This window comes from Zobellia uliginosa, assembly GCF_018860745.1.
Classification (GTDB): Bacteria; Bacteroidota; Bacteroidia; order Flavobacteriales; family Flavobacteriaceae; genus Zobellia; species Zobellia uliginosa_B.
Window position 1 is genome coordinate 799632 of sequence record NZ_JAHKPY010000002.1, and the last position, 46027, is coordinate 845658.

The following is a 46027-nucleotide window of genomic DNA, read 5'->3' on the forward strand; positions in this document are numbered from 1 at the left end:
TTGGTTAAAAGTACATGTGGCTACTATTGTAAGCAGTTATGCTCCTTTGGCCTTATCCGCCGTACTCGGTTTAATGGCGCTTATTTTAATGATAATTAGAACCCCAAAAACAAAAGACAGAATAGATTTAAAAATTAAAGAGTTGAGTTATATCAATGAAAGTTCAATGACCATAGGCTTGTTTGTTTTAGCCGTAGGCACCTTTTTGGGGGGTATTTGGGCCAACGAATCTTGGGGACGGTATTGGGCATGGGACCCAAAAGAAACTTGGGCATTGATAAGTATAATTGTTTACGCCATTGTTTTGCATCTTCGCTTTATTCCGGCCTTAAAAAACACTTATGTGCTTAACGTAGCTAGTATGTTTGCTTTTTGGTCTATAATCATGACCTCATTTGGCGTTAATTATTACTTATCCGGCTTACATAGTTATGCTGCTGGAGATCCAGTACCCATTCCACAATTCGTTTACTTCTTAGCAGCTTTTATGGTTATTACTGCTGTTTGGGCCTATTTTAGGAATAAGAGAAAGCTATAACCGTTTCAGGACTAAAGTTTTTGGTAAACGTTGCAAGACCTTAGTTTGTATATTGGATTTATCAACTTGATAATCAATTTGTACTGTTTTGTGGCCAATTTGGCATTTACAGATAATTCAGTAATCGTAGATTCCTCTAAAGTGGGAATATTAGTAGGGTCAGTAGTTTCTGGAATTATTGGATATATGATTGTAAAATGGAGGGGAAATCCAAAGAAGGGCCCTATTCTAAGAATTTAGTATTCCAATCTAAAATATAGTCCAGCTTATCTCGACTCCTAGCAATAAATAACGCTGACAATTAAGTGGTGAAGTGCCTATTCCTGCTTAATGCCAAATTAAACGGGTCTCTTTGGGGTATTTAAAATAGCTATTGAGTTAAACCAATGCCCGTAACGCTTTTATCTTTATACTATTATAAATTCTATACTAAAAGCACGATATATGATTACGGAAAATATGCATAGAGATAACAAAAGAGATCATGGAGGATTGCAAAACGATGTGCAACAAAACCGGGGTTTAGATTTGGATTACAATGATAATAACTCTGAGCAAGAACCTAATAATTTAGGGAAACCTGTAGATAATGGGGGAGTACAGTCTACCGAGTTAGAACCTAGGTTGGAAGAACAATGGCATGCGGTGCGCGATGAGTACCTTTCTCATTATTCAGGTTTGGAAAATGTCAATACCAATTATGAAGAAGGTAGTTTTAATACGCTAATTGATCGCTTGGCAGAGAAACACCAACGATCAACTAAAGAAATCCGGCACGAAATCCTTAATTGGACTTCAAAAAAGGGCTAATTTTAAAAATTTAAGAAGGTGTTGCATCCAAAATCCGAATTACTCATGATTCGGATTTTGGTGTGATTAAAAGATAATTTTTATTTCTTGGGTTATTCTAATTTGGCAGGCTATGCCAAAACATACAAAAACAAATACATGCGTTCACTAATTTTTATTTATTCTTTTTTCATTTGTTGCTCCAATGTATTTTCACAAGAATCAGAGGTGTTAGACTCAAATGTCAATAAGGAGGTTTCACATATTTTTTATATCACTTCTAATATTGGAAATGTCTCATATGAAGAAGCGAAAAAAATGCTGGGTGAAATCAATTCAGCTTCTAAAAACGAGACGGATGCCACCTTATTATTATTGGGTAATATTATAAATAAGGAAGGGTTTCCATCAAAAGAAGTGAAACAAGAGAAGGCAAAGGCCTATTTGAAGCCTTTAATGAAGGTATGGGATGAATTTAATGGCAATGTAGTTTTAACACCAGGCAAGAATGAATGGTTAACAGGAGCGCCTCAAAGTATAGACGATCTAGAATCATTTTTACAGGATAATAGTAAAGCTAAATTTTGGCCTAATGATGGTTGCCCCCTTGAAAAAGAAACCATAAATGACGAGGTGGTACTAGAAATGGTTGACTCCCAATGGTTTTTAGAAGATTGGGACAATCACCCTTACATCAACGAGAAATGCGAGCATAAGACTAGGGACCAATTTTTGGCAGAGTTTAAAGATGACCTAAAGGATAGTCAAGGCAAAACGGTAATCGTTGCAGTCTACCAACCGGTAATGAGTAATTCTAAAATTTCCATGATCGATAAAATGGGAGGTTTTACACCTCAGTCGTACCAAAATAAGGAAAATAGACTTTTACGGGGAAGGATGGAGACCATAGCCAGTCAGTTTGAGGATGTCATATTCGTATCTGGAAAAGACCGTAACCTACAATATTTAGAAGATGATGGAATTCCACAAATCATTAGTGGGGCAATAGGGAAAACAGAAAAAGCAAGAGCACCTAAAGAAGAACATTTTGAATCTGAAAATAAGGGCTATGCCAAGTTGACGGTTTTTAAAAACGGTAGTTCGGAAGTAGACTTTATAGAAATAGGAAGAGGCGCTTCCAAAATTGCCTATACTCAAATAATTAAAAGAGACCGTATTTCAATAGATTCTATTTCCTATCCTAAAAAAGCATACGGACCAACAGAAAAAGCATCAATATACACCAAAGAGGAAACGGATAAAAGCGGATTTTACAAATGGGTCTGGGGAGATCATTTCAGAAATCTCTATAGTAAAGAAATAGAAGCTCCGGTACTTCAAATAGATAAGTTACCTAATAATGTGCGTCCTATTTCCGAGGGTGGGGGAACACAGTCCAGATCACTTAGGTTAATAGATGATAATGAACATGAATATACATTAAGAGCGTTGCGAAAAAGTGCCTTGCGCTTTCTGCAGACCAATGCTATAGATAACCATTATGTAGAGGATTATCTCAGAAACACCGTGGCCGAGCGTTATATGATGGATTTTTATACCACGGCACACCCTTACGCGCAGTTCGCTATGAACGAACTTTCCGAAACGCTAGAGGTGCTTCACGCCAATCCAAATATTTATTATGTACCCAAGCAAAAAGGTTTGGGCATTTATAATGAAGATTATGGTAATGCCCTTTTTATGTTGGAAGAACATGTGGGGGATGAAAACAAAAGCTTTGAGACATTTGGACGACCAGATGATATTTTAAGTACTACGGATTTACGTTTAGAGTTAATGGAATCTAAGGATTCGTATGTTGATGAACCGAGTTTTATACGCGCCCGATTGTTTGATATGCTCGTTGGCAACTGGGACCGTCATCAAGACCAATGGCGCTGGGCGCAGTTTAAAACCGAAGACGGTAAAAAAAGGTATGAAGCCATACCAAGGGATTGGGACCAGGCTTTTCCCAAATATGACGGGCCTATTATTGGTCTTTTAAAATATTCTTTTCCATTGCTGCGAAAAATGGAAAGTTATGAAGCGGATATCAAGAATGTAAAGTGGTTCAACCTATCCGGGTATCCTTTGGATAAAGCTTTTATAAAAACTGCGAAATGGGAGGACTGGAAAACACAAGTAGATTTTATTCAAGAGAACTTATCGAACGAAGAAATTAACGCGGCTTTTAATTCTCTGCCAGAGGCTGCCCAAGATCATAGTATTGATGAAATTAAAAAGAAACTGCAATCCCGTCGTGATGGTTTGCAAGAAATAGCACGATCCTATTATGACTACTTAAATAATTTTGAAGTAGTTCTTGGGACAGAAAAGGATGATGAATTTTTAATTACTAGAGAACCAAATGGCGAAACCAATATTTCCATTTCAAAAGACAGTATTGTTTTCAATAACACCTACAATTCAAAACAGACCAAGGAGATTTGGGTTTATGGGCTTGATGGAAATGATACGTTTACCGTTACAGGAGAAGGTAAAAAACCTATGAACATTAAAATTATAGGAGGTAAGAAAAACGATACCTATGATTTTAAATCTACCAAAAAGGTAAAGCTTTATGATTATAAGAGCAAGAAAAATACCATTGTAAATCCAAAATCAAAAAAATGGCTTACAGACTCCTATGATGTGAATACCTATGACTATGAGAAAAGGAAATATCATGAGAACATTATATTCCCAAGTTTGGGATATGATGGCGATACAGGTTTTAGAGTGGGCTTAAAAGACCGTTTTACTACCTACGGCTTGGCTAACAACCCGTTTAAATCACAGCATACCATAGGAGCGGAGTACTTTTTTGCAACAAATGGTTTTGCAATAGATTATAATGCGGAATTTGGACATGTTTTCAACAATTGGAACTTAGGTTTTGACGTGAGGCACACTAGTCCTAATTTTACTATGAACTATTTTGGAGAAGGAAATGATTCTCAAAATGATGACGATCTGGATTTTGATTACAACCGGGTACGTATAAGACAATTTAAATTTTCTCCATATTTAGTGCATGAAAAGGCAGGAAGTAGATACTACCTAAGAACCGCATTGCAATCGTTAGAGGTTTCCAATGATAGCGAACGTTTTGTAGGACAATCGTTTACAGCGGATAATGATGTTTATGAGCAACAGGTATACGCTATGGCGGAAGTGGGTTATAATTACCACAATCAAAATGACCCGGCATTTCCGAATCGCGCCATGAATGCGGATTTAGTAGCAGGTTACAAATCGAATTTAAACGGATATGATAACCAGTTTGGTTATGTAAAACCTTCATTGTCATTAACCTACCCTTTACATCCAAGCGGTATTGCCGTAATTGCAACCAAAATAGCAGGTGAGGCTGTAATTGGAGATAACTACGAGTTTTATCACGGTGCGGTTTTAGGTGGAAATCAAAGTTTACGGGCTTACAGAAATGAAAGGTTTAACGGGCAATCCGCCTTTTACCATAGTACGGATCTTAGAGTTGGTATTACCAGATTTAGAACCAATTTCATACCTATTCAAATGGGCGTAAGTGCGGGATTTGATTATGGTCGTGTGTGGTCGGATAATGATAATTCCACCCAATGGCATAATGACTATGGTGGTTCTCTATGGATATCCGGTTTTAGTGCATTGACGGGAAATCTAGGTTTCTATCACGGAGGAGATGGAAATCGCTTCATATTTAGTGTTGGCTTTAATTTCTAGAAAAGAGTTCGTTTATTCATTTTAGCTCGCAGCGAAGTTTTTCTTTCCAATCCCAAATATTACTATGAGGATAGTCTCGTATTTTGCTCCTAATTTCTTTTTTAAAATACGAAAAGCTTTGGTAATCTGAGCTTCCACAGTTTTAATAGAAATATCAAGATAGTCCGCAATCTCATTATTTGTTAATCCTTCCCTTTTACTTAGAACAAAAACCTTTTGACATTTAGGAGGTAGTTTCTGTACCTCTTTATTTACGATTTCTATCATTCTAGTTAGAGCGTTATTGTCCGTTTCTTCAACCACTTCATGGGCGTATTCAATATATTTTGCTTGTAATAGAACTACAGCTTTATTTTTTTGATAGTGATTCAGGAATTCATTATAAACACATTTGTATAAGAAACTACGTATGGATAATTCAGGATTTAGTTTTTTCCTTGACTTCCAAGTTTTAAGAAATACATTTTGAACAATATCCTGTGCTGTTGATTGATTATGGGTTAGAGTTATTGCATAGGCATTGAGTTGTCTATGGTAGGTTTCTAATAAGAACATGTAGGCCTTCTCTTCCCCTCGAATAAGGTTTTTGATTAAAGCTGAGTTATCTTCCAATTTCATGAGAAAATGTTTATATCGCAAGTAAAGGATAAAAATAATACGATTATTAAAAAAATATTAAAAAAAAGTTAGGGTATTGAAAATATCACTTGTAGTATATGTAAAGAGAAAGGGTAAATGACTCCAAAAGAAGTTGAGAGATATATAATTAAGTATTTTACACAAACTGCAGATACAGCAGAGTTGGATCTACTTGATAAATGGTTGCAGAATAAAGAGAATCAAAGGATTTATAAAACTTACGTGAAAACAAATTTTGCGATAAACTTGGCTATGAACGACCCAAATTTGGATAAAGTAAAAAAAGAGCTCTTAAAAGAGATTCGTAACGAGAACGTTTCACAGGGTAAAGTTAGATTATTGTCCGTATTAAAGTATGCTGCCATAGCTCTTGTTTTCTTAGGCTTAGGAGTATTACTGAAAAATAATTTATCTATAGATGGCCTGGATGAGATTGTTATACCAAGAGAAGACTTGATCACATTGGAATTGGGTAACGGCGAAGTACAGATAATTTCAGAGGATGGAAGTTCTAAAATAGTTGATGAAGCTGGTAATATTGTAAGCAATAAAAAAGGCAGTCAATTAATTTATGAGGATGAAGACCAAAATTCCAATCTTCAATTTAATACACTCACTATTCCAAATGGTAAACGATTTGGTCTAGTATTATCTGACGGTACAAAGGTGCACTTAAATGCGGGAAGCTCCATTACGTATCCCACTAATTTCACTAAGGATGCGGAAAGAAAAGTGACCTTATTGGGTGAAGCCTATTTTGAAGTAAGTCCGGATAAAACTAGGCGGTTTATAGTGAGTAGTCAAGAATTGGATATTAAAGTGTACGGCACCAAATTCAATGTTGAAAACTATTCTGAAGATGAAGAGGCCCAAGTAGTCTTAGTAGAGGGTTCTGTAAGCTTGTTCAACCAAGAACAGAAAGAAAAGAAAGATGCAGAAGTCTTTTTAAAGCCTGGATTTAAAGGCATATTTAGTAAAAAAGAGAAAAATATTGTAAATCAAAAAGTGAATACTGCGCTCTATACCTCTTGGACAAATGGTAACCTGGTTTTTCGTAATGAGAGGTTCGATAATATTATTCAAAAATTGGAACGCCATTATAATGTGGTAATTATAAACAATAACGATCTATTGGCCAATGAAACTTTCAATGCTACGGTAGAGACCAATCACGAAACTATTGAGCAGGTCTTTGAATATTTCAACAAGGTTTATCAAATTGAATATCAAATAGTAGAGAATAAAATAATAATAAAATAAAAATAGGATGAAACGAAATAACTAGAACCCATCAAACTTGATCATTTTTTTATTCGAACTTATTTGAATAAAAAATCGGAAAATGCTCTAACATTTCCCGATTCAAAAAAATGATTATTCGTAACGCGTAATCACAAATAAACACTCAAAATTATGAAAAAACCACCAAAGTCGGAGGGTGTTCTCTCTTGGCACTTAAATTATGACCTGAAAATGAAGTTATCGCTTCTATTTTTCTTAACCATTAGTTTTTTGATGCATGCCAATTCTTCGTATGCGCAAAAGACTAAAATATCTATAGAAAGGGAAAATTCTACGGTAAGAGAAGTTCTTGAAGATATTGAAACTCTAACTGAATTTAAGTTTCTGTTCAATACACGAGCAGTGGACTTAAGTAGAAAAGTAACCATTAAGGTAGATAAAGCTCCAATTGATAAGGTATTGGACCTATTGTTTGAAAATGTAGATACGAGCTATGAATTGGATGACCGTAAGATACTATTGAGAAAGAAGGAGCGAAAAAGCCGTAGTACAAATGAATCACTCTTAATTGCTCCTTATCAACAAACAATATCAGGAATTGTAACCGATGCTGATGGCATACCATTACCTGGGGCAAATATTGTAGAAAAAGGAACATCAAACGGTGTCACGGCAGATTTTGACGGAAACTTCTCAATTGAAGTTTCAGACGAGAACGCAATTCTTTCCATCTCGTATATTGGGTATACAACAAAAGATATAGTAGTAGAAGGTAACGCACCAATTACTGTGCAACTGCAACCAGATGCAGCTAAGTTGGAAGAAGTAGTGGTTGTAGGTTATGGTACACAACGAAAAACCGACTTAACAGGAGCTATTGCTACAGTTAAATCAGAAGATTTTACCCAAGGAGCAAATTATGATGCGGTGCAACTTTTAAATGGTGCGGCATCAGGTGTTAATGTTAGTCAAGTGAGTTCTGCTCCAGGTGCCGGTTTAAAAGTTCAGATACGTGGTGCCGGTTCTATAAACAGTGATAATTCGGTATTGTTCGTAGTTGATGGTCTTCCGGGTGTAGACCCTTCCTCATTAAGCCCTGGCGATATAGAATCCATAGATGTGTTAAAAGATGCTTCTTCTGCCGCTATTTACGGTACTCGTGCGGCTAATGGTGTTGTTCTAATTACAACGAAAAAAGGAAAAGCCGGAAAAACAAGCTTGTCCTATAGCACGTATACCGGTTTTCAAAGCGTAGCCAAGTCTTTGGACGTGTTAGGTGCCAATGACTATGCGGACCTGGTTAATTTTAGAAGTGCAGATACTTATTCTCCTGAGCAAATTGCAGGTTTTGGTGCCGGCACCGATTGGCAAGATGAGATTTTTCAAAATGCCACGGTTCAAAATCATCAAATATCTTTGTCCGGAGGTAACGAGAAGGGCAATTATTATTTAGGGTTGAATTACTTTGATCAAGATGGTATTGTGAAGTCTTCATCAAGTCAGAAATATAATATTCGCTTAAATGTGCAATCACGACCGCTGGAAAACTTGCTGATTTCTGCTAATGCTAATTTTACTAGACAGACCAATAATGAAATATTGTTCTCAAATTCCGCAAATGAAAATGCGGGTCCCATAAACTCGGCCATTCAATTTGACCCGACTTTATCATCAGGCCTTGATGAGAATGGACGCTATTTTAGAAATGCTTCAATTGCTTTGGATAATCCGTTAGCATTGATTTATGGGATTGATAACCAAACTGTTCTCAATAGATTTTATGCTTCTATAAATACGGATTACGAAGTAATTAAAAATGTAACAGCTAGTTTACGTTTGGGTGGGGAGTCTAATACCTCAAGGGCAGATATGTACAGAAGTAGGGCTACTCTTAGCGGGCTGGCGCAAGGCGGTATAGGCACAATAGAGTCTATAGAACAAACACATTGGCTGGTTGAGGCGCTTCTAAAGTATAGCAATACGTTCAATGAAAATCATAATTTCTCAATTTTTGGAGGGGTAACTTTTGAAGAATTTTTAAACAGAAGATTCAGTGCAAATTCAGAAGGTTTTTTGTCAGACGTAACGGCTACCAATCTACTACAGAGTGGTAACGGTGATTTAAACGATGACGTTACCAGTGGCAAACAAAAAAATCAATTAAATGGTTTTATAGGTCGTGCTACCTATGATTACAAGGGTAAATATTTATTAACTGCATCCTTTAGGGTAGATGGTTCTTCTCGCTTTTCCCCCGATAATAAATATGCTTTTTTTCCATCGGCATCTTTAGGATGGAGAGTTAGTCAAGAACCATTTTTGGTTGATAGTAATACTCTAAGTAATCTAAAACTACGCCTGGGTTATGGGGAACTGGGAAATCAAGGAATTAATAATTTCGAGACTAGACAGACCCTTATTTCCCGATCCAATAATGGTAGTAATTCAGTTTTTGGGGGATCTGTAGCGCAAGGTGTGGTCGCTGCAAGGTTACCTAATCCGGATTTGAAATGGGAAACCACTACAGAAATAAATGTAGGTGTTGACTATGGTTTTCTGAATAATCGCATCTCAGGTTCTGTAGATCTTTTTAAGCGTAAAACGTCAGATCAACTTTTTAACAAACCGTTGCCCTCTGTTGTTGGCTTTACTAATGTGAGGACTAACCTTGGTGAAGTAGAAAACAGCGGTGTTGATTTCAATATTAACACTATCAATATTAATAAGGATGATTTTCAATGGACTACTGGAATTACAATGTCATTCTTAAAGAATGAAGTAACTATGCTACCGGATTTTACCGAAGAGATAATAGGAGGCAACATAGGTACTTTTATACAACAATATACTATTGTACGGGAAGGCGCCCCGTTGCAATCTTTCTATGGTTATGAAATAGACGGTATATTTCAGGTGGGAGATGATATTGCAAATTCTGCTACACCTGACTATCTACCAGGTCAACCCAGATTTGTTGATCAAGATGGTGATGGAGATGTAGATGCGGATGACCGAGTGGTATTAGGTGATCCCTTTCCTGATTTTTCTTTCGGTTTTAACAACAACTTCAAGTATAAAAACCTGAGTCTTGAGATTTTTCTTCAGGGAGTTCAAGGTATTGAATCTTTAGACGCCAATGTAACGGAATCATTGTATCCAACGAACTCGGCCAGGAATTCTATTTCAAAATATTACAATGAAAGATGGACACCGGAAAATCCATCAAACACTTTGCCGTCAGGAGAAAACCCTAGTCAGTATGGTGGGGCTAGAGCTATCAACTCCCTTACGATTACGGACGCTTCTTTCATTCGTTTAAAGAATATTACTCTTGGTTATAACATACCGTTAAAAGATACTTTTAGAATAACATCACTAGGTCTGTATGCCGCGGTAGACAACCTGTTTACAATCACTGATTTTGAAGGGTATGATCCAGATGCGAGTGCAGAAGGTACGAATGTGGAACGTAGCAGTTATAATAGCTATCCGTTAGCACGTACAATTAGATTGGGCTTAGATATTAAATTTTAAACATACACTGATGAAAAAATATATAATTAACATAGTTGTGATCGTACTTTTGTTCGGTTGCGAAGATTTTTTAGAAGAAGAAGTCTTTACAGAATACGACCCATCTGTTTTTCTACAAGACGAAGCAGGGGTAGATGCTTTGTTGACAGGGGCTTATAGTGCTGCCATATATTCTAATTTCCAAGCTATAGACCATTTTAATGTGCAACAACTCAATACTGATGAGACTTGGGAAACTGGGGGAGGTCTCAACAGAAGGGTTTTACCACTTATTGAGTTTACTTGGGATGCTTCAACAGACTATTTCAATAACGGATATAATAGGTTTTATAATGCCATAGCCGCAGCAAATAATGTGCTGAGTGTTATAGACGGTCTAGATAACTTGGAAGAAGCCACTTTAAAAAAAATTGAGGCGGAGGCCAGGTTTTTACGAGCATTTTCTTATTACAATCTACATAACTATTTTGGTCCTACACCTATTGTTACCGTACCCGATGGGGCCACTTTAGATGAAATAGAGGCTGTAGGAAAAGAAACACCTAGAGCTACTGAAGAAGAATACAGGAGCTATGTAATAGGTGATTTAATTTATGCATCTGAAAACTTGGATTACGGCGGACTTTCAAGTAGAGCGAATAAGGGAAGTGCACTTGCTTTGTTAACCAAAGTTTATTTAAATAATAAACAATGGGAAGAAGCGGCCACAATGGCAGAGGAAGTAATTTCAAATGGAGGATATGTTTTATATGACGATTACACCAAACTTTTTGCAGTAGAAGGTGAAGATAACAACGAATTCATTTTTAGATTTGAAGCTGCTGTAGGAACCAATCAAGCAAATGTATATATACCCCATGCTTTTCCTCCAAATTACCCTATAGAATCCAATTGGGAAAATTTTGGCGCTCAGTTCAGAACATATACCGCGTTTTACGAAACGTTTGAAGGAACTGATATTAGAAGACAACTTCTAATTTCGGAATATATACCAACAACCACGGGTGTTTTAACTCCTTTGTCCAGAGATGGTGACGGTGTTGCTTTAGATGATGTACGCAGTTTTAAATTTGTACCAGACCCGAATGCGGCAGGTAGGTTTAGTGGTAATGATTTTCCTATTATACGTTTGGCGGATATTATCTTGGCACGTGCTGAAGCATTGAACGAAGTTAACGGACCCAACCAGGAGAGTATAGATTTGATCAATGAGATTCGTGATCGGGCTGGTGTTGCTAGTATTGTCCTTACCGATTTTAGTTCAAAAGAAGAATTAAAAGATTTTATTTTAGCTGAAAGAGGGTGGGAACTTTACTCGGAAAGTTTGCGAAGAGAAGATTTAATAAGGCATAATAAATTTGTGGAAAGAGCAATAGAACGTGGTAAACCAGCACAACCCCATCATGTGGTTTATCCGCTTCCGCAAGCGCAGATAGATAATAATCCAAATTTAGAGCAGAACCCAGGATATTAAATTTCAAAGATTACGGGGTTTAATAGGTAAAAGCCCCATAATCTTTAGTTTTAATTTATAAAATACTATGAGATATAAAATAGTGACCATACTTACTTTCTGCCTACTTTTTATAGGGTGCAAAGAAAAAAAGGTAGTAACTGCAGAAGTAGAGAGTGTACAACTATCTCCTAAGAAAAATGTTGTTTTTATACTAGTAGATGATTTAGGCTGGAAAGATTTAGCGTGTTATGGAAGCTCCTTTTATGAAACACCAAATATTGATAGGTTAGCAGCTAGTAGCAACCTCTTTACAAATGCATATAGCCCCAATCCTGTATGTTCCCCTACAAGAGCCGCAATTATGACGGGAAAATACCCAAGTAGAGTAGGTATTACGGATTGGATTCCGGGGTACGAGGCCAAGAACGCTATACTTAAAGGCCCGGAAGACTTGTTTGAGTTACCGCTAGAAGAAACCACCATAGCGGAAGCTTTAAAAGAACAGGATTATAAAACATTTTTTGCTGGTAAGTGGCATTTGGGTGATACTGGCTTTTTTCCGGAGAACCAAGGTTTTGATATTAATAAAGGCGGCCACCACAAAGGACAACCGCCAGGAGGGTATTATTCACCGTACAAGAACCCAAAACTATCGGATGGCCCAGAGGGTGAATATTTAACGGATAGGCTTACCAACGAATCCATTGCATTTTTAGAAGAGAATAAGGATAACCCATTTCTTTTGTATTTGTCTTATTATACCGTGCACACGCCAATCCAAGCCTCTAAAAAACACATTGAAAAGTTTGAAGCGAAAAAGAAGGAATTAAAAATTGGTGATGCTCAATTAAAAAATGAGAGGGAAGCGCATACCGTTATAAATCAATACAATGCGGAATATGCTTCTATGGTTTACGCTTTAGATGAGAATGTAGGTAGGTTACTGGATAAGCTAGAAGTATTAAAATTGATGGATGATACTTTAATAATTTTTACTTCTGATAATGGTGGGCTCACTACACGAATAGGCGATCGCAAGGGACCAACAAGCGTGCGGCCGTTACGAGCTGGAAAAGGTTGGGCCTATGAAGGCGGAATTAAAATTCCTTTACTGATTAAAAAGCCCGGACAAACACAAGGAAGCAAGATTAATACGCCAGTGATTAGCATGGATATGTTTCCTACTATTTTAGAGGAGCTTAATTTACCGCTTCGGCCAGAACTCCATCAAGATGGGGTGAGTCTTAAACCAGTTATGGAAGGAGAAAAAAGTAGTGCCCATGAAGCTTTGTTTTGGGATTATCCACATTATCATGGAAGTGGCTGGACGCCAGGTCAGGCAGTAAGGAAAGGAGATTGGAAACTGATTTATTTTTATGAAAACGATTCGTATGAATTGTATAATCTTAAAAATGATGTTTCTGAAGAGAATGATCTGGCACAGACCAACCAAGAGAAACTAAAAGAGTTAAAACAGGTCTTGATTGATTTCAATAAGAGACTCAATACCCAAAAACCGATGCGCAATTAGAAATTGGCGGTATAATAAATGAATGATTTAGTTAGTTGAGTTAGTTTAGTTTTTTCAAAAGGGCAACAAGAAATTGTTGTCCTTTTTTGGCTCACTTCCTTATTTTGAACACCTATTGGGAGCCAATATGTTATTAGGGTGCAAGGTGCTTTTTAATTTAAAGGCGAGGCTATTTTCCCAATTCAATTTGCTCAGATATTCGTTTTGAAAAACAGTAGGTACCCTATACGGATAGACACCAATTTTTAAACAAAAATCTAATAAAGACCCATACAGCGTATGCGCATTGGCAACTTCTTTTGGTTCTGTCTTATCAAATAATATGGGTATGGTGGAAGGGATTACATTTTCATTCTGAAGGATTAAAGTAACCATGGGTTCCATATTAAATTCTTTAAACAGGTTGTAAATCCCTTCAACATAAATTTTTATAACATTTACGTCTAAAAATGAATACTGGCCTATGGCACAAGAGTATATAGATGGAGTATACAAAACCGTTACCTAGAACAGCGGATATTAGTGAATAGTTAGTTTTAGTTTTATAGTGGAAGCCCCGTCATTTTTTGGCGGTTTTTTTGTTTCAGTGGTAACCGACAAAGTGGTATTCTATTATTCTGTTTAAGAAAAAGGTACAACGTATCACCCCAATAAAGGCCACTCCCCATATTGCCCTTCTGCTTGTTCTATGACTTCTTTTAAAAGCTTATCTAATTCTGAGAAAGGAACTTTTCCTCGTAGTTCTTTTTTAACGGCTAAACGTATGGCTGCTCTTGCATTTTCTTTTTTGGTCCAATCTAGCTGAAGGTTTTTCTTTACCGAAGCTACTACGGTATGGACTAATTCCTGTACTGGTCCCGCTTCATTTAATATGGCACTATTTGCAGATAATAGATCGTAAAAAGCGAGTTCATCTTCGGTAAGCCCTAGTTCTTTTGTTCGTTTATCGTCTGCTTTCATCTCATTTGCAATGTCTAGCAAGTGTTTTATTGCAGCAATGGAATCTAAACTGTTCTTGTGGTATTTGCCCAATACTTTTTCAAGCTCATCTTTAAGCTTTCTACCTTTTTTAATGTTTTTGCTCATGCGTACTTTCAATTCGTCATTGATGATACGGCGTAACAGTTCTATTTTAATATTTTCTCCTCCTTTATCCTTTACAATGGCTTGGAAAGAATCATCTACGATAGAAATATCAATCTTATCTAGATTATACATGGCAGCTAAATCTACTATAGCTTGCGATTCTAATGATTTGCTGATAAGGTCTTTTATACGGTCATTTTTAGTTCGCTGAGCTCCTGGAGGGTATTTTATTTGTCTTATCCTTTCTCTAAATTTTTGTACAATGGCAACATCTTCTTGAATTTCCCAAATGCGTTCATCTGAATTGGTCATGGCCATTAACTCACTTAACTTACGTTCTTCCCTCAAGTAGTTTTCGGTGATCTCATCTGTTCGTAACAATAAATTTAAACCACGAGTAAACCATTGCATTAATTCTGTTTCTTGCATTGATTGTACCACATCCAATTCAAAACCACCTACCAAAGATTTAACTATAGTCAGTTGTTCTAAGCACAATTCTACTGCAGCATCTAAGTCTAAGGTTGGTTTGCCAGCTCCACCGCTGCCAGTATATTTTTTTGTGGCTTCTGCTAAAAAGCCTGATATGCCAATGAAATCAACTACCAGTCCATTTGGTTTTCCTTCAAAAACTCGGTTTACTCGGGCGATTGCTTGCATCAGGTTATGACCTTTCATAATCTTGTCTACATACATGGTGTGTGCGCAGGGTGCATCAAAACCAGTCAACCACATATCACGGACAATGACCATTTTCAAAGAGTCTTCAGGATTCTTGAATCTTGACTTTACTGCTTCCATAGCATCTTTGGTGCGCATATGTGCATTCCAACTCACAGGGTCTTTTCCAGGACTACTGGTCATGATGACTGCTATTTCTGGGCAATCTTCCAGAGCAGATAAGGCATCGTACATTTTAACGCAATTACGGCGACTCATACAAACTACCATAGCTTTGCCATCTAAAGTTTTTGTACGTGCTTTAAAGTGTTCTAAAATATCTTTAGCTACAGTCTTTACACGGTCTTCTGAACCTGCAGCATCTTCAACAGCTGCCCAAACACCAACAGTGGTATCTTCTGCTTGTTCTTCAACTTCTTCTAGTTCTTGGAAGTATTTTGCTTTTATATTAAGCGGCACCATTTTTGGCTCGTAGTAGATGGGTACCGTGGCACCATCTTCAACGGCTTGTTTAATATCGTATATGTGAATGGTGGGACCAAAAACTTGTTCGGTATCGGCATCTTTGCCATCTACTGGAGTGCCAGTAAAACCAATAAAAGATGCATTGGGTAATGCTCTGCGAATATTCTGCGCAAAACCGCCACTTTCAAAACCGTATTGAGTACGGTGCGCTTCATCTGCCATAACAATTAGATTATAGCGTTCACTCAAAATGGGATGCTGCACTTCTTTACCTTCTGCTAAATCTTTCAACCTGAATTTCTCAATGGTCGTGAAAATTACGCCGCCACCGTTAGAGCTTAATAATCTTCTTAGGTCGTCCGTACTTTCGGCATGCTGAACATCACCCACCAAATCTTTGGCGAGCACAAAATTTTCATAGAGCTGTTGATCAAGATCTGATCGATCTACTTGTATTACAATAGTTGGATTCTTTAATTCTGGTCGTTGACGTAGAATACCTGTTAGAATTGCCATACTAATACTCTTACCAGAACCCTGGGTATGCCATATGACACCTAAACGCCCATCTCCATTTGGTTTTATGTTCTCTAGGCTACTTTCTACGGCACGGCTAATGCCCCAATACTGGTGGTACTTTGCGCCTTTCTTTATAATCTTGCCATTGTGGTCTTCATGAAAGATGAAATGCTGTAAATAATCTAATAGCGTCTTTTTTGGGAATAGCCCATGCAATAAGGTTTCTAATTGCAATTCTGCTTTTTGCTCGGTATCATCTCCATCTAAACTTTTCCATGGAGCGAACCATTCTAAGGCGGATGAATACATACCGTGTAAAGCCTCCAGACCGTCTGATGCTATACAAATGGCATTATAATCGAACAATTGTGGAATATCTAACACATAGTTATGTATTTGCCGATGTGCATTTTCAACTCCTACGGTGGAATCAAATGGATTTTTAAATTCAAAGACAATAAGTGGCAGTCCGTTGATAAAAATTATGAGGTCTGTCCGGCGGCTGTTTTTGCCTACGATGCTGACTTCGTCTGAAACTATAAAACTATTGTTTTCTGGATGTACATAATCTATAGGGTAGATGTGCTTTGCCTTTTCATTGCCATGGGCATCTTTCCAAGCAATGTCTATACCTTGAGTTAGTTTTCTATGAAAATCTTGATTGCGATACGCGACCTCCATACCCTCGTGTTGGGTAAATTGGGCAAAGGCTTCATTACGTGCCGTTTCTGGAACGCTGAGGTAGGTGGTTTTTAGAAAGTTTTTTAATTCATTTTCTAAAACTACTTTTTTAAGGTCACGTTCTAGTGCATTACCGGGTATATGGGTATAGCCTAAACTATTTAACCAAGCTATGGCAGCATTTTGGGCGGTATGTTCGTTTAAGCTCATAGGGCTGCAGTTATTTCTTCCTTAAATTCCTTTAAGCGGACTTCTCCTGAAATAAGTTTGGGTAGTAAGGTGTCGCGGAGATTGGTAAGGGTTTGGTTTTCAGTATAAAGCTCATCTTGTTTCATTTCCATGGGTGAAACCAATTTTTGATAGTGTCTTTGAATTTCTAACGGTGGTAGGATTAATTCAAAATCGCTAATTGCATCAAACGTAATTTGCGGAAATGTTCCTGAACGTCCTTCTGCAATAGAATTAAAATTATCAACGGTTGATTGCATTGTCAAAACCCTATAGAGCAATTTATTAAGTATGTTTTCCTTTGGATTGATTATCATAAATTTTGTTGAAACAACATAATCTGATGAATCGAAATTAACAAAGGCATATCTTTTATTTTTAGGTCTGATTTCGCTATAAAGTATATCACCTTTTGAAATTGCTTTTTTTGCTTGACCAGGAAGACCTGTTTTAGATTTTTTTTCTGAATGAAGAAATCTTCCTTCTTGTACATCACCAGTATTTACAAATACAACTTCATCAACTATTTTAAAATTAAAACTTTCTGATTTTTTAATAGCTACTTCATCTAATCGTTTTACTTCCCAACCCTCAGGAATTTTACCCAATTCAGAGTCTACGAACTTACCCTCTTGAAAAGGACCAAAATCTACAAACCAATGCTTGTATAGTTCCATTGCCATGTCTTCGAGAGTTTTATTCATGGCAAGATTGTTCTCTATTTTGTCATCTAATGCAGAGAGAATGCTGGCTATGGCTTTTTGTTCGGGGAGGGGTGGGAGAGTGATATCCAGTACATTTAAAAGACTGGTTGTTAAACTTGGTATTGCAGAACCTACATCCTTAGAGGCAAAATCAATTGTAGTAAGGTAATAATATAAGTATTTAGCAAATGCTATATCATTATTAACTTTAGTCCAAAACAAGGTGTCAACAGTCCAGAAAGGTCGGTTGATATAGAAAATGCTATTTAAAGAACCCTTCCTTGGTATAAGCACAGACTCCTCATCAGAAAGAAAGGAATTAACATAACGCATTATGCCACCCGTACCATAACATGGAATCGTTCCTTCTTCAAGTTTCTTATGGTCTTTACCGTATTTAATTTTGGCAATATCTCCAAGCTTGTATGTATTCCAGTTTTTGGGCATAATTAGTTTAAGTTAAAAGTAAAACGTTTAATAAATTGATGATGTTTAAGAAATACTTTTCTAGGTTGTACTAATAGGACACTATCTTGTTTTGTTAATTTTTCATATAGGTTAATCCTCATTTCATGATCGTCAGTTATAGAGCATTCCTTAATTGGTTCAATGTCCGAAAGTCTACAAGATAAAAAATGAGAAAGCATAGAATAATCATTCAAATCTTTAATGAATTTATTAAAAGAACTATTAATTTTTTTGTACTTCCCTATAGGTAAGGCTATTAAAAACATAACAGCTAGAATTTCACCATCTTCTTCCTTCATTATGTATGTAAAATCTTCATGAGCTTTGATAATTCTATAAATGTTGATAAAACGCTTAAGAGTGCGGGGGCTTTTACCTAGAACCTCAGACATATCTTGAATTAATTGGATTTCTTGTTCTGTAAATTTGAGCGATTCGATATTTTTGGTTTGTGGGGCGTTAAGTTCTTCTTTTGGCTGTTGTTCGGCGATGTCTTGATTTTTTTTGAATTTTTCATCTACTTTATCAAAAGTATCAGCTAATGCCCTTTCTTCATTTAATAAAAGTTTAGAATTTATACTTTCTATCTCTGGCAGTGATTCGGCCAAAGTTTTTAACATATGTTTGACATTAGTTTCCGTAGCAGCCTTTAGGTTAAAAGGGATTTGAAAAATTTTTTCTAGATAGTTAGATGGCGCAGTCATTTCTAACGCATCGTATTGACTATTACCATCACTACTTAACTGAAATTGATGTTTTTTAATTAGGGCGTTTTTTACCCATCTTGGGTCAACCCCTACCACGACTATAAATAAAGGATACGCCATCAATAAATTAACAGCTTCAAGAACTTGCACAACTCTTTCTTCAGAACATCGGTCTAAATCATCTATATACAGAATAATGCGCTGTAATGGTGAAGCAAACCTTTTTTTGAATTCTTCAGATTCTTTTTGTTTATCTGCCTCTAGATTATGTGCTACAAACAATTCACTAAGAATTTCAAAATCTTTTCTAATTACAGAAACAATACCTAAGTGTTTTTGGTAATCATCACTTGTAGATCTTTTTTCAATAAACTTATATAAAGCTTCTGTAGTAAGCGTATTTTCTAATCTATACTCAATCTCAGATTTAAACTCTTTAGCTTGATTGATTTGTTCATTTATAGTAGTTATTTCGGTTTGATAGTTTTCAATTTCAAGCTTCCATGCTTTTTCAAGTTGCTTAAATTTAAAAAGTGCATTTTTTTTATCTAATTCATAATCTTCTTTAATCTTCCAAAAAGTGGATATTAAAGGCTGTAAATGTTTTACTGTTTTATAAGTTCTAAAAATAAAAGCTGCACTAATAGAAATGAAGTACCATAGTTTAGAGGGAAAAGTGAAATTGATTATTCCAGTATATGGAATAAGTAAAAACATAATACCCTTCATGGAAATTATGACAATTATTATAATGCAAAACCAACCTAAACTTTTTTGCCAATTTGCCCCTTTAAAAAACGTTTTTAAAAATGTATATTTCGATTTTATTCTTTTATACAATTCTGTTGGGTCCTGCCAATATTCACGAGGAACTATCTCATTGAATCTATCGCTTGATTGATTAAATGATTTGTTCTCTAACAAGGTCTTCGCAACTTTTGTTTCGATTTGGAATTCAGAATTCAAATTATTTAGAACATCTTTTATCGAGCTTGTTTTTATCTCTTTAATTTTCTCGTTAAGAGCATGTTTTGTACTCTTTTTTTGAGATTTTAAGTTTAATATTCTTTTATCTATTGCCTGTTTTTGATTTGCTAAATCTATTAGCTCATTCTGCGCAATATTTAGCTTTTTCGTTAAAGCTTCCTCTATTTCTTTTATGTTTTTACTAGCTAATGAGTCGTTGCATATGTATTCTTGTAAACCTTCAAAAATTCTAGTGATAATTCCAGCCCACAAGTTAGAATCCATATAAGACCATGCATTAAAGTGTACATGCGCTATACCATTGCAGTAAATATTTTGAGTTGAAGAATTTTGTGAAAGTACTTGAATTCGCTCTTTAAGTTTTCGCATAAAAAAGCTTTTTCCAGAACCCCATTTGCCTAACAATGCAATAGCTAAGGGAGGATTAAAACTTTTAGCAGAAATTACACGGGCAAAAGCATTTATATCTTTGTCAATATCTAAATAATCTGCACCAGAATCAACATCGCTAATTAGGCCGGCAATTGTTGTAGAGTTTACAACGTTCTCTATATTTTCGTCAACACTCGTCTTTCTTTTTAGAAATGACTTTTGGCCTTGTATTTTTTCTAAAACTATATTAATATCATCGGGCATTAATCTCGCGAAGGTTCTTCTGTACTTGCCTAATCCTGGGATGTCGATGGGTTCTTTTAATACGTTATCCCAGGATATTTCTAGTTTATGTCCGTCTTCTAGATTGCGAGTAACAATACCAGTTGCTTTTATTCTTAGATAGCTAACACTTTTGTTAGCATAAGTTGATTTTAGTATAACTAAATCTCCTTTCTTCACTGAGTTAACAGCTCGGGTATCATTTGTGTCGTGGCCATTTACCCAAATATTATTAGAAATAAAGCGTTCAATCTGATCTTCACCACTCCAAATATGTCCTGCTAAAAAATAATTCTTTTCAATTGGGTTTTTGTTACTGTTCTCATCTTCAGCTTTAACGGAGTCCATTTCACTACTAAATTGACTATAAAAATTTCTACCTCTATTATCATCAGGTATAGCTATTGTAAAAAAGAGACTTGCGAATTTCGTAATAACATCTATTGTAATTTTATAACTTTCAATAAAACTAAGGCCACCTGAGCCTGTGCCCATTAAGGGAAGCCAAATACTTTTGGACACTAAGAATTCTTGATTTTCTAAAAGAGCATTGGCTAAATTTCGTTTTAAATTATTATCAGTTTCATTATTATCAACTGTGACGATATACAAAATGGACTTCTTCTCAGTTGTTCGTTGTAAGTAAAACCCTTTTTTTAAACTCTTTTTATCAATACCAAAAATTTTGTAATTAAATTCTTCTTGAACATATTTGTTCAATGCGCCTGATGTACCTTTATTATTAATGGAGACAATTGCGAGATCATAGTTTTTTGGAGAAAGCCCAATTACTGTTCTATAATTTTTTGCGGCGCTATTCATTGTAACTGTTGCCATCAGAACTTATTAAAATTTGCCAGTATTTGCTTTTTTAAAGTTTCTCCCTTTTCAAACTGTTCCAACAAAGTAGACTTTAAACTCTCCTTCTTTTCTTCAAAGGGAATACCATCATCTTCTTCCGCTTCCGTGCCTACGTATATTCCAGGGGTAAGCTTATAGTCTTGTTTCTGTACATCTTCTAAAGTGGCAGCTTTGCAAAAGCCGTCAACGTCTTCGTAGGTTTTTCCAACAGTTCTCCAGTTGTGGTAGGTGTCCGCTATTTTGTCAATATCGGCATCTTCGAAAATTCGTAGTTTACGGCTCGCCATGGTACCCATTTTGGCGACATCCAAAAAGAGAATTTCATTCGTGCGCTCACGGTGTTCACCATCTTTGCCATCTCTGTTTTTACTGAGAATAAACAAACAGGCGGGAATTCCTGTAGTCAAAAAGAGCTTGTCCGGCATACGAACTATACAATCAATCATGCCTTCATCTACCATATACTGGCGTACATTCTTTTCGCCTTTGGTGTTAGATGTCATGGCTCCATTTGCCATTACAATACCTGCGGTACCGGTATCACTAAGGTGGTTCCAGAAAGTTTGCATCCACATATAATTAGCGCTGCCATCTGTAGTGAACTCTTCACGAGGACCAAAAAGTCTTGGGTCGTTTTCAGGTAAATCCTCAGAGTGCCAATTGCTTACATTAAAAGGAGGGTTGGCAATTACATAATCGGCCTTTAGACTAGGGAATTTATCATCTAGCAGCGAGTTCCCCAGTTTAATATCAAAAGAGAGGTCACGTAATAAAAGGTTCATTAGACACAAACGTATGGTTTGTGACGTCATTTCTTGTCCGTAGATAGAAATATCACTTTTATTACCGCCGTGTTCTTTAATAAATTTTAAGCTCTGAACGAACATACCGCCACTACCACAGGCAGGATCAAAGATTCTACCTTTGTAGGGTTCTAGAATTTCTACCAATAGACGAACAATACTACCAGGCGTAAAGAACTGTCCTGCGCCAGAACCTTCGGCCATTGCAAAACGGCCAATGTAGTATTCATATATGCGACCGAGTATGTCACTTTCAGGGTTTTCTTTTTCAGAGAACTTAGGGTGTGAGAGTAGGTTTATGATACCGCCTGTTTGCTTAGCAGACAATTCGCTTTTTACAAATATTCTAGGTAAAAGGTTATTTAGCTGCGGATTATAGGCGGTTAAAAGTTCTTGAATGACATCAAAAGCATCGTCAATAATCACCTTGATATTATCCTGCTCCGCATTGTCTTTAAAATACTGCCATGAGGCTTCATGAGGTATTACAAAAGTGTTGCGAGACTTATATTCATCAGCATCTGAGAGTACATATTCCTTTTCCGCTTTATCTGCGGTATAGTATTCTGAGGCGGGGTCATTTAGAACATGGGTAAGTTCTTCTTGAACAATTTCAAAACGTTCACTAAGGTGCTTTAAAAACACCAAAGGTAAAATGTAATTTTTATAATTATTTTCGGAAACGGCGCCTCGTAATTCGTTCGCGGCATCCCATAATTCTTTTTCAAAATCAATATCTGCTTTGGCAGCTTTAGTATTAGCCATTTGTTCGATTGGTTTGGTACAGTGAAAAATACTGTAGTTGTAAGATAAATCTATTCCATAAAAATAGGATTACTTTTTAAATTTATCAGTCTCTTTTCTCAATATACTTTTAAAAAAAGAGAGCTTTATGATTTACAAAATACTATGGTATACCAGACAAATAAACTGAAAAATATAAAAAGACTGTTACAGATTTCTGTAATGGGTGAGGGGTAGTGTAAAATATAACTGGGATTGATAATTTTAAGATAGTACCTGTTGGCACTTTAATTAGTGATGAATACTGGTTATGGGGTCATTAAACTTTTTTGAGTAGTCTATACTCTGTTATTAAATCGTTTAGTTTACTCCATTTTTTATAGTCAGTGAATAAAGTATAGCGCACATCACTAAAATAATTGCCTGTGATAGCCAAGCCAAAAATTAATACCGTAAAGATTGTAAATTTAATTGAAAGATTTAAAAAGTTCTCGGCAGCTATTTCCATAATTTGCGATACGAAAGCACTCCATAAAGGAAGGAAAAGGCCTGCAAATATTGATGTTTGGAGTATAAATGACGTTTTTTCCTTATTAATATTTTTTTCAATCTGGTTTTGTAACAAATCTAAGTTCGGATTAGTCTCCTCCAATTTATTACTCAACTTTACAAGAATTAAATCATTGAATTTTCTATAGTCCCACCTCCATTGAGATATGTATATATCAGGAAATTTGTTTTCAATAGTTTTTAGATTTAAAAACTGAATAAATAATAGTCCTACAAATAAAATACCAAATCCCCAAAGTTCGAAGAGATATTGATTGGTAAAAAAAACGAAGTACTGACAAAGCAAGAATAAAACAAATACAACTATAAGTACAATTGTTGAAGTTATTTTATTTTCTTTTGAAACTTGAGAATAATAAGTTAGTTCTGCTTCATAATACTCAAAAAGTTCTGTAACCATAATTTAGTTTTAGCAAAAAAAAATAGTATAGTATTTAGCAACACAATTACTTATCACAAAAAATAATCCGTAATATTCTAAGAATTGACTTTACTTAGATTAAAAGTAGGAAAAATAGTATATTTAATTAAGAATAAAAAACATGCGACAAAAGAAGTCTGGGCAACAAAAAAATCAATTTTTTGTTTTTAAAAGGTAGGTGGAATTCTTCAAATCAACTGCTTCTGAAAACCCAAAATTTAGAAATGTTTAATGCTTGAAAAGTTTGAAAATATACCTTTCTGGGAGTTGCTTAAAGTAAACTTTGATGGTGTTTTAATAAGTAAGATTAATAGCATGCATTTTATCTCAAACCTTCCGCCAAAAGCTCCAGCAAAAAAGTCTCTCGCTCAATAGACATTCCTTTTTTAGTACTCGTGGCCATAGTTCTTTTATTGTGCGCTATGGCTTCATGAATATTAATCCATTTGGCGGTCATACCATTTTTTGTTTCGTAAGCTTCCAACTTGGTCGTACCAAGTTCTTTGTTCACTTCGCAGGTATAACAGTACGAAATCATATGCTGCACATCAAAATCGGGCTTGTGCCAGGGCCTGTATTCCTTATAGATGCCAAAAGGCTTAACGTTCCTGATATCTTGAGCTCCGGTTTCTTCAATTAGTTCTCTGGTCATACCGGCAATTTTATCCTCGCCTTTATCTAAGCCGCCACCAGGCAGACTATAATCTTCATAGCGCTCCGTATAAACCAATAGAATACAATTACCTTGCATGGCAATACTTCTGGTAGCCAGCCTCGTGACAATAGATTTGCCTTCTAAACTAACTACATCCGGATGATAATGGGTCTTTAAATTTTGCATTTAGAAAATTTGGCCGTGAACCAATTTATTAAAAGTATTATTTAAGTCTATAAAGCAAATACTAACCTAAAAACAGAACGAATCCTGTACTAGGTACTTCCTATGTATTGTACACGCTCTAAATAAACTAAAAATACAAGGCATAAAAAAACGGCTTGTGAGTACACAAACCGCTGTTTTTGATGGTTTTAAACCTTGTAGCGAGAGGGGGGCACGATCCCCCGACCTCCGGGTTATGAAATCGGTCAAAAACGCCGTATTCATAGGGTTTCCCGCTGTTTTGTCTTAAAGCAGTGTACCGCGCTGTGTACTCTGGTTTAACTAATTATTTATCTAAAGATAACATCAAAAATCTACGCTGTCAAATAAATTTTACTTTTTAGATTTAATGCTTTATTTGCTACTTACTTTTTAATTTTTAAAAACTATAAAACAGGTCCTTGAAGAATATTTTAATGATGATAATAAGATGTTTTTACAGTCTCGGTGACAATGCTATTTCTCGGAGAAAAACATAAAGATGTTTACTGAACTTCCGTGAAATGCTGTACAATTTAATTCTATTGAGGATTGATTCGGAGAAGGATAAGTTTAGAAATAATTAGCTTACTGGATTGCTGGTATTCTGAAATATTACCATCAATATAGTTTGATATTTCTCTCCCATCTTATTTCTTAAAATGCGGAAAGCTTTCGTTATTTGGTTCTCTACCGTTTTCTTAGAGAGGTTTAGACATTGAGATATCTCAATATTGGTAAGACCTTCTTTTTTGCTCATCAGAAAAATTTGTTTGCATTTTGGAGGCAATTGGTGAATAGCGTCGAAAAGGATAGTAAGTATCTTCTGTTCTTGCACCTCGTCTTTTTCATCAATGGCAAGTTCCAAGGCGGTCATATATTTCTTTTCTAAAGCCATAACGGCCTTTCCCTTTCTATATTCGTCAATAAACTTATTATGGACTGATTTGTATAGGTAGCTTTCCAAGGATAGTTCGTGTTTAAGCTTCTTACGTTTTTCCCAAATCTGAACAAATACATTTTGAACAATATCCTCAGCTATTAGGTCATCTTTAATCAAGCTGTTAGCATAGTTGCATAATCTATTGTGATACTGTTCTATGAGATGAACATATGCAATTTCATCACCGTTTTTTAAACCTTTAATCAGTATATCTTGATCATTAAAGTGCCTCTTCATATTTTCGTTTGGTTGTGGGTTTGGTTCTGATATTTAGCAAATATGAAAAAAAAATGTGAAAAAAGTAGGGGTTTCTTAGTTTGGGTTCGTGTTAGTGTGAATTACATAATGAATGAAACCAAAGAAATTACATAAACTGATTATCAAATATGTTACAGATTCGATTTCGAAATCGGAACTGGACGAATTGGATAATGAGCTACAACACCCTTCCAATATTCAACTTTTTAATGAATACGCAAAGTTAAACTTTAGAATTGACAGTAAAATGAAAACCTACGATACTGAAAAGTCAAAGCGCTTGTTACTGGACAAAATGAGAAACGATAAAAGAGAGCCAAAAAAGTTGAAGTCGAACAACTTTCTTAAGTATGCGGCCCTAATCGTTTTATCTATGACTATAGGGTATTTAGTAAAGGAATTTGTCTATGAGAATGAGAACGGAACCCAATTTTCTTCAGAAGAGAACTTTATTACTCTGGAACGTGAGGATGGAAATATTCAGGTTATTTCAGAAGACGGAACGACTCAGATTTTGGGTAAAAATGGAAATGTTGTAGGCTCTCAAGTCGGCAATCAATTGGTATATGAAGTTAATAATGGGGCCGAAACAAGTGAGCCAGTATATAATACACTAAATGTACCTTATGGAAAAAAGTTTGAGCTCAAATTAGCAGACGGTTCTGTAGCTTATTTAAACTCAGGGTCATCGCTGAAATATCCCGTAGAATTTCAAAAAGGAAAGGAACGAAAAATTTTTTTGAAGGGTGAGGCATTTTTGGATGTAGCTGAGGATAAAAATCGAGCCTTTATAGTAAATGCAGCAGATTTAAAGATTAAAGTATATGGTACCAAGTTTAATGTTTCGGCATATCCTGAAGATGTGCAGAAAGAAGTAGTTCTCGTTGAGGGCTCTGTTGGTATGTATTCAGAAATAAATGTAGGAGATGTAAGTAAGGAAACAGTTCTAACCCCTGGCACCAAGGGCCGATATGATAATGAACTAGGTGATATTTCTACTAAAAAGGTTGTAACAAGTATATATACATCTTGGGTTCAAGGAGTATTAGTCTTTAGAAATATGAGTTTCGAAGATATTCTTAAAAAGTTAGAACGGCATTACGATGTTAAGATAATTAATCAGAATTCAAGATTGTCTGCAGAAACTTTCAATGCTAGTTTTGGAGATATGCCAATCGAAAAAATATTGGAGTATTTCAAGAGCCAATATAATATGGATTATGTAATTGAGAATGATGCTATAACTGTAAAATAAATTATTAAAAACTATAAAAATACTGCTAATGAAGAATTAAGAGAGCTATTCTGTTCGCTTTTAACCTATATCTAAGATAGGTTAAAAATAATCGGAAAATGTGTCACCATTTCCCGATTGGTAGAAGTGATTAACCAAATTGAATAACCACAATCAAACACTATAAAAGTATGAAAAAATTTCTTGATCATTCGAGAACGTCACGCCCATTGCTTAAACTCAATTTGAAGATGAAAATCAGTATGTTATTCATGTTTATGGTCTTATTTACCATGCAGGCCAAAACATCGTATTCGCAGGGGACAAAGATTACACTAGATTTGAACAATGTCACTGTTATAAGGCTTATTGATGAAATTGAAAGCCAAACCGAATTTCATTTTGTGTATCAAATCAAAGACGTTGATTTGAATAGAATAATAAGTGTAAAAGCAAAGCAAGAAACGGTACCACAGATTCTAACTAGAATTTTCGCAAAAACAAGAACTACTCATCGGGTGGTAGATAAACAGATATTTCTTAAACAGCGTGTGAGTGCCGGTAATGCTCTAAATCAAAAGGTTTCAACTAGTTTAATCACGCAGCAAATGGTAGTATCCGGAACGGTTACCGACATTAATGGTCAACCATTGCCAGGAGCCAGTATTGTTGTAAAAGGCACTGCAAATGGTACAACCACAGATTTTGATGGTAATTTTTCTGTTTCGGTAGATGATGAGAAAGCTATATTGATTGTTTCCTATATTGGTTTTACCACATTGGAAGTTCAGGTTGAAGGGAGATCTGATATTCAGATAATCCTCTTTGAAGACTCTGCAAAGTTGGATGAAGTAGTTGTAATTGGGTACGGTACGTCTACTAAGAAAGATCTGGTTTCTGCTGTAGCCTCAGTAAAATCTGACGTTCTGGAAAATCAGCCGGTAGCTCGATTGGACCAAGCGCTGCAGGGTCGTGCTGCTGGGGTAAATGTAACTTCAAACAATGGAGCGCCTGGAGCTGCTTCCACCATTAGAATTAGGGGTCAGAATTCTATAAATGGAAATAATAATCCTTTATACGTAGTTGACGGATTTATTGCTGGGAATAATTTTAATTTGAACAACATCAATGTGAATGATATTGAATCCGTTGATATTCTCAAAGATGCTACTGCTTTAGCCATTTATGGTACTAGAGGAGCTTCCGGAGTTATTTTGGTGACCACAAAAAGTGGTGCTAAATTGCCAGCAGGAAAACCGGTAATCTCTATTAATCATTATCAAGCTACACAGGTATTGGCTAATAAGATTGATCTTCTTGATGGTGAAGGTTATGTAGATTATATTAACGAGTCCGGTCAATTTGTCCCTGGTCCAGGTGTAGATGTAAACGGTGTAAACGTGCCAATTGGAATGAGGGATACTTCTTTGCCCTTGTATTATAATTCGGAAAATACTCCAAATACAGATTGGTTGGGTCTTGTAACTCAAATGGGGACTATAAGCAATACGGATTTATCCATTGCAGGTAGGGGGGAAAAGACCAACTATTACATGTCCATGAACTATTTTAATCAGGAAGGAATCTTAAAGGGTTCAGGTTTGGAGAGAGTAACTATGCGAACAAATTTAGATGTAGACTTATCTGATGATTTAAAAATCGGAGTTAGGTTAAATCTTTCTAGATTTAAAATGGAAAATAACAAGGTTGATTTTCAGGGAATAATACATAGTGTTTTACCTGTAAGAACAGTCTATGATGAAAATGGAGAATTAACAGGTACTAACCCAATAAGCAGTTATTCACAACGTAACCCTATTGCCGACATTGATTTAAGAGATGACCACGATTTGGTTACTAATGTGGTGGCAAATACTTATTTAGAATACGAGATATTCAAAAATTTTAAGTTTAAAACGACTTTTGGGGCTGAATTGAATTATTTTAAAAATAATTCCTACCTCTCTGCCTTTGATCCGGCAAGGGTAGCGGATAATGCCATTGGTGGGTTTGCTCAAGTAAACCAAAATCAAAGCCAAAGTTTGTTGAACGAAAATACTTTTACGTACAATAAGAATTTTGGCAAACACTCCTTAAAGTTTTTAGGTGGATTTACATGGCAAAAGGATACTTCCGAAGGAGCCAATGCAATAGCGGAAGGGTATCCTAATGATGCTGTAAAATATAATTCTTTACAAACAGGCGCCAATGCCTCTACCTATGATATTAGCTCCAATTACCTTCAAAGAACTTTAACGTCTTTTTTAGGACGTGTTAGTTATAATTTTGATGATCGATATATTCTTACTCTAGTAGGTCGGAAAGATGGTTCCTCAGTTTTCGAAACTGGGAATAAATGGGCCTTTTTCCCTTCTGTTGGGGGTGCATGGAATATGGATAGAGAGGGTTTTATGAAAAATGCTGAATCCATTAGTTTGTTGAAACTTAGGGGGAGTTATGGAATTATTGGGGAACAAGGAGTCGCACCGTATAATTCTTTTAATTTATTGAATCCACAGAACACCTATTTTAATGAGAATCTCGTAGGAGCAGTTCTTTTAGGAACACCAGCTTCTGAGGGACTTAAGTGGGAAACGACAAAACAGTTGGACATTGGTTTTGAACTTGGATTGTGGAGTAACCGTGTAACTTTTGAGGCGGACTATTACCAGAAAACGACGGAAGATCTTTTACTGTTTTCTGCATTACCTACTACTGCTGGAGAGCGACAGTTAAAAAATGTAGGATCCGTTCAAAACAGAGGTTTTGAATTTTCGTTGAACACCCTGAATGTAAGTAAGAATAATTTTGAATGGGATACTTCTGTTACTCTATCTACCAATAAAAGTGAAGTTCTAGATCTTGGTGATGAAGACTACATCAATCTTCAAGCTACCGGAACTCGCGGAGGCCCTTCTGGTCGTATTATTGTAGGCCAGCCTATGCCAGTATTTGTAGGGGCCGAGTATTTGGGAACCTATAAGAATCCCCAAGAAATCGTAGATGACAACCTTGTAGGGCAAGTGTTTTTGGGCAGTCCTAGGTTCCGGGATGTGGATGGCAACGGCACTATTAATCAAGAGGACTATATAATCACCGGTAGCCCCCAACCAGATTTCTTTGGAGGCATTAGAAATACCTTTACTTATAACGGGCTTTCTTTGGATATTTTTTTCCAAGGACAGTACGGAAGTGATATTTTCAATATAAGAACGCAATCTTCCTTTTACGGACGAGGCGATCATAATTTGGATCCAATCGTACTGGGAAGATATATAGAGGGGGTAAATGAAACCTCTGATATTCCAAGGGCCGGTACATCAACCAGTTTGTATAATCCTAACAGTACAGTTAATATTGAGGATGGCTCTTATTTAAGACTAAAAACAGTTTCCTTAGGATATGATATTCCTTTGGAGAATGCACGTTTAGATAATATTTTTAGCCGTCTTAATGTATATGTAACCGGCACTAATCTTTTGTTATTTTCTAAATTTAGGATGGGTGACCCAGAGGTAAACAACTTTACTGCAGGTAGTGGGTTCGATTCTGTTTCTCAGGGTTTTGCCTTTCCATCATATCCCTATGCAAGGACGATTACTGTAGGTGTAAAGATGAATTTTTAATAAAAAAATGAGATTGATAAGGCGTAAATATGCCATACATAATGATCATTACGAATTACAGCTAACTTCAATAAAATAATTAAATAGCACAAGATGAAAAATATAATAAAAATCATAGGTTTCCTTTCAATAGGGATGGGGCTTTTGATTCTTTCGGGATGCGAAAACTTTTTGGAAGAAGATTTAAGGGATAAAATACCCACAAATACTTTTTTTAGTAATGATGCGGAGGCATTGTTGGCAGTAAATGGACTGTACCGAATATGGCATAATGAGGCATTGTACGGGCGAAGAGGCCTGGATAATTATAATTTATATGGAGCGGATGAAGTTGGGCCTGGGAGGAACATAAATGGAGTAATATATAATTATCTTATTGCTGAGGGTGTTATTGCTGATCAAGATGATTTAGGTGATGTATGGGCTTCTCTTTATGAAATTGTAAGGAACAGCGATTTGGATATTGCCAATATAGAGGGAAATGAAGCATTGAGTGAAAAGATAAGGGATCAAACTCTTGGAGAGGCATTGTTTATGCGTGCCTTTGCTTATTATCATTTGACCAATCTTTGGGGAGACGTACCCTACTTTAGGGAGTTATTGTCGTTGGATGAATTACGAACGTTGGAACGAACTGATAAAACTCTGATTCGTACTGATATGAAGGCTGACTTGAATCGTGCTTTTGCCTTGTTGCCAAGTACCTATTCCGGTAAGGATTTGGGAAGGGCTAGTAAATGGGCGGCAGCTACGTTAAAAGCTAAATTCCATCTTTATGATAGAGAATGGGCATTGGCCAAAGAAGAATGCCTAAAAGTAATCAATAATTCCCCACATCGGTTGTTGGATAATTATGCAGATGTTTTTGATCAATCAGAAGTAGCCAATCAATTCAACGATGAGCAAATCTTTATTATTGATTTTACAAAGGATCCGTTATTAAGTGCTGGGGGTAGCTTTCTCCATACCGATGATTATAACCCACGTTTGAGAGATGAGCCGAAAGATAGAACCCAACGTCCTGATGGTCCAGGGACTCCTCAAAGATGGGAAATATTTAAAGATGTTATGGCCGAGTATGGAGAAGATATGACTGGTTTTGGTTGGGCTATCGTAATGCCCGAATTGGCAGATCAAAATAATTGGGAAGAGGGAGATTTGCGTTACGAAGCAACAGTTGTAAAGGAGTATCTGGGTTTTGAGCTTAACAGTCCTTATTTCAGGAAAAACTGGAACTTGAATATAGTTTCTTCTCCAAGGAACAATCATCCTGAAAATTATGTGGTTTTCCGATTGGCAGATGTATATCTTATGGCTGCTGAGGCGGAAAATGAACTCAATGGTCCTGCCAATGCCTTCCAATACGTAAATAGGGTGCGTGAGCGAGCTTTTGATCCAGACGTGCCATGGGGAGGAATGAGTCAGCTAGAATTTAGGGAATCCATGTACGACGAACGTAAGTTTGAGCTTTCTGCCGAAGGTCAACGAAAAATGGATTTAATTCGATGGGGTATTTTGCTGGATGTTGTAAAATCTACCGAACAAAAAAGCTGGAACAACCCTGCGGACAATATTCAGCCACACCATGTAAAGTTGCCTATTCCATTAACCGAAATCTTATTGAATCCAAATCTATTAAATACAGACCCGACTAATAATGGATATCGGTAGGCTCTAAAAATTAACTTAGGAGTTAAATTCTTAATCAGAACACCTGTTGTATAAGAAATGGAGCTGAAATACCCTGAATACCAAAACTTAAAATCTATTATGATATTCAGCTGGTCAGGAAAGGAAAAAGGCAGGTGTTAAATCTCTATCTCACATTCTATTAAACAATGTTCACTAAAGTAAATGAATATGAAAATTCGTTCGAATTATTTTATATATATATGGTTGTTCTTGGGTACTTGCTTTGGAAAATTGGTGGCCCAGAATCCTTCTAAAAATCGTCCCAATATTATTCTTATCATGATGGATGATCTTGGTTATGAAGGTATTGGTAACTACGGAGGAACTTCGTATAACACTCCGAATATAGATAAAATGGCGGTATCAGGAATGCAGTTCAATCAGGCTTATGCACAACCACTTTGTGCCCCCACCAGAGTAAAACTAATGACTGGAAAATACAATTTCCGTAATTGGGAGGCCTTCGGAATTCTTGATCCTAATGAAAAAACATTTGGACATTTAATGCAAGATGCAGGTTATGCAACTTGTATTGTAGGTAAGTGGCAATTACAGAGCTATGACCCCCCAGAATATCCTGGTAGCGAATACAGACGAGGCACAGGTATGAAAGTAGATAAGGCAGGTTTTGACGAATATAGTTTGTGGCATACCTCTCATACAGAGGATAAGGGATCTCGATACGCGGACCCAACGATTTTCCAGAATGGTAAATTTTTATCGGATACTAAAGGAAAATATGGTCCGGATATTTTTTCTGCTTACTTAAATGAATATGTGGGAAGGCCGCATAACAAGCCTTTTTTCATTTATTATCCCATGGCACTTACACACGGCCCCTTTACTCCAACTCCGCAAAGTGAAGATTGGAAGGACCCAACAAAAAGACATGATGATAACGTCATGTATTTCAAGGATATGGTAGAATATGCGGACAAAATTATCGGTGATATTATTACTAATTTAGAAAAGAACGGTTTACGAGAAAACACTCTTATTCTCTTTTATTCAGATAATGGTACTCCTCAGAGTATTTATTCCAAAATTGGTAATAAAACTATTCAAGGAGGTAAAGGTTTGACTACCGAAGCAGGAGTAAAGGTTCCTTTTATAGCAAACTGGCCTGAGCAAATTGCTGCTGGTTCAGTTTCCAATGAATTCGTTGATGCTATAGATTTCTTGCCCACCATTCTAGAGGTAGCACAAGTACCTATACCCAAAAATTTTCATACTGATGGACAAAGTTTTCTTCCTGTTTTGAAGGGACGGCCATCAAATCGAAGGGATTGGATATATATGAGCTACAACCCTAAACCGGGATGGGACAAAGATCAGTTTGCAGATGCAGAGTTTGTATTTAACGATAAATATAAATTATATGGAGATGGTAGGTTTTATGAAACGGCTAGTGATGTTTTTGAAAAAAAAATATTAACTACTGCCAACCTTTCCCCAAATGAAAGAAGGATTAGGGATAGGTTTGGGGTAATAATAGATTCCCTTAAAAAATATCCGAGTTACGGTTCTATAGAGCGTCTTGATCCCGGATTGGATATTGTTGTTACTGCACACGCACGAATTGATTTGGTAGCCGAAGGCTTTAATAGGGCAGAGGGGCCTGTCTGGATGCCAAATGGTCAAAAACTTCTTTTCTCCGATGTTCCAGAGAACAAAATTTACCAATGGAATGATTTGGATGGATTGAGCCTCTATCTGAAACCCTCGGAACATATGGATGAGGGAAGAGATTACAAAGGGATGGGGTCAAAGAGTTTAACTTTTGATTTAAAGGGAAACTTGGTCTTGAGTAAAAAGGGAGATCATGTAATTAGTAGACTTATAAGTATAAAGGATTCCTCAAACCCTAAGTTTGAGCCTTTGATAACCGGATATAACGGAAAAAAATTTAATTCTCCCAATGATTTGATTTATGATAGGAAAGGTAATCTGTATTTTACGGACTTCTCTTTTGGTTCGGCAAAAGAAAAAAGTGAGATAGGCTTCAATGGAGTCTACTTTTTCTCAAAAGATGGAGAACTGAGTCTTTTGGACAAATCTCTTAAAGCTCCAAACGGTATAGCCTTATCCAATGATAACAAAATCTTATATATAGCAGATTCGGAAGACAATCAACCTAAAGTCATTGCTTATGATATAGTGAAGAATGGTATTATAGAAAATAAAAGAATATTTTTTGACGCAACTAAATTGCGAAAAGCCACTATAGATAATCAATCTTTGGGAGGAATAACGATTGATAAAAAGGGGAATATTTTTATAGTGGCCCACGATGGGGTATTGATACTTTCCCCAAATGGTGAACATCTGGGAACAATTAAAACCGGTAAAAAGGCTACTAATTGTGAATTCAGTGATGATGGACGGCATCTATTTATTACCACAAATGACTGTTTGTTAAGGGTAAAGCTAAGGCCTTATACTATGTGATATTGAATTTGCCCTAAGTAATGAATAAAAATGTTTTAATCCTTTGGTTTCAAACATAATATAGAGCAAAGTTGCTCAAGATTGAGAATTTATATGGTGTAGTAATTAATAAAGCTATTTTCTTTTGCAAACTTGTATTAAATAGAGCAGTTTTTTAATAGTAAACTTAATTAAAGGCGGGAGAGGGTAGAACAGAAAGATTGATTATGTATCGGTATAAGATACATGTAGGATGAATAAGTTTGTTGAGTTAGTTTAGTTTTTTTGATAAGAGCAACAGAAAACTGTTGCTCTTTTTTGGTTAAAAACAACCACATGGACATGGTTTAAGCTCCACAATGTTTATGGTGGCTATTATTAAAATGAATCACAGTATATTTTACGTCATAACCATACTCACCATATAATTATTGGAGTCTACAGTTAGTTTTAATTAAAGTTGTTTAGAAACCTATTATGCTTGAATTTCACCTTCAAAAAAATATAACTGTAAATTATCATACTTCAGCCATCAGATAAAATATCCATTTATCAAATTAGAGAAATAGTTTCTTTAAGAACGAACTAAAGCAATATGTGTATTCCTACAAAAAGTAAGGTAACATTTTCATAGCAGTATAAATGGGGCACTTATGAATGCTAGTAAAGAGTATTATGGAATAAGATGCTTTTATTTTAAGAAAGCATTTTTTTGACTAAAAGACAAGCTATTTGTACAAAGTCTAAATAATATAGTCTAAATCGGTTCTATTTCAACTTTCTTTTATAAAAAAATCAGTTCTGATAATTAACTATTTGATAAATCCTTCTTAAGAAAAATAAGATATTGCAAAAAACACCATATCAAATTTTTCTATCTATATGATGAAAAATTTCTTTTTCATTTATCAATTATGACCATTATTTTATTCTTAAGTATCTGCTTTCTACCAAATTCACAGTAATTCGCTATATGTTATATTGTCTTCTTTTTTCTTAAATACTTGAGATTCTTTTATCTAATTCAATTTATTTTTAATATTACCTCAGGTAATGTGCAATTGTACAGATTGCCGTTAGTAACCGGTTACTTTCCTACAAATACGTAAGCCAATAGTTATGATCCAAAATCAGGATAAATAACTAGTTGACTGCCTACGAATTACTCAAACCAAAAAATGATACTCTATGAAACAACAATTACTGTTGTCGGTTATTTTTTTCTGCATTTGTTCAACCGTAAGTGCACAGGAAATTAAAATATCCGGCCATATTACCGATGAAGATGGACAACCACTTCCAGGTGTAGATGTTATAATTAAGAATTCAACTATAGGTGTTATCTCAGATTTTGATGGTATCTATCAAATAAAGAGCCCAAATGATGGTATTCTTATTTTTTCTTCTCTAGGCTTTGCAACTAAAGAGGTTTCAGTAAATAATCAATTAACTATTGATGTAAGCTTAGAAACTTCTGCGGAAAATTTATCCGAAGTAGTAGTTACAGCTTTGGGCTTTAAAGAAGATGCAGATCAGATGGGTGCAACTAGCTCCAAAGTAGGAGGCGAATCTATTGCTCGAACAGGGGAGGCACAACTTGTAAATGGCATGTCCGGACGTGCTGCTGGGGTGAGCATTACTAGATCCTCAGGCGATCCAGGAGCTGGGTCATTTATCCAGATTCGCGGAGCAAATACTATAACCGGAAGTTCCCAACCACTTGTTATTGTGGACGGTATTCCAATTAGTAATAACTCTCAGGATGATTCGCCTAATGCCGATGGTAATACCTCAGGTGGTGTTGTACAACAATCACGTATGAATGACATTAACCCAAATGACATTGCTTCGGTTCAAATTTTGAAAGGGGCTTCGGCTGCCGCACTTTGGGGTTCTCGAGCTGCCAATGGGGTAATCATGATTACTACTAAAAAAGGAGGCTTCGGCGAGAAAATGAAAGTTTCTTTTCGTTCGTCATATTCTGTAGACCAGATCAACATATTTCACCCCAAGCAGAATAAATACGGACAAGGTTCTAATGGCATGTACAGCCCTACAGCATCTCAGTCTTGGGGAGATAAAATCAGCGACCGTTCAGGAACTGCAGATGTACTTGATACTTCTGGAGAATACTTTGAGGGTAACATTACAGGAAACCGTTATTACCCAATTTTAGAAAAAAATCAGAAAGATTTTTTAGATGACTCTAATTATGATCAGATTTTTTCTAATGGATTTACGATGGATAATTCAGTCAGTTTAAGTGGAGGTAACGAAAGTTCTACCTTTTACTTTAGTGTAGGACACTTAAATCAAGATGGAATATACAAGGCTAATAGCAATTATAAGCGTAGTACAATTCGATTTAATACTGAAAAGCGTTTTAACGATATGGTGAAAATGACCACTAATGCTACATATATTAGCAGTAACTCTGATCGTGTGCAACGCGGGAACAACACTTCTGGAACAATATTGGCCTATTTACGAAACCCACCAGACTTTGATATAACAGATTATATTGGTAGTTACTATTCAGAACCTAATGCGGCACCTATTGAAAATAGGCAACGATCTTATCGTCGTTATTTAGGTAATACTGCCACTCCAATTTATAATAATCCTTTATGGCCATTGTACCAGCAAGAAAATACTTCTAATGTTAATCGTATTATTATGAGTTCAGAGCTTAAGATTATGCCATTTAACTGGTTTGACCTTACTGCTAGGGTTGGAATTGATAACTACACCGATCAAAGAGATAGTTTTTTTCCTGCAAACGAAGTTCAAGGAGCAGGAAACGGTTATTTTAAAGAACAAGTTACTCAAGAAAGAGAGTTGAACCTTGACGTAATTGGGCGATTTTCCAAAGAAATTAGCAAAGATTTTTCAAGCACTCTATTATTGGGTTTCAATATAAATGATCGTAAATATAGCTATCTAGGAGCCGATATAACTGGCTTTCTTGTCACAACCAACCCTCCTTATAGTTTTGACAATGCCGCAACGGAAAATAAATCACCATTTAACTACAGAAGTACAATCCGTACGTCTAGAGCTTATGCCACTTTAAATCTTGAGGCCTATGAGTCTATATTCTTAAACCTTTCTTTGGCAGGTGAATCTTCTTCAACTTTTGGTGAAGAAACTAAAAATACATTTTATTACCCAGCGGCTGACATAGCTTGGCAGTTTTCCAACCTAGGTGGTTTGCAAAATTCGGGAATACTGTCTTTTGGTAAATTACGTGCATCATTTGGTACAGTTGGAGTACAGCCACAGCCTTATCGAACGGCAACTGACTTTGTAGCAACTAGTTTTTCTAATTCCCCATGGGGAGATGTTTTGGATGGAGCACAATATGGCGATGGAGCATTTATCCAGAGTCCAGAGCAGGGTGATGCCTTACTCAAACCAGAGCGGAAAACAGAATTTGAGGTAGGAACAGATCTTCGTTTCTTTAATAATAAACTCAAAACTTCTTTTACATACTATTATAATCAGGTAAACGACTTATTAGTTCCAATCACGTTAGCACCATCAATAGGCTTCGTAAGTAAGTATACGAATGCAGCAAAGCTTGAGAATAGGGGAATTGAGTTAGATTTGAGTTTTGATGTAGTAAGTAATAAAGATTTACAAATTTCACCATTTTTAAATTTTAATAGAAATAGAAATGAAGTTCTTGACCTAGCGGGTACGGAATCGGTTTATTTGGCTGGAATCCCAAATTTTGTTAGTTCCCAAGCGGTAGAAGGGCATCCTGTAGGTGTATTGTGGGGTGGGAAATATGCAAGAGATGATAATGGCTCTATAGTTCTAGATGAAAATGGATTTCCTACAATAGACCCTAGTAGTGGTGTAATAGGTGATCCAAATCCTGATTGGAGAGGAGGAGCAGGTATTAATGCTTCGTATAAAAACTTATCATTGAATATACTTTTTGAGACTTCCCAGGGTAATGATCTTTATAGTGGTACCCGTGGTGTAATGTATAATTTCGGAACTCACGAAGATAATGGAAATGAGGTAACACTGACTCAGGACCTGGTAAATTATAGTGGCGATATTATTGCTGCGGGTAGCACGGTTCGCGGAAATATTGAAGATTTTGGAGCGGGACCTGTGTTGTTGGACCAGAGCTACTATACCACCTTAGGAAGTGGTTTTAGTGCGCTGAAAGAGCAACATGTCTATGATGCGAGCTGGACTCGTTTGCGTGAAGTAACATTGGGGTACTCACTTAATTCAGAAGCTTTTCGCGAGAGCACCAAATTACAGTCTGTTACTTTTTCGGTTACAGGACGGAATCTTTGGTTACTAACCGATGTAGTTGGTGTAGATCCCGAGACTAACCTAACAGGAGCTTCCAATGGACGAGGTATGGATTATTTTAATAGTCCTGGAACCCAGTCCTTCATTTTTTCTCTATCTATAAACTTCTAGAATCAATTATATGAAACGTATATTTTCATTTATTTTCTTAATCGGATTACTGGCCTGCGAAACTATTGTAGAAGACCTAAATAATGACCCGAACAACCCGACCGATGCCTCCGCCACATTATTATTAACCAGTGCTCAATTGGCCAATATTACTATTCATGAGGCCCATGTGGCGCGTATAGGAGGGATGTGGTCAGGTTATTTTACGGGTGTGGATAGACAATATGCTGATATTCAAGTTTACAATGTTAATGGCAGTAGCTTTAGCCAAATTTGGCAAAATATTTATTACGGTGTATTTCAACAAGCGAACTTAATAGAAGCTAAATCTATAGAAGTTAACAATCGGCTTATGGTCGGTATTGCAAAGGTATTAAAAGCCCATGCCGTTGGAGCTGCTGCTGCCGGTTGGGGAGATGTTCCCTTATCTGAAGTTGCCAATGATGAATTTGATAATCCAGCATTTGATGCGCAAACAGATGTCTATAATGGTTTACAGACATTATTGGATGAAGCTATTTTGGAATTGGAATCAGAAATTGGTTCTGTAGGTGTAGCGGACATTTATTACGGAGGTGACGGTGGTAAATGGTTAGAAGCAGCTTATACTTTAAAAGCTCGATTATATATTGAAACTCGTGAATACGAATTGGCCTATATGGCAGCTGTAGACGGTATTAGTTCTTCTAATAATTCAATGACTGCTCCACATGGTAGTACGGTTGGAGCAAACGAAAACACACTTTACACATTTGTAGCACGTTCTCGGGCGGGAGATATGAACTCAAGTAACGCACATATTACAACATTATTAGATCCCAATAGTTCAAGTTATAGGGGGAATGCAAAAACAGATGAGACCGCACGTTACAATTATTACTTCATTACAGAAGAAAATGCAAGGTTTACAGCTGGTACTGAACCTAATACTTACTCTACCTCAGTGGGAGACTCTTTACGAGGCTTTGCTAGTCAAGACCAAAGTTTTCCATTAATTACCTATTCTGAGAATTTACTTACGTTAGCAGAAGCTGCTACGCGATCTCAAGGTTTTGATGCTGGCTTAGAACACCTGAATACATATCGAGCTTATCTTGATGGAGGAGGCTATCTTGACCCCACATACCAGAACTCTGATTTTTCATATATGTATGAGCCCTATTCAATTGATGATTTTGCAGCTGGAGGAATTGCTAACGTAGATGGCTTGCCAGAAGAACAGGCTCTACTTCAGGAAATATTGGAAGAAAGGTATGTGACTTTTTTCGGTCAGTTATTAGGGTTTAATGACATTAGGCGGACCCGTAATGAATCCATAGGTATAAAGATACAGCCTAATTCAGGGGAAACCCTTCCAGAAAGGTTCATCTACGGTCAAGAAGAAATCAATTCTAATACTAGTACCCCTAATCCGGTGCCGGATATCTTTACTCCTACACCGATAAATACTTTTTAATTATAATAATGGATGATATTAATTCACTCTAAAGAACAAATACCAATGCGTCAAATTTCTTTTATTTCTTTATTAAACATACTCCTTCTAGTACTTTTTTCTTGTTCCGATGTAAAGGAAAATACTGAAATTGCCAATAGTAATAGCATAGCTGTTACTTTAAAAGAAGGAACAAATATGGCTGTTTCTCTTTCTCCTGACAAGAAATCATTGGCACTTGATTTACAAGGTACGATTTGGGTTATGCCAACTTCAGGAGGAAAGGCTACTCCTATTACAGATGAATTAGGAGATTGTCATGAACCTACCTGGTCTCCAGATGGAGAATCAATTGCATTTCATTCCTATAAAGATGGTAATTACCATATTTGGACCATTAAAAAAGATGGCTCTGATTTAAAACAGATAACTTCGGGACTTTATGATGATCGTGAGCCAGACTGGTCACCTAGCGGAGAGACTATTGTCTTTTCTTCTGATCGCAACGGTAATTATGATATTTGGGAGGTTCAGCTAAGTAATAAATCATTAAAATCTCTTACACAATCTATTGGTAATGATTATAGTCCGGCTGTTTCTTCTATAGATGGGCAAATTGTTTTTGTTTCAGAACGAGTTAAAGCTCCTGGAATATATATAAGTATAAAGGGTAAAGAGAATTTATTGACCGCTTCCGACAAGGCATTGGCTGCACCTTCTTGGAACGAAAATGATGATTCGGTTACTTTTACTGCTTATGACGGGGAGAATAGCAATATGTATATTGCAGATGTCGAAACCGGAGAAGTAGAAAGTTTAACAATTGAGAGTGAAGATATTTTTCCTTTTCGAACTAATTGGCTGAATGACAGCACTTATCTCTACACAGCAGATGGTAAAATTAAAAAAAGTATTTTGGGAAAAGATGGTTTTCAAACCATTGATTTTGAGGCTACCGTAAACTTGAATAGAAATAGCTATGCTCGTAAAACATATAATTTTGATGATGATGAAAAGCATACTCCAATGGGTATAATGGGACCGGTAGTTTCACCTGATGGTAACTCAGTAGCTTTTGCAGCATTAGGTAATTTATATGTTCAAGTTATTGGAGGTGAACTAACGCAACTAACGGATGATATTTTTGTGGATATTGATCCAGATTGGTCACCTGATGGCCAATCAATTGTTTTTGCTTCTGATCGGACAGGTAAGATGAATTTATGGATGATGGATCTGGTTAGTAAGGAAGCTAAGCAGCTTACTGATATTAAGGAAACAACTTTAGCTCCTTCTTTTTCTCCCGATGGTAAATCTATTGCTTTTTATGCAACTGATGCACGTAATGTATGGGGCCGTGGTGTATTGAGTCTTTTAGACGTTTCTTCAGGAGAGATTACTGCTATTCATGACCCGGTATTTGTTCCTAGCAAGCCAAGTTGGTCACCTGATGGGAGAACTATGGCTTTAATGGCCATACAACCCGCTTCTACCCGTTACCGGGAGGGAATGAGTGAAATATTGTTGGTATCTGTTGATGGAGAGGGCTACCGTTATGTCTCACCAGACTCCACTCGTACTCCTGGTATGAGAAGTAAAAACGGTCCACTTTGGTCTCCAAATGGAACAAAAATAGCGTACATTCAAGATGGCGTGTTGTGGACGGTGCCTGTTGATGCAAGAGGGGAAATCAAAGGAATCCCTAAGCAACTTACAAAAGAATTGGCGGCTAAGCCTAGTTGGGCGGGAGATTCGAAAACGATAGTCTATCTAGCTACTGATCACCTTAAGAAAATTAATGTGGAAACTGGAGAGGACGAAGACATCCCTATTGAGCTAGAATGGAAACCACAGTTAGGAGAAAGCACTTATGTAATTTATGCAGGCAAGCTATTTAACGGAAAGGATAGTACCTATCTAGAAAATATGGATATTTTGATAGAAAATCATCGAATTAAGGAAATTGTACCGCATCAAGAATACACTAATATGACAGTTATTGATGCTTCTGATAATGTTGTCATGCCTGGGCTTTTTGAGATGCACACGCATCAGCACGCTAGCGTAGGAGAACGTTTGGGACGTATTTGGCTGTCTAATGGTATTACCTCAGTGCGAGAACCGGGAGCTGATCCCTACGACGCCTTAGAACGGAAAGAAGCATGGTCTAGTGGTACTCGACTTGGTCCACGAGAGTTTTTTACTGGGGGACTTACAGATGGTGGTCGGATATACTATGGATTAGCTAATAGTGTAATTCATGGGCCACATATGAAATTGGAAATGGAGCGTGCCAAAAAGCTAGGTTACGATTTAATTAAAACCTACGTACGTATGCCTGATTCCATTCAAAAAGAAATAACTATGGCTGCACACGACATAGGTATACCGGTATCTTCTCATGAGATTTTTCCATCAACCAAATATAATGTAGATGCCGTTGAGCACATCCGAGGGACTAGTCGCAGAGGATATTCTATGAAACAATCCGCAATGAACCGTACCTATGATGATGTCATTCAACTAATAGCCCAGTCCGGGATGAATATTACACCAACAATCGGATTACAAGGGGGATTCTTTCTGATGATGGAGAAAGACCCCAGATTGATTAAAAACAAACAGCTCAATGCGCTGTACTCTTCTGATTATGTAAATAAGTTAGCCGCCGCAATGCCCGGTATAAGGGCTATGCGACCAGGCTATGGTTCCAATTTTGATAATATTTACAAGACCATGAAGAATATTATTAATGCAGGCGGACGAATGACAGCAGGCACTGATTCTCCATTTATTCCTTACGGAACTAGTCTACATGTGGAAATGCAACTATTTGTTGAAGCTGGTCTTTCTCCTTTTCAAGCTTTGCAAACGGCGACTATTAAATCGGCTGAAGCAGTGGGTGTAGATAAAGACTTAGGAAGTCTTGAAGCAGGTAAACTAGCTGATTTGGTCATTGTAGATGGCGACCCTCTTAATAACATTACGGATGCTTGGAACATTACTACCGTAATTAAAAATGGTATTGAATATGAGATAGATGAATTATTAGAGACCCCTAACTGATTATTACAAAAAAACCTTTGTTGTTTATAAGTGATATGCTATTAAAATAATATAGTTAGTTGAGTTAGTTAAGTAGTGAAAAGAGCAACAGGAAACTGTTGCTCTTTTTGGTTAAAAACAACCACATGGACATGGTTAAAGCTCCACCATGTTTATGGTGGCTATTATTACCATAATAGAATTAAAACATATTAAAATTGAATTGGAAAATTCAAGAAGCCACCATATCCGACATTTTATTGATCAGTATTATTGTTATAAAAACAATTATGTCACCAAAACTGGTAATCCTGCTTGGAATAAAATTTTTTGGAGTGGTCTGGTTTCTCTTGAGGCAGCTAAAGAAGTGAACAGGAAACAAGTTGTAAAGGAGCATGTGGTACCTGTTAAGGTCATTACACAAATGTTACAAAATCTTGGTTTAAGTCCATCATTAAGCGAAATAGGTAAAGTGTTAGATGATTGGCTTTTATTTGCTACCATTACTAAAAACGAAAATAAGGAATTGAATGATTTAGGATTGAGTCAAAAAATGCCTACTCAATTTTATGATAGCCATAATGTATTATATCAGGATAAGTTTGCTCGTTATAAACTGGCAGGGATAAGCCTAGTAAAATTGAAACAATGATTTTAGGATTTAAAGGTTAGATGAAATTTATAAGAAATAGTATACAGAAATTTTAAAGACCTTATGACGCTAAGAATCAAATATGAGCTATTTTAGTCAAAATTATTTTTATGTCATTTTCAGTCAATAGGACTATCTCGTTTATTTTATTATCAGTTTTTCTTATTTCTTGTAGTGAGGATAAAGAAGAAGTGGAGGAGGTTATAGATATGGGTGCCATTGAAATAGGAACCTATGAGGCTACCATTACCTTAGATTCTAAATGGGAAGACTACTATATGGAGAGGTTATATGTCTTGTCCGCCAGTGATGTTGGTGAAACAGGAACTAGCGAGATAACGTATATAAACACGGATAATTTTTCTGGGGGACTACAGTTATTACTTTTAGGCAATAGCGATATAGATGTTGCTCAAAAGCATGTTTTTAAAACTTCGGACAATTGTTTTGCGTTTCATGCCAATATCATCATAGATGCAATTGATGCAGTTTATCCAGTAGGATTCAATTATACGTTGAAATTGAATGGAGAGGAAATTGTCAATAAAGATTTCACGACAGCAAAGAAGGTTGAATTTGCTCTTAGATGGTCAAACCGGAATGGGTACGAAGAGGAGATTAAAGATAACTTTAATAAGTTGTAATAGTTGTTAGGTTTGCCCAGCTTGTAGAGGTAAATCGTACTTAGCTAGATACCGGTAGAAGAAGTACCGCCTATAAGCCGGATCAATGAGATAAGAACTTTTCAATTCATACCCTTGGCCAAGAGCTCCAGCAAAAAAGTCTCTCGCTCAATAGACATTCCTTTTTTAGTACTCGTGGCCATAGTTCTTTTATTGTGTGCTATGGCTTCATGAATATTAATCCATTTGGCGGTCATACCATTTTTTCTTTCGTAAGCTTCCAACTTATTCGTACCAAGTTCTTTGTTCACTTCGCAGGTATAACAGTACGAAATCATATGCTGCACATCAAAATCGGGCTTGTGCCAGGGCCTGTATTCCTTATAGATACCAAAAGGCTTAACGTTCCTGATATCTTGAGCTCCGGTTTCTTCAATTAGTTCTCTGGTCATACCGGCAATTTTATCCTCGCCTTCATCTAAGCCGCCACCAGGCAGACTATAATCTTCATAGCGCTCCGTATAAACCAATAGAATACAATTACCTTGCATGGCAATACTTCTGGTAGCCAGCCTCGTGACAATAGATTTGCCTTCTAAACTAACTACATCCGGATGATAATGGGTCTTTAAATTTTGCATTTAGAAAATTTGGCCGTGAACCAATTTATTAAAAGTATTATTTAAGTCTATAAAGCAAATACTAACCTAAAAACAGAACGAATCCTGTACTAGGTACTTCCTATGTATTGTACAC

The 46027-nt window shown here is 36.3% G+C and carries 27 protein-coding genes (1 of these 27 running past the window's edge); 17 read left to right on the top strand and 10 right to left on the bottom strand.

The window, feature by feature from the left end:
• The 4 genes from ccsA to KO521_RS03685 form a co-directional block, all read left to right on the top strand.
• Nucleotides 1-538, top strand: partial view of a cytochrome c biogenesis protein gene (gene ccsA / locus KO521_RS03670; RefSeq protein ID WP_252729839.1) — the 3' portion only. It extends 2588 nt beyond the left edge of the window; 538 of the gene's 3126 nt are visible here — the last part of the coding sequence; its start codon lies beyond the left edge, outside the window; the stop codon is at nucleotides 536-538.
• 90 nt (nucleotides 539-628) lie between these two features.
• Complete coding sequence (locus KO521_RS03675) at nucleotides 629-778, top strand: hypothetical protein (protein ID WP_354668188.1); 150 nt, start codon at nucleotides 629-631, stop codon at nucleotides 776-778.
• A 204-nt stretch (nucleotides 779-982) separates the two neighbouring features.
• Nucleotides 983-1348 carry a hypothetical protein gene (locus tag KO521_RS03680; protein WP_215938532.1) on the top strand — a complete coding sequence of 122 codons (366 nt, stop codon included), beginning with the start codon at nucleotides 983-985 and terminating at the stop codon, nucleotides 1346-1348.
• 138 nt (nucleotides 1349-1486) lie between these two features.
• Nucleotides 1487-5050 (top strand): outer membrane protein assembly factor, encoded by a 3564-nt coding sequence (locus KO521_RS03685; protein ID WP_215938533.1) that lies wholly within the window; start codon nucleotides 1487-1489, stop codon nucleotides 5048-5050.
• A 21-nt stretch (nucleotides 5051-5071) separates the two neighbouring features.
• On the opposite strand, the gene KO521_RS03690 is transcribed toward KO521_RS03685, so the two are convergent.
• Nucleotides 5072-5668: an RNA polymerase sigma factor gene (locus KO521_RS03690; protein ID WP_215938534.1), complete on the bottom strand. Its 597-nt coding sequence runs from the start codon at nucleotides 5666-5668 to the stop codon at nucleotides 5072-5074.
• A 117-nt stretch (nucleotides 5669-5785) separates the two neighbouring features.
• Between KO521_RS03690 and KO521_RS03695 the strand changes: the two genes are divergently transcribed.
• From KO521_RS03695 to KO521_RS03710, 4 genes are all read left to right on the top strand, one after another.
• On the top strand, nucleotides 5786-6949 hold the full coding sequence (locus tag KO521_RS03695) for a FecR family protein (RefSeq protein ID WP_215938535.1): 1164 nt from the start codon (nucleotides 5786-5788) through the stop codon (nucleotides 6947-6949).
• Nucleotides 6950-7102: 153 nt separating this feature from the next.
• The gene (locus tag KO521_RS03700; RefSeq protein WP_215938536.1) at nucleotides 7103-10465 is read left to right on the top strand and encodes a TonB-dependent receptor; all 3363 of its coding nucleotides are present in this window, start codon (nucleotides 7103-7105) and stop codon (nucleotides 10463-10465) included.
• 10 nt (nucleotides 10466-10475) lie between these two features.
• Nucleotides 10476-11939 (top strand): RagB/SusD family nutrient uptake outer membrane protein, encoded by a 1464-nt coding sequence (locus KO521_RS03705; RefSeq protein ID WP_215938537.1) that lies wholly within the window; start codon nucleotides 10476-10478, stop codon nucleotides 11937-11939.
• Between the two features lie 67 nt (nucleotides 11940-12006).
• Entirely contained in the window at nucleotides 12007-13452 is a 1446-nt protein-coding gene (locus KO521_RS03710; RefSeq protein ID WP_215938538.1) for a sulfatase, read from the top strand.
• Between the two features lie 99 nt (nucleotides 13453-13551).
• Here KO521_RS03710 and KO521_RS03715 read toward each other — a convergent pair whose 3' ends face one another.
• The 8 genes from KO521_RS03715 to KO521_RS03750 all read right to left on the bottom strand — a co-directional run bounded on the left by KO521_RS03715 (nucleotide 13552) and on the right by KO521_RS03750 (nucleotide 26070).
• Nucleotides 13552-13827, bottom strand: a complete 276-nt coding sequence (locus tag KO521_RS03715) for a hypothetical protein (protein WP_215938539.1) — start codon at nucleotides 13825-13827, stop codon at nucleotides 13552-13554.
• Between the two features lie 267 nt (nucleotides 13828-14094).
• Nucleotides 14095-17094, bottom strand: coding sequence for a type I restriction endonuclease subunit R (locus tag KO521_RS03720; protein ID WP_215938540.1), 3000 nt, complete (start codon nucleotides 17092-17094; stop codon nucleotides 14095-14097).
• Entirely contained in the window at nucleotides 17091-18263 is a 1173-nt protein-coding gene (locus tag KO521_RS03725; protein WP_215938541.1) for a restriction endonuclease subunit S, read from the bottom strand. The genes KO521_RS03720 and KO521_RS03725 overlap by 4 nt, the downstream gene beginning before the upstream one ends.
• 2 nt (nucleotides 18264-18265) lie before the next feature.
• Nucleotides 18266-21469: a P-loop NTPase fold protein gene (locus KO521_RS03730; protein ID WP_215938542.1), complete on the bottom strand. Its 3204-nt coding sequence runs from the start codon at nucleotides 21467-21469 to the stop codon at nucleotides 18266-18268.
• Nucleotides 21469-23061, bottom strand: a complete 1593-nt coding sequence (locus KO521_RS03735) for a type I restriction-modification system subunit M (RefSeq protein ID WP_215938543.1) — start codon at nucleotides 23059-23061, stop codon at nucleotides 21469-21471. Before KO521_RS03735 ends, KO521_RS03730 begins: the two co-directional genes overlap by 1 nt.
• A gap of 298 nt (nucleotides 23062-23359) precedes the next feature.
• The gene (locus KO521_RS03740; RefSeq protein ID WP_215938544.1) at nucleotides 23360-24010 is read right to left on the bottom strand and encodes a hypothetical protein; all 651 of its coding nucleotides are present in this window, start codon (nucleotides 24008-24010) and stop codon (nucleotides 23360-23362) included.
• Nucleotides 24011-24353: 343 nt separating this feature from the next.
• Nucleotides 24354-24872, bottom strand: a complete 519-nt coding sequence (locus tag KO521_RS03745) for an NUDIX domain-containing protein (protein ID WP_215938545.1) — start codon at nucleotides 24870-24872, stop codon at nucleotides 24354-24356.
• 601 nt (nucleotides 24873-25473) lie between these two features.
• On the bottom strand, nucleotides 25474-26070 hold the full coding sequence (locus KO521_RS03750) for an RNA polymerase sigma factor (protein WP_215938546.1): 597 nt from the start codon (nucleotides 26068-26070) through the stop codon (nucleotides 25474-25476).
• A 112-nt stretch (nucleotides 26071-26182) separates the two neighbouring features.
• Between KO521_RS03750 and KO521_RS03755 the strand changes: the two genes are divergently transcribed.
• The 9 genes from KO521_RS03755 (at nucleotide 26183) to KO521_RS03795 (ending at nucleotide 45292) form a co-directional block, all read left to right on the top strand.
• Nucleotides 26183-27346, top strand: coding sequence for a FecR family protein (locus KO521_RS03755; RefSeq protein WP_215938547.1), 1164 nt, complete (start codon nucleotides 26183-26185; stop codon nucleotides 27344-27346).
• Between the two features lie 170 nt (nucleotides 27347-27516).
• Nucleotides 27517-30951 (top strand): SusC/RagA family TonB-linked outer membrane protein, encoded by a 3435-nt coding sequence (locus KO521_RS03760; protein WP_215938548.1) that lies wholly within the window; start codon nucleotides 27517-27519, stop codon nucleotides 30949-30951.
• A 93-nt stretch (nucleotides 30952-31044) separates the two neighbouring features.
• Nucleotides 31045-32622: a RagB/SusD family nutrient uptake outer membrane protein gene (locus KO521_RS03765; RefSeq protein ID WP_215938549.1), complete on the top strand. Its 1578-nt coding sequence runs from the start codon at nucleotides 31045-31047 to the stop codon at nucleotides 32620-32622.
• Between the two features lie 189 nt (nucleotides 32623-32811).
• Nucleotides 32812-35091 (top strand): sulfatase-like hydrolase/transferase, encoded by a 2280-nt coding sequence (locus KO521_RS03770; RefSeq protein WP_215938550.1) that lies wholly within the window; start codon nucleotides 32812-32814, stop codon nucleotides 35089-35091.
• 1167 nt (nucleotides 35092-36258) lie between these two features.
• A complete protein-coding gene (locus tag KO521_RS03775) occupies nucleotides 36259-39516 on the top strand; it encodes a SusC/RagA family TonB-linked outer membrane protein (protein WP_215938551.1) in 3258 nt (1085 codons plus the stop codon).
• 10 nt (nucleotides 39517-39526) lie between these two features.
• The gene (locus KO521_RS03780; RefSeq protein WP_215938552.1) at nucleotides 39527-40972 is read left to right on the top strand and encodes a SusD/RagB family nutrient-binding outer membrane lipoprotein; all 1446 of its coding nucleotides are present in this window, start codon (nucleotides 39527-39529) and stop codon (nucleotides 40970-40972) included.
• Nucleotides 40973-40984: 12 nt separating this feature from the next.
• A complete protein-coding gene (locus KO521_RS03785) occupies nucleotides 40985-44017 on the top strand; it encodes an LpqB family beta-propeller domain-containing protein (RefSeq protein ID WP_215938553.1) in 3033 nt (1010 codons plus the stop codon).
• A gap of 154 nt (nucleotides 44018-44171) precedes the next feature.
• Complete coding sequence (locus tag KO521_RS03790) at nucleotides 44172-44648, top strand: hypothetical protein (RefSeq protein WP_215938554.1); 477 nt, start codon at nucleotides 44172-44174, stop codon at nucleotides 44646-44648.
• A gap of 110 nt (nucleotides 44649-44758) precedes the next feature.
• Nucleotides 44759-45292: a hypothetical protein gene (locus KO521_RS03795; protein WP_215938555.1), complete on the top strand. Its 534-nt coding sequence runs from the start codon at nucleotides 44759-44761 to the stop codon at nucleotides 45290-45292.
• Between the two features lie 101 nt (nucleotides 45293-45393).
• Here KO521_RS03795 and KO521_RS03800 read toward each other — a convergent pair whose 3' ends face one another.
• Nucleotides 45394-45912 carry an NUDIX domain-containing protein gene (locus KO521_RS03800; RefSeq protein WP_215938556.1) on the bottom strand — a complete coding sequence of 173 codons (519 nt, stop codon included), beginning with the start codon at nucleotides 45910-45912 and terminating at the stop codon, nucleotides 45394-45396.
• Between the last annotated feature and the right edge of the window lie 115 nt (nucleotides 45913-46027).

Excerpts from the sequence above, each read along its gene's own strand:
- KO521_RS03680 (WP_215938532.1), top strand. The coding sequence starts at position 983 with ATGATTACGGAAAATATGCATAGAGATAACAAAAGAGATCATGGAGGA.
- KO521_RS03685 (WP_215938533.1), top strand. The coding sequence starts at position 1,487 with ATGCGTTCACTAATTTTTATTTATTCTTTTTTCATTTGTTGCTCCAAT.
- KO521_RS03690 (WP_215938534.1), bottom strand. The coding sequence starts at position 5,668 with ATGAAATTGGAAGATAACTCAGCTTTAATCAAAAACCTTATTCGAGGG.
- KO521_RS03695 (WP_215938535.1), top strand. The coding sequence starts at position 5,786 with ATGACTCCAAAAGAAGTTGAGAGATATATAATTAAGTATTTTACACAA.
- KO521_RS03700 (WP_215938536.1), top strand. The coding sequence starts at position 7,103 with ATGAAAAAACCACCAAAGTCGGAGGGTGTTCTCTCTTGGCACTTAAAT.
- KO521_RS03705 (WP_215938537.1), top strand. The coding sequence starts at position 10,476 with ATGAAAAAATATATAATTAACATAGTTGTGATCGTACTTTTGTTCGGT.
- KO521_RS03710 (WP_215938538.1), top strand. The coding sequence starts at position 12,007 with ATGAGATATAAAATAGTGACCATACTTACTTTCTGCCTACTTTTTATA.
- KO521_RS03715 (WP_215938539.1), bottom strand. The coding sequence starts at position 13,827 with ATGGTTACTTTAATCCTTCAGAATGAAAATGTAATCCCTTCCACCATA.
- KO521_RS03720 (WP_215938540.1), bottom strand. The coding sequence starts at position 17,094 with ATGAGCTTAAACGAACATACCGCCCAAAATGCTGCCATAGCTTGGTTA.
- KO521_RS03725 (WP_215938541.1), bottom strand. The coding sequence starts at position 18,263 with ATGCCCAAAAACTGGAATACATACAAGCTTGGAGATATTGCCAAAATT.
- KO521_RS03730 (WP_215938542.1), bottom strand. The coding sequence starts at position 21,469 with ATGGCAACAGTTACAATGAATAGCGCCGCAAAAAATTATAGAACAGTA.
- KO521_RS03735 (WP_215938543.1), bottom strand. The coding sequence starts at position 23,061 with ATGGCTAATACTAAAGCTGCCAAAGCAGATATTGATTTTGAAAAAGAA.
- KO521_RS03740 (WP_215938544.1), bottom strand. The coding sequence starts at position 24,010 with ATGGTTACAGAACTTTTTGAGTATTATGAAGCAGAACTAACTTATTAT.
- KO521_RS03745 (WP_215938545.1), bottom strand. The coding sequence starts at position 24,872 with ATGCAAAATTTAAAGACCCATTATCATCCGGATGTAGTTAGTTTAGAA.
- KO521_RS03750 (WP_215938546.1), bottom strand. The coding sequence starts at position 26,070 with ATGAAGAGGCACTTTAATGATCAAGATATACTGATTAAAGGTTTAAAA.
- KO521_RS03755 (WP_215938547.1), top strand. The coding sequence starts at position 26,183 with ATGAAACCAAAGAAATTACATAAACTGATTATCAAATATGTTACAGAT.
- KO521_RS03760 (WP_215938548.1), top strand. The coding sequence starts at position 27,517 with ATGAAAAAATTTCTTGATCATTCGAGAACGTCACGCCCATTGCTTAAA.
- KO521_RS03765 (WP_215938549.1), top strand. The coding sequence starts at position 31,045 with ATGAAAAATATAATAAAAATCATAGGTTTCCTTTCAATAGGGATGGGG.
- KO521_RS03770 (WP_215938550.1), top strand. The coding sequence starts at position 32,812 with ATGAAAATTCGTTCGAATTATTTTATATATATATGGTTGTTCTTGGGT.
- KO521_RS03775 (WP_215938551.1), top strand. The coding sequence starts at position 36,259 with ATGAAACAACAATTACTGTTGTCGGTTATTTTTTTCTGCATTTGTTCA.
- KO521_RS03780 (WP_215938552.1), top strand. The coding sequence starts at position 39,527 with ATGAAACGTATATTTTCATTTATTTTCTTAATCGGATTACTGGCCTGC.
- KO521_RS03785 (WP_215938553.1), top strand. The coding sequence starts at position 40,985 with ATGATATTAATTCACTCTAAAGAACAAATACCAATGCGTCAAATTTCT.
- KO521_RS03790 (WP_215938554.1), top strand. The coding sequence starts at position 44,172 with ATGGTGGCTATTATTACCATAATAGAATTAAAACATATTAAAATTGAA.
- KO521_RS03795 (WP_215938555.1), top strand. The coding sequence starts at position 44,759 with ATGTCATTTTCAGTCAATAGGACTATCTCGTTTATTTTATTATCAGTT.
- KO521_RS03800 (WP_215938556.1), bottom strand. The coding sequence starts at position 45,912 with ATGCAAAATTTAAAGACCCATTATCATCCGGATGTAGTTAGTTTAGAA.